General features: G+C 55.0%; 52 protein-coding genes and 1 tRNA gene (1 of these 53 only partly in view). 43 read left to right on the top strand and 10 right to left on the bottom strand.

Annotated features, from left to right (window positions below; all coding sequences use genetic code 11):
- Window positions 1-79 precede the first annotated feature (79 nt).
- On the bottom strand, window positions 80-493 hold the full coding sequence (locus tag B9Z39_RS10365) for a low affinity iron permease family protein (protein WP_108301654.1): 414 nt from the start codon (window positions 491-493) through the stop codon (window positions 80-82).
- Window positions 494-581: 88 nt separating this feature from the next.
- Between B9Z39_RS10365 and B9Z39_RS10360 the strand changes: the two genes are divergently transcribed.
- The 4 genes from B9Z39_RS10360 (at window position 582) to B9Z39_RS10345 (ending at window position 7,935) form a co-directional block, all read left to right on the top strand.
- Complete coding sequence (locus B9Z39_RS10360; protein ID WP_158269492.1) at window positions 582-2,126, top strand: HD domain-containing phosphohydrolase; 1,545 nt, start codon at window positions 582-584, stop codon at window positions 2,124-2,126.
- A 113-nt stretch (window positions 2,127-2,239) separates the two neighbouring features.
- Window positions 2,240-3,904 carry a ShlB/FhaC/HecB family hemolysin secretion/activation protein gene (locus B9Z39_RS10355; RefSeq protein WP_108301652.1) on the top strand — a complete coding sequence of 555 codons (1,665 nt, stop codon included), beginning with the start codon at window positions 2,240-2,242 and terminating at the stop codon, window positions 3,902-3,904.
- Window positions 3,905-3,929: 25 nt separating this feature from the next.
- Window positions 3,930-7,247: an MBG domain-containing protein gene (locus B9Z39_RS10350; protein ID WP_158269491.1), complete on the top strand. Its 3,318-nt coding sequence runs from the start codon at window positions 3,930-3,932 to the stop codon at window positions 7,245-7,247.
- A gap of 7 nt (window positions 7,248-7,254) precedes the next feature.
- Window positions 7,255-7,935 carry a hypothetical protein gene (locus B9Z39_RS10345; protein ID WP_233248976.1) on the top strand — a complete coding sequence of 227 codons (681 nt, stop codon included), beginning with the start codon at window positions 7,255-7,257 and terminating at the stop codon, window positions 7,933-7,935.
- Window positions 7,936-7,944: 9 nt separating this feature from the next.
- Here B9Z39_RS10345 and B9Z39_RS10340 read toward each other — a convergent pair whose 3' ends face one another.
- Entirely contained in the window at window positions 7,945-8,907 is a 963-nt protein-coding gene (locus B9Z39_RS10340; RefSeq protein WP_158269490.1) for a tripartite tricarboxylate transporter substrate binding protein, read from the bottom strand.
- Between the two features lie 101 nt (window positions 8,908-9,008).
- Between B9Z39_RS10340 and B9Z39_RS10335 the strand changes: the two genes are divergently transcribed.
- Genes B9Z39_RS10335 through B9Z39_RS10320 form a run of 4 tightly spaced genes read left to right on the top strand, consistent with a single transcriptional unit; the run spans window position 9,009 to window position 13,091 of the window.
- Entirely contained in the window at window positions 9,009-10,295 is a 1,287-nt protein-coding gene (locus B9Z39_RS10335; RefSeq protein ID WP_108301649.1) for an aromatic ring-hydroxylating dioxygenase subunit alpha, read from the top strand.
- The gene (locus tag B9Z39_RS10330) at window positions 10,292-11,395 is read left to right on the top strand and encodes a zinc-binding dehydrogenase (protein WP_108301648.1); all 1,104 of its coding nucleotides are present in this window, start codon (window positions 10,292-10,294) and stop codon (window positions 11,393-11,395) included. The genes B9Z39_RS10335 and B9Z39_RS10330 overlap by 4 nt, the downstream gene beginning before the upstream one ends.
- Window positions 11,396-11,400: 5 nt before the next feature.
- Window positions 11,401-12,183, top strand: coding sequence for an IclR family transcriptional regulator (locus tag B9Z39_RS10325; RefSeq protein WP_233248975.1), 783 nt, complete (start codon window positions 11,401-11,403; stop codon window positions 12,181-12,183).
- Window positions 12,180-13,091 carry a GTP-binding protein gene (locus B9Z39_RS10320; RefSeq protein WP_108301646.1) on the top strand — a complete coding sequence of 304 codons (912 nt, stop codon included), beginning with the start codon at window positions 12,180-12,182 and terminating at the stop codon, window positions 13,089-13,091. The genes B9Z39_RS10325 and B9Z39_RS10320 overlap by 4 nt, the downstream gene beginning before the upstream one ends.
- Window positions 13,092-13,133: 42 nt before the next feature.
- Here the strand turns inward: B9Z39_RS10320 and B9Z39_RS10315 are convergent, their stop codons facing one another.
- Complete coding sequence (locus B9Z39_RS10315) at window positions 13,134-15,182, bottom strand: sodium-translocating pyrophosphatase (protein WP_108301645.1); 2,049 nt, start codon at window positions 15,180-15,182, stop codon at window positions 13,134-13,136.
- A gap of 222 nt (window positions 15,183-15,404) precedes the next feature.
- Between B9Z39_RS10315 and ppa the strand changes: the two genes are divergently transcribed.
- A complete protein-coding gene (ppa, locus tag B9Z39_RS10310; RefSeq protein ID WP_100144196.1) occupies window positions 15,405-15,941 on the top strand; it encodes an inorganic diphosphatase in 537 nt (178 codons plus the stop codon).
- Window positions 15,942-15,970: 29 nt separating this feature from the next.
- Here the strand turns inward: ppa and B9Z39_RS10305 are convergent, their stop codons facing one another.
- Window positions 15,971-16,945 carry an NADPH:quinone oxidoreductase family protein gene (locus B9Z39_RS10305; protein WP_108301644.1) on the bottom strand — a complete coding sequence of 325 codons (975 nt, stop codon included), beginning with the start codon at window positions 16,943-16,945 and terminating at the stop codon, window positions 15,971-15,973.
- A gap of 81 nt (window positions 16,946-17,026) precedes the next feature.
- Between B9Z39_RS10305 and surE the strand changes: the two genes are divergently transcribed.
- From surE to rlmD, 4 genes are read left to right on the top strand one after another with little or no spacing between them, the layout of a single operon-like run.
- Window positions 17,027-17,785, top strand: coding sequence for a 5'/3'-nucleotidase SurE (gene surE, locus B9Z39_RS10300; protein WP_108301643.1), 759 nt, complete (start codon window positions 17,027-17,029; stop codon window positions 17,783-17,785).
- Window positions 17,782-18,588 (top strand): protein-L-isoaspartate(D-aspartate) O-methyltransferase, encoded by an 807-nt coding sequence (locus tag B9Z39_RS10295; protein WP_100144202.1) that lies wholly within the window; start codon window positions 17,782-17,784, stop codon window positions 18,586-18,588. The genes surE and B9Z39_RS10295 overlap by 4 nt, the downstream gene beginning before the upstream one ends.
- 16 nt (window positions 18,589-18,604) lie before the next feature.
- Window positions 18,605-19,429: a peptidoglycan DD-metalloendopeptidase family protein gene (locus tag B9Z39_RS10290; protein WP_199172907.1), complete on the top strand. Its 825-nt coding sequence runs from the start codon at window positions 18,605-18,607 to the stop codon at window positions 19,427-19,429.
- Between the two features lie 7 nt (window positions 19,430-19,436).
- On the top strand, window positions 19,437-20,828 hold the full coding sequence (gene rlmD / locus B9Z39_RS10285; RefSeq protein ID WP_108301642.1) for a 23S rRNA (uracil(1939)-C(5))-methyltransferase RlmD: 1,392 nt from the start codon (window positions 19,437-19,439) through the stop codon (window positions 20,826-20,828).
- A 78-nt stretch (window positions 20,829-20,906) separates the two neighbouring features.
- Here rlmD and B9Z39_RS10280 read toward each other — a convergent pair whose 3' ends face one another.
- Complete coding sequence (locus B9Z39_RS10280) at window positions 20,907-21,593, bottom strand: Bax inhibitor-1/YccA family protein (protein ID WP_100144208.1); 687 nt, start codon at window positions 21,591-21,593, stop codon at window positions 20,907-20,909.
- Window positions 21,594-21,767: 174 nt separating this feature from the next.
- On the opposite strand from B9Z39_RS10280, the gene B9Z39_RS10275 reads away from it, so the two are divergent.
- Entirely contained in the window at window positions 21,768-22,175 is a 408-nt protein-coding gene (locus B9Z39_RS10275) for a heme-binding protein (RefSeq protein ID WP_100144210.1), read from the top strand.
- Window positions 22,176-22,184: 9 nt separating this feature from the next.
- On the opposite strand, the gene B9Z39_RS10270 is transcribed toward B9Z39_RS10275, so the two are convergent.
- Window positions 22,185-23,006, bottom strand: coding sequence for a pyruvate, water dikinase regulatory protein (locus B9Z39_RS10270; RefSeq protein ID WP_100144212.1), 822 nt, complete (start codon window positions 23,004-23,006; stop codon window positions 22,185-22,187).
- A gap of 134 nt (window positions 23,007-23,140) precedes the next feature.
- On the opposite strand from B9Z39_RS10270, the gene ppsA reads away from it, so the two are divergent.
- From ppsA to dnaB, 8 genes are all read left to right on the top strand, one after another.
- Window positions 23,141-25,531, top strand: a complete 2,391-nt coding sequence (ppsA, locus tag B9Z39_RS10265) for a phosphoenolpyruvate synthase (RefSeq protein ID WP_108301641.1) — start codon at window positions 23,141-23,143, stop codon at window positions 25,529-25,531.
- A gap of 82 nt (window positions 25,532-25,613) precedes the next feature.
- Window positions 25,614-25,877, top strand: coding sequence for a hypothetical protein (locus B9Z39_RS16985; protein WP_100144216.1), 264 nt, complete (start codon window positions 25,614-25,616; stop codon window positions 25,875-25,877).
- Window positions 25,867-27,861, top strand: a complete 1,995-nt coding sequence (locus B9Z39_RS10255) for a VC_2705 family sodium/solute symporter (RefSeq protein WP_158269489.1) — start codon at window positions 25,867-25,869, stop codon at window positions 27,859-27,861. Before B9Z39_RS16985 ends, B9Z39_RS10255 begins: the two co-directional genes overlap by 11 nt.
- Window positions 27,862-27,933: 72 nt before the next feature.
- Window positions 27,934-28,299, top strand: coding sequence for a 30S ribosomal protein S6 (rpsF, locus tag B9Z39_RS10250; protein ID WP_100144219.1), 366 nt, complete (start codon window positions 27,934-27,936; stop codon window positions 28,297-28,299).
- Between the two features lie 14 nt (window positions 28,300-28,313).
- A complete protein-coding gene (gene priB, locus B9Z39_RS10245) occupies window positions 28,314-28,613 on the top strand; it encodes a primosomal replication protein N (protein WP_108301639.1) in 300 nt (99 codons plus the stop codon).
- Between the two features lie 12 nt (window positions 28,614-28,625).
- Window positions 28,626-28,907 carry a 30S ribosomal protein S18 gene (gene rpsR, locus B9Z39_RS10240; RefSeq protein WP_100144223.1) on the top strand — a complete coding sequence of 94 codons (282 nt, stop codon included), beginning with the start codon at window positions 28,626-28,628 and terminating at the stop codon, window positions 28,905-28,907.
- Window positions 28,908-28,919: 12 nt separating this feature from the next.
- Window positions 28,920-29,372 carry a 50S ribosomal protein L9 gene (gene rplI, locus B9Z39_RS10235; RefSeq protein WP_108301638.1) on the top strand — a complete coding sequence of 151 codons (453 nt, stop codon included), beginning with the start codon at window positions 28,920-28,922 and terminating at the stop codon, window positions 29,370-29,372.
- 140 nt (window positions 29,373-29,512) lie between these two features.
- A complete protein-coding gene (gene dnaB / locus B9Z39_RS10230) occupies window positions 29,513-30,922 on the top strand; it encodes a replicative DNA helicase (RefSeq protein ID WP_100144227.1) in 1,410 nt (469 codons plus the stop codon).
- 3 nt (window positions 30,923-30,925) lie between these two features.
- Here the strand turns inward: dnaB and B9Z39_RS10225 are convergent, their stop codons facing one another.
- The 3 genes from B9Z39_RS10225 to B9Z39_RS10215 all read right to left on the bottom strand — a co-directional run bounded on the left by B9Z39_RS10225 (window position 30,926) and on the right by B9Z39_RS10215 (window position 33,791).
- Window positions 30,926-32,626 carry a PhoH family protein gene (locus tag B9Z39_RS10225; protein WP_108301637.1) on the bottom strand — a complete coding sequence of 567 codons (1,701 nt, stop codon included), beginning with the start codon at window positions 32,624-32,626 and terminating at the stop codon, window positions 30,926-30,928.
- 161 nt (window positions 32,627-32,787) lie between these two features.
- Entirely contained in the window at window positions 32,788-33,267 is a 480-nt protein-coding gene (locus tag B9Z39_RS10220) for a peroxiredoxin (protein WP_100144231.1), read from the bottom strand.
- Window positions 33,268-33,407: 140 nt separating this feature from the next.
- Window positions 33,408-33,791: an Mth938-like domain-containing protein gene (locus B9Z39_RS10215; RefSeq protein ID WP_108301636.1), complete on the bottom strand. Its 384-nt coding sequence runs from the start codon at window positions 33,789-33,791 to the stop codon at window positions 33,408-33,410.
- Between the two features lie 90 nt (window positions 33,792-33,881).
- On the opposite strand from B9Z39_RS10215, the gene B9Z39_RS10210 reads away from it, so the two are divergent.
- The 10 genes from B9Z39_RS10210 to B9Z39_RS10165 all read left to right on the top strand — a co-directional run bounded on the left by B9Z39_RS10210 (window position 33,882) and on the right by B9Z39_RS10165 (window position 46,108).
- The gene (locus B9Z39_RS10210) at window positions 33,882-35,108 is read left to right on the top strand and encodes a pyridoxal phosphate-dependent aminotransferase (RefSeq protein ID WP_108301635.1); all 1,227 of its coding nucleotides are present in this window, start codon (window positions 33,882-33,884) and stop codon (window positions 35,106-35,108) included.
- Window positions 35,105-36,415, top strand: a complete 1,311-nt coding sequence (locus tag B9Z39_RS10205; protein ID WP_108301634.1) for a homoserine dehydrogenase — start codon at window positions 35,105-35,107, stop codon at window positions 36,413-36,415. The genes B9Z39_RS10210 and B9Z39_RS10205 overlap by 4 nt, the downstream gene beginning before the upstream one ends.
- Complete coding sequence (thrC, locus tag B9Z39_RS10200) at window positions 36,415-37,848, top strand: threonine synthase (protein WP_108301633.1); 1,434 nt, start codon at window positions 36,415-36,417, stop codon at window positions 37,846-37,848. Before B9Z39_RS10205 ends, thrC begins: the two co-directional genes overlap by 1 nt.
- The gene (gene mobB, locus B9Z39_RS10195; protein WP_100144241.1) at window positions 37,845-38,375 is read left to right on the top strand and encodes a molybdopterin-guanine dinucleotide biosynthesis protein B; all 531 of its coding nucleotides are present in this window, start codon (window positions 37,845-37,847) and stop codon (window positions 38,373-38,375) included. The genes thrC and mobB overlap by 4 nt, the downstream gene beginning before the upstream one ends.
- On the top strand, window positions 38,372-39,616 hold the full coding sequence (gene glp / locus B9Z39_RS10190; protein WP_108301632.1) for a gephyrin-like molybdotransferase Glp: 1,245 nt from the start codon (window positions 38,372-38,374) through the stop codon (window positions 39,614-39,616). Before mobB ends, glp begins: the two co-directional genes overlap by 4 nt.
- On the top strand, window positions 39,613-39,864 hold the full coding sequence (gene moaD, locus B9Z39_RS10185; RefSeq protein WP_100144245.1) for a molybdopterin converting factor subunit 1: 252 nt from the start codon (window positions 39,613-39,615) through the stop codon (window positions 39,862-39,864). Before glp ends, moaD begins: the two co-directional genes overlap by 4 nt.
- Before the next feature lie 2 nt (window positions 39,865-39,866).
- The gene (moaE, locus tag B9Z39_RS10180) at window positions 39,867-40,343 is read left to right on the top strand and encodes a molybdopterin synthase catalytic subunit MoaE (RefSeq protein WP_369823265.1); all 477 of its coding nucleotides are present in this window, start codon (window positions 39,867-39,869) and stop codon (window positions 40,341-40,343) included.
- Between the two features lie 134 nt (window positions 40,344-40,477).
- Complete coding sequence (gene clpB / locus B9Z39_RS10175; protein WP_108301631.1) at window positions 40,478-43,081, top strand: ATP-dependent chaperone ClpB; 2,604 nt, start codon at window positions 40,478-40,480, stop codon at window positions 43,079-43,081.
- A 94-nt stretch (window positions 43,082-43,175) separates the two neighbouring features.
- The gene (locus B9Z39_RS10170; protein WP_108301630.1) at window positions 43,176-44,387 is read left to right on the top strand and encodes an MFS transporter; all 1,212 of its coding nucleotides are present in this window, start codon (window positions 43,176-43,178) and stop codon (window positions 44,385-44,387) included.
- 17 nt (window positions 44,388-44,404) lie between these two features.
- Window positions 44,405-46,108, top strand: coding sequence for a thiamine pyrophosphate-binding protein (locus tag B9Z39_RS10165; protein WP_108301629.1), 1,704 nt, complete (start codon window positions 44,405-44,407; stop codon window positions 46,106-46,108).
- Window positions 46,109-46,174: 66 nt separating this feature from the next.
- Here the strand turns inward: B9Z39_RS10165 and B9Z39_RS10160 are convergent, their stop codons facing one another.
- Window positions 46,175-46,636, bottom strand: a complete 462-nt coding sequence (locus B9Z39_RS10160; protein ID WP_100144253.1) for an SWIB/MDM2 domain-containing protein — start codon at window positions 46,634-46,636, stop codon at window positions 46,175-46,177.
- A gap of 528 nt (window positions 46,637-47,164) precedes the next feature.
- Between B9Z39_RS10160 and aceA the strand changes: the two genes are divergently transcribed.
- The 11 genes from aceA to B9Z39_RS10105 all read left to right on the top strand — a co-directional run.
- Complete coding sequence (aceA, locus tag B9Z39_RS10155) at window positions 47,165-48,496, top strand: isocitrate lyase (protein ID WP_100144255.1); 1,332 nt, start codon at window positions 47,165-47,167, stop codon at window positions 48,494-48,496.
- Between the two features lie 176 nt (window positions 48,497-48,672).
- Window positions 48,673-49,128: a bacterioferritin gene (locus tag B9Z39_RS10150; protein ID WP_108301680.1), complete on the top strand. Its 456-nt coding sequence runs from the start codon at window positions 48,673-48,675 to the stop codon at window positions 49,126-49,128.
- Window positions 49,129-49,209: 81 nt separating this feature from the next.
- Window positions 49,210-51,117, top strand: a complete 1,908-nt coding sequence (gene thrS, locus B9Z39_RS10145) for a threonine--tRNA ligase (RefSeq protein ID WP_100144257.1) — start codon at window positions 49,210-49,212, stop codon at window positions 51,115-51,117.
- Window positions 51,118-51,184: 67 nt separating this feature from the next.
- Window positions 51,185-51,793 (top strand): translation initiation factor IF-3, encoded by a 609-nt coding sequence (gene infC, locus B9Z39_RS10140; RefSeq protein WP_100144259.1) that lies wholly within the window; start codon window positions 51,185-51,187, stop codon window positions 51,791-51,793.
- Window positions 51,794-51,880: 87 nt separating this feature from the next.
- Window positions 51,881-52,084: a 50S ribosomal protein L35 gene (rpmI, locus tag B9Z39_RS10135; RefSeq protein ID WP_100144261.1), complete on the top strand. Its 204-nt coding sequence runs from the start codon at window positions 51,881-51,883 to the stop codon at window positions 52,082-52,084.
- A 26-nt stretch (window positions 52,085-52,110) separates the two neighbouring features.
- On the top strand, window positions 52,111-52,470 hold the full coding sequence (gene rplT / locus B9Z39_RS10130; protein ID WP_100144263.1) for a 50S ribosomal protein L20: 360 nt from the start codon (window positions 52,111-52,113) through the stop codon (window positions 52,468-52,470).
- Between the two features lie 120 nt (window positions 52,471-52,590).
- The gene (gene pheS / locus B9Z39_RS10125) at window positions 52,591-53,643 is read left to right on the top strand and encodes a phenylalanine--tRNA ligase subunit alpha (protein WP_100144265.1); all 1,053 of its coding nucleotides are present in this window, start codon (window positions 52,591-52,593) and stop codon (window positions 53,641-53,643) included.
- 25 nt (window positions 53,644-53,668) lie between these two features.
- A complete protein-coding gene (pheT, locus tag B9Z39_RS10120) occupies window positions 53,669-56,095 on the top strand; it encodes a phenylalanine--tRNA ligase subunit beta (RefSeq protein WP_108301628.1) in 2,427 nt (808 codons plus the stop codon).
- Window positions 56,096-56,121: 26 nt separating this feature from the next.
- Complete coding sequence (locus B9Z39_RS10115) at window positions 56,122-56,457, top strand: integration host factor subunit alpha (RefSeq protein ID WP_100144269.1); 336 nt, start codon at window positions 56,122-56,124, stop codon at window positions 56,455-56,457.
- A 113-nt stretch (window positions 56,458-56,570) separates the two neighbouring features.
- Window positions 56,571-57,038, top strand: a complete 468-nt coding sequence (locus tag B9Z39_RS10110; RefSeq protein WP_108301627.1) for a MerR family transcriptional regulator — start codon at window positions 56,571-56,573, stop codon at window positions 57,036-57,038.
- 22 nt (window positions 57,039-57,060) lie between these two features.
- Window positions 57,061-57,072, top strand: a tRNA-Pro gene (locus tag B9Z39_RS10105); it runs 65 nt beyond the window's last position.

Raw genomic sequence — 57,072 nt, 5'->3', positions numbered from 1 at the left:
ATCTCAAGGGCGCAGTCTGCGGGACCATGCTGGCTTCGTCTGTCTGTTGACGTACCAAGGTCCAGCTTGGTCGCTGTCGTTACTTCGTTTCCGGCGTGCCGGTGTCCACCATGCCTTCACTCAGCTGCATGCGTGCAGCCTGACCCAAGGCCAAATACTTTTGCTTGAAAATTTGCAAACTCTCTTGCTCTAGTTCCTCCAAATCCAGCAAGGCGTTGTGCGCACCTTGGGTGGCGCGTATCAACTCATCGAGCTTGAGTTGAATGGCTTCGGTGTCACGGTTTTGCGTGTTCTGAATGAGAAAAACCATCAAGAAGGTGATGATGGTGGTGCCCGTATTGATCACCAATTGCCAGGTGTCGCTGAAGCCAAAGAGCGGGCCACTCAGCAGCCAAAAGCAAATGATGGCCACTGCTGTGGCAAATACAAATGGACGCCCACAAATGCGGGAGGTCTTCTTCGCAAAAACTGCATAGCCATTGATCTTGGACATCGACGCACTCACAAGCAAATGAATAGGGTCATCTTGCAGTCGACCAGATGAACATTCAGTGCGCTATCGCACGGTTGACAAGGTTGACTTGAGGTCTGATGTCAAGGTGCCCAACCTTATTGCTCCACCACTACCCCTTCACGCTGAGTCTTTCATCACGTCTCCGGAAATCTGGCGTTATGTGTTTGATGCGCTGGACAACCCAGTGTTCCTGCACGACCTGGAATTTCGGGTCATGCTGGCCAACAAGGCGTATTGCAAGATTGCTGAATTCAACGAAAAAGACGCCATTGGGCAGGTCTATTGGCAGGTATTTCCTAAGGGACCGGGGCCTATGCCAGGTTGTCAACTTGCAGCCGCAGGACACGGACATACGGGGAGTCAAGAAGAGGTCACTGTCAATGGACGTTGCTATCTCTCCAAAGGCTACACCGTGCGCAACGAACAAGACACGGCCTTGTATTCCTTGCATGTGTTCACCGATATCACCGAGCAAAAAAAGGCAGAGCGCCAACTGCTTCGCTTCAACCACATGTACCGAACCATCAGCCATGGCAACAAAGCACTGGTGTATGCGAAAAACGAAATCGACTTGGTACGCACCATGTGCCAAGTCTTGGTCAAAGACGGTGGATTCTTGGCCGCTTGGGTGGGCTTTGCTGAACCAGACACCAAGCGCATCCTGCCTGTTGCGGCAGTTGGCACCGATGAAATGGTGATTGCAGGCATGAATCTGACGTGGGAAGACAACCAGAGCATTCATGAACCCACAGGCGTGGCCGTGCGCAGCGGAAAGATCACGGTGTCGCAAGACATTTTGAATGACCCTTTGTGGCTGCCTTGGCGAGACTTGGCCCTTGAACGTGGCTATGCCGCCGCTGCATCGTTTCCACTCAAGGCCAACGACCGGGTGCTGGGTGCCTTGGATATTTATGGTGCAGAGGCCGATGTGTTCGCACCCGATATGTTGGAGTTGCTGGCTGAGTTGGCGGACGACTTGGCCTTTGGCATCAGCAACCTGAGGTCACGCTCAGACCGATTTTTTATTTTGGAGAAACTCGAACAAAGCTTGGACCACGCCATCACCGCGATTGCGGCCACAGTTGAAATGCGTGATCCTTACATCGCGGGGCATCAGCGTCGCGTGGCCAAACTGGCTTCTGCCATTGCCCTTGATTTGGACTTGCCGACCGATCAAATACAAGGTCTGCACATGGCGTGTGTGGTGCATGACATTGGCAAGATCCATGTGCCTGCTGAGATTTTGGTCAATCCAGGCAAGCTCACGGATGCTGAGTTTGAAATCATCAAAACCCACCCTAAGGCAGGGTGGGAAATTCTGAAAGGAATTGATTTCATGTGGCCTGTGGCCGAGATCGTGTACCAGCACCACGAAAAACTCAATGGTTCGGGCTACCCACGTGGACTTCAAGGAGATGCGATCTGCATCGAAGCGCGTATCTTGACTGTGGCCGACGTGGTGGAGGCCATGAGTTCCCTGCGTCCTTACCGTGCGGGTTTGGGTGTGTTCCTCGCCCTGCAAGAAATTTCGCGCAACAAAGGCGTGCTGTACGACACCGCGGTGGTGGAGTCTTGCTTGCGAGTTTTCATGGAAAAAAACTTTGAGTGGTAACCCGCCTCGGGTATGCCGTGCCCTGTTGCGTACGTTGCAGAACGGACGCGTTGCTCAGTAGAGAACATGCTGCGAGATGTGCCACTCGATGTCTGGGTGGCTTGAAAGAAAAGATGTTCAATAAATCGTCGATCGTGGTGCTGGCCTGTTTGATGAATTCGCTCGTTGCCGCACAAACAGCGCCCACTGCTGGCGGGCAAATTCAACAGATTCCACCTGCACCGGTGTCGCCTATCGTGCCGCCTCAACTCGACGTCACGCGCGAATCATCTTCCGCTGTGATGCGTCGCGACGTGACAACGTTTGTTGCCAAGCGCTTGGTGTTTGTGGGGGCCAAGGTCTATTCGTCCGATGAGCTGCTCCAGATGACCGGGTTCACGCCAGAGCAGCCCATGAATTTACAAACCTTGTATGGCATGGCCGACCAAATCACGCAGCGTTATCGGCGTGATGGCTACTTGGTAGCTCAAGCCTACATACCCACGCAAGACGTGAGTGAGGGTGAGGTCAAGATCATCATCTTGGAGGGCGCCTACGGACAAGTGGTCTTGCGCAACACCGCCCCGATGCACGACGCGGTGTTGGCGGATGTGTTGCTGGGCTTGAACAGCGGGGCTCCAATTCTTCAACAACCCCTGGAGAATCGGTTGCTCTTGCTGTCTGATTTGCCGGGGGTGCAAGTCCAGTCTCGGTTGATGCCTGGTTCCACGCTGGGCACCTCTGATTTGTGGGTGGATGTGGCCCCCACAGCACCGGTTTCCGGTAGCGTCGATTTTGACAATGCGGGCAACCGCTACACCGGTACCTACCGCTTGGGTGGCACGCTGAATGTCAACAACCCCACGGGTGCGGCAGATCAAATTTCCTTGCGCGCACTCACCTCAGGCACTGGCTTGAATTACTTTCGTGGTGCCTACCTCAGGCCCGTTGCGGGTTGGCGCGTTGGGGTTGCTTACAGCGAGTTGCGTTATGCCTTGGGGCAAGAGTTTGAGTCACTCCAGGCACATGGCTCTGCCCGCATGGTGTCGCTCTGGGGCACTTACGCCATGGTTCGCTCCAGGGCGTACAACCAATATGTCACCTTGGGCTTAGACCACAAACTGCTGTCAGATCACCAAGACAGTGTGGGGTCCAACACGGAAAAAAGTGTCGATCTATGGACCGCCACCTTGCATGGTGATCAACGTGACACTTGGGGCGGTGGTGGCCTGACACGCTACTCGGTGGGCACATCGCTGGGTACCTTGGACATTCGCACGCCTGAAGCCTTGAGCGCGGACGACAGCACAGCGCGTACACAAGGTGCCTTCAAGAAGCTCAGCTTTAGTTTGACGCGGCACCAAGCGCTGACGCCCACGCTGTCGCTGGTGGCGTCGGCCAGTGGCCAATGGGCTTCCCAAAATTTGAATGCCTCCGAAAAAATGGAGTTAGGCGGCATGTACGGTGTGCGTGCCTACCCCGAGGGCGAGGCCTATGCCGACCAAGGCTATCTGCTCAGCTTGGAGTTGAGAAAGCGCGCGCGCACAGCACCCACGCCTTCGTCGGTCTTGCATTGGGTAGGTTTCATCGACACAGGCCAGGTCAATCTCAACCATCAACCTTGGAGCGATGGCCGCAACCAACGCCAGCTCAGCGGCATTGGTGTGGGTGTGAACTGGGACAAAGCCAATGACTATTTGGTCAAGGCGTTCTATGCCGTCAAGCTCGGTTCAGACACTGCGCAGTCCGCGCCCGATCGTTCGGGCCGCTTTTGGATTCAAACCGTCAAATTCTTTTGATGCTGTACGCCACAGGACACACACCATGCCCCACTTTGACAAACCAATGCGCAACAGGACATTGCCTGCGCTCAAACCCGTCGCGCTGGCCTGCTTGTACTGGGTGGGACAGGCCGTCTATGCACAACCCAGTGCGGGCGTGGTGACGGCAGGGCAGGCCACCATCAGCCGCGCACCGGGTCTCACGACCGTGACGCAAACCACACCCAATGCAGCGCTGCAATGGCAAAGCTTCAACATTCCCAAAGGCGAGGTGGTTCAGTTTGTTCAGCCCAGCCGAAGCTCTGTGGCCTTGAACCGCGTGTTGGGTGCTGAACCCAGCTACATTGCCGGGCAGTTGACGGCCAACGGCCAGGTGTTCTTGATCAATCCGCTGGGCATTGTGTTTGCGCCCAGTTCCTCTGTGAATGTCGGGGGGTTGGTGGCGTCTACGCTCGGTATATCGGATGCGCAGTTCATGCGTCAAGACTATCGGTTCGCAGGCTCCCAAACGGGGGAGGTGCTCAACCAGGGCACCATTCAAACCCCCGATGGGGGCTCGGTGGCATTGCTTGGCGCGCGCGTCAGCAACGAGGGGAGCATCGTCGCCCCACACGGGCGGGTGAGTTTGGCGGCAGGTCAGGCCGTGATGCTGGACGTGTTCGGCAACGCCTTGCTGCACGTGGTGGTACAGCAGGGCCAAGCCAATGCCCAGGTGTCCAATTCAGGCTTGCTGCAAGCTCCTGGTGGGCGCGTACTGCTGACCACGCAAACCGCGTTAGATGGCCTGGCCAACGCGGTGAACAACACAGGTCTGATTCAAGCCCAAACCTTGTCCAACGTGAACGGCAGCATCCAACTGCTCGCCGGGATGAGCCATGGCTTGGTTCGAGTGGGTGGTACCTTGGACGCCAGTGCCCCCAACGGCGGTGACGGGGGCCATGTGGAAACCTCTGCGCAACGCGTGACCGTGGTTGACGGGGCCTACATTGACACCCGCGCCCCTCTGGGCAAAACCGGTTTGTGGTGGCTTGACCCGATCGACTACACCATTGCCGCGTCGCTGGGTGATGAAACGCCTGCACAAGTGACCACCAGTTTGGCATCGACCAACCGCACCATCACGGCCACCCACGACATCACCCTGTCAGATGCTTTGACTTGGACCACTGCCAGAACGCTCACCTTGGATGCTGGCCATGACGTGTTGATCCATGGTGCCGTGACCGCCAGCACAGCGGGTTCCGGGCTGGTGCTGATTGCAGGCAACGATGTCAGCGTGACCTCTGCAATCACGGCCAGTGGCGCAGGATCTGTTCTGACCATGAACGCGGGCCGCAACATCACCAGCACGGCAGCTTTGACAGCCAGTGAGTCCAATACGCAAATTTCGTTGACCGCATTGGGCACTATCAGCACGGGCGTGATCACGGCCAATGCGGGGGGCTCTATTTCGATGAAGGCGAATCAGGATGTGGTGATCAATGGGGCGATCAGCGCCGATGGCGGAACGGTGACGCTGCGTGCCGACCAAGACGGGTCGGGCCCTGGCGTGGCAGCTGGCACCGTGCAGTTTGTGGGGGTGGGTGCCGTGAGTGCACCCAACACCGTCATTCGATTCAACCCCGATGGGTATGCCAACACCAGCAGCGAAATTGCCAGTTATGCCAGCAAAGTCACGGGCGTTTTGGATGCGCGCGCCTGGGTGTTTGAACAGGCCGCGAATAAAAGCTACGACGGGTTGAGCGACGCAGCCTTGTCTTTCAATGGCGATCCGAATACAGACTCTGCAGGTGCCGTGGCACTGGTTGGCTCTGGCGCAAGCTTTGGCACACCGAATGCTGGTGTTGGGAAAACCGTCAGTTACACCGGCTACAGCATTCAAGGTGCCAACGTCAATCGGTTTGAGTTGTTCGATGCAGGCACAGGCAGCGTGCTGGCCAACATCACACCCGCTTTGCTGAGCGTGACCGCCAACAACCAGAGCAAAGGCTATGGCACGACCTTGAGCTTGGATGGCAGCGAGTTCACGGCGGTGGGATTGCAAAACACCGATGCCATCAGCAGCGTGTCGCTCGCCAGTGCTGGCCTGGCGGCCACTGCACCCGTGGCCAACAGCCCTTATGGCGTGACACCCTCAGCGGCCACAGGCAGTTCGTTTGCTGCATCGAACTACACCATCACGTACGTCAACGGTGCGTTGACCATCACACCCGCTTTGCTGAGCGTGACCGCCAACAACCAGAGCAAAGGCTATGGCACCACCTTGAGCTTGGATGGCAGCGAGTTCACGGCGGTGGGCCTGCAAAACACCGACGCCATCAGCAGCGTGTCGCTCGCCAGTGCTGGCCTGGCGGCCACTGCACCCGTGGCCAACAGCCCTTATGGCGTGACACCCTCAGCGGCCACAGGCAGTTCGTTTGCTGCATCGAACTACACCATCACGTACGTCAACGGCGTGTTGACGGTGACGCCCGCGCTGCTGAGCGTGACCGCCAACAACCAGAGCAAAGGCTATGGCACGACCTTGAGCTTGGATGGCAGCGAGTTCACGGCGGTGGGCCTGCAAAACACCGACGCCATCAGCAGCGTGTCGCTCGCCAGTGCTGGCCTGGCGGCCACTGCACCCGTGGCCAACAGCCCTTATGGCGTGACACCCTCTGCGGCCACAGGCAGTTCGTTTGCGGCGTCCAACTACACCATCACGTACGTCAACGGTGCGTTGACCATCACACCCGCTTTGCTGAGCGTGACAGCGAACAACCAGAGCAAAGGCTATGGCACGACCTTGAGCTTGGATGGCAGCGAGTTCACGGCGGTGGGATTGCAAAACACCGACGCCATCAGCAGCGTGTCGCTTGCCAGCACTGGCTTGGCGGCCACTGCCCCCGTGGCCAACAGCCCTTATGGCGTGACACCCTCTGCGGCCACAGGCAGTTCGTTTGCGGCGTCCAACTACACCATCACGTACGTCAACGGCGTGTTGACTGTGACGTCCATCACCCCGCCAACGATACCTGTGACACCCCCGGCAGAACCGCCCTTGCTGCCAACGCCTATGCCACCTGTTTTGGAACTGCCAGAGCTAGGCGTGCCTCTGGCTGACAGCACAGGTTCTGAACCAAAACCCACCAACGACGCACAACTTGTTGAGAACTTGTTGTTTCCGTTGGCCCCAAAGCAAAACGCTCCGTTGCTGATCACACAGGCTCACATGAATCCGCCATTCGTGTCAGACCCTGTGTTATTCACGCTTGAAGCGATCCCTGTGGTGAAGACCGTTCAACCTGCTGACATGCCTCAGACGGTGACGGCTCCGATTGTTGCGTTGCCTGTACGACCACGTCGTCAAGATCGAAATTGAGCATCACATGGTGTCTTTAGCGCTGTTCATGACAAGTCGATGGCCTTGTTGGTGGCTGTATGCCTGCATGGGCTTGACAGGTGCGGCGGCATCGCATGCGGATGCGTTGAGGACGTCTTCAGGCCTAGCCCAAGCCAGTGCACCGGTACAGCAAATTCACCAATGGGTTGTGGATACAGGGGATCATCACGCCTTGCCGTTTTTAGTGGTCGATAAAGTTCATGCCACCGTGCATGTGTTCAATGAGCATGCGAATTGGGTTGGCTCTGCGCCCGCATTGTTAGGGGCTGCGCTTGGCGATGCGTCTGCTGCGGATATCGGAGATCGCGCACTGCGAAAAATACGTCCGTTTGAAAAGACCACGCCAGCAGGACGTTTTGAGGCTGCTCTGGACTACAACTTGGCAGGTGACCTCGTGCTTTGGGTTGACTATGCGTCAGCAGTTTCTTTGCATCCCTTGCGCAGTGTGAGCGCGAAGGAACATCGTTATGAACGATTGATCAGTCTGACACCTCTAGATAACCGAATTTCATATGGCTGCATCAATGTGCTGCCTGCATTCTTTGACGAGATCGTCAAACCGCAGTTTGCTCATAGGCCGGGTGTGGTTTATGTTTTGCCGGAAACACGATCTTGGAAATCAGTATTTCTAAAGTCAACTTCTCAAAGTTCTGAAATAGTTAAATAGAGGGCGCTTTCAGCGCAACCCCTCGACACTTTTTGCCAGTGGCGACCAGCGGTCGATTTCGCTGCGCATGTAGCGGGTGAAGGTAGCCATGTCCCAGTCTTGGGTTTCGATATTTTCTTTGGCCAGTTGTTTGAGCGCCGCCTCTGTTTTGAGGCCACGGCGAACTTCCGCATTGATTTTTTCAGCCAGTGCGGGAGACATGCCCGCTGGCCCCGACAAAGAAAACCATGTGGTCGAACTAAGTTCTGGGTAGCCTAGTTCTGCAAAAGTTGGCACATTGGGTTGATCGGGCAGACGTTTGCTTGCGCTGATGGCCAGTGCGCGCGCCTTGCCTGATTTGATGAATGCGCTGGCAGATGTGTAGGTCGTGAAGGTGACTGGAATCTGATTGCCAATCAAGTCGGCAATGGCGGGCGCAGCTCCTTTGTAATTGATGTGTGTTTGGTTGATGTTGGTGCGCTTGGCAAACAGCTCACCTACCAAATGCCCGTGTGTCCCGATGCCTGGTGAGCCCCAGCTCAACCCTTCTTTGAGGGTTTGGCTGTAAGCAATCAGTTCTTTGACAGAGTTCACCGGCAAGCTCGGATGAACCACCAACACCAGCGGTGGGCCACCCATGTAAGCGATGTGTGTGAAGTCGTTGAGCGGGTCCATGCTTTTGTTGGACGCCGGAGCGATCACGTGCGAGCCAATGCCAGACACCACCAAGGTGTAGCCATCGGGGGCAGACTTGGCCACCATTTGGGAGCCGATCACACCACCGCCACCGCCTTTGTTGTCCACCACGAAGGGTTGCTTGAACACTGTTTGCAGGTGTTGTGCGATCAAGCGACCCAGCGTGTCGGATGTGCCACCCGGGGCGTAGGGGACCACGATACGCACGGGTTTGTTGGGCCAGTCGGTGACGCTTGGCTGGGCTTGTAGACCACTGCAAACGAGCCACAAAATGGAGACGCACAGTATTTTTTTCAACACAACGATCCTTTTTGGATGGCTATTAAAAATTAACTGAAATGCTATCATCGTTCCAGAAAGAGGAATGATGTTCCTCTATAAGGAACAAGGAGACTTCTATGCTGAACGCTGAACAAAACGAGCTCGTCACACGCACCAACGCAGGCACACCGATGGGGGAGCTTTTTCGGCGTTACTGGTTGCCCGCCTTGTTGTCTGAAGAGCTGCCTGAGCCAGATTGCGAACCTGTCAGATTGCAACTGCTTGGCGAGCGTCTGATCACGTTTCGAAATACCGATGGGCAACTGGGCGTGATGGACGAGTTTTGTGCCCACCGAGGTGTGTCCTTGTGGTTTGGTCGCAATGAGGAAAACGGTTTGCGTTGTCCCTACCATGGCTGGAAGTTCGATATTCATGGTCAGTGTGTGGACGTTCCGTCTGAGCCTGAAGATAGCCAGTTGTGCAAGCGCATCAAGCTCAAGTCTTATCCCTTGGTTGAGCGTGGCGGGGTGATCTGGATTTACATGGGCCCTCCCGAGTTGCAGCCCGCTCTGCCAGAGTGGGAGTTCGCAACGGTGCCACGCAGCCACAGCTTCACCACCAAGCGTTTGCAAGAATGCAATTGGTTGCAGGCCTTAGAGGGCGGGATCGACTCTAGTCATGTGTCGTTCTTGCATCGCGGCGGGCTCAAGAACGACCCGTTGTTCAAAGGATCCAAAGGCAACGACTACAACATGAACGACTTGCGTCCGCAGTTTGAAGTGGTCGACACCGACGGCGGTTTGTTGATTGGCGTGCGTCGCAAGGCTGAACCAGGCCATTCGTACTGGCGTGTCACACCTTGGATCATGCCTTGCTTCACCATGGTTCCGCCGCGCGCAGACCATCCGATTCATGGGCATTTTTGGGTGCCGATTGACGACGAAAACTGCTGGGCTTGGAGCTTTGACTACCACCCGACTCGACCACTTCACCAAGAGGAGGTGGATGCCATGCGCAACGGCGCTGGTATCCATTGCAAGTATGTGCCAGGCACGTTCATTCCCTTGGCCAACAAAACCAACGATTACCTCATGGACCGACAAAAGCAGCGCAGTGGCGAGCTGTACAGCGGCGTGGAGGGCATTGCGATTCAGGATGCCTCATTGCAAGAGAGCATGGGACCGATCCAAGACCGCACCCGCGAGCACCTGACCTTCACCGACCGAGGGATTGTGCAAACCCGCCGACGTTTGATGGCCGCAGCCAAAGCGCTGGCTGAAAACGGCACGCCACCCCCTGGTAATTTGCCCGAACAACAGAAAATCAGATCGGTTGCCACGGTTCTCCCGGAAACGGCAATTTTTCATGAGGCTGCGCGCGATTCTTTTCGTGCCGAGCCCGGTAAACCGCACACGACGGTATGAAAACACTGGCAGCCGTTGCCCACGCAGCGACGTGCACAGAGCTGCGCGAGTTCGATGTGCCGGCGCCAGACGCGAGCGCGGGTATTTTGGAAGTCGTGACCACTGGGGTCTGCGGCAGTGATTGGGGTTACTACAGCAATTTGCCAGTCTCGCGTGGGCCGTTGATTTTGGGCCATGAAACGGTGGGGCATGTGCGCGCGATCGGATCGATCGCGGCTGGCCGATGGGGCGTGAAAGAGGGCGACTTGGTGGCGCTGGAGGAGTATTTGCCTTGTGGCCATTGCGAGCATTGCCGCAGTGGTGATTTCCGCTTGTGCGATGCCACCGATTGGCGGCTGGGAGGCCTGCGTTACGGCGCGACGGCTTTGTCAGTGTCCCCCGGCTTGTGGGGTGGTTTTGCACGTCATCAGTACTTGCATCTCAACACCGTGTTCCATCGTGTGCCAAGCGGTGTGTCGGCCCGTCATGCGGCACTGGCTTTGCCGCTGTCGAACGGCATTGAGTGGACTTACTTGCAAGGCGGTGCAGGCCCTGGACAAACGGTGTTGATCCAGGGGCCGGGTCAGCAAGGGCTGGCGTGCGTGGTGGCTGCGCGTGAAGCTGGGGCCGAGCAGATCATCGTGACCGGACTGTCAAATCCGACGGACACGCAACGCTTGGCCATGGCCAAACGGTTGGGCGCACACCACACCATCGACATTGAGACCCATGATGTGTTGGAAACCGTGGCCGAGCTCACCCATGGACGCATGGTTGATTTGGTGATTGACTGTGCATCGGGTGGACCGCAATCGGTGGTGAGTGCGATTCGGCTAGCACGTAAAAAAGGCCGCGTCATCCTGGCTGGCCAGAAGCGTCAAGTGATTCCCGAGTTTGAAAGCGATCGCATCATTGCCAATTTCTTGACGGTCAAGGGCATGCGCGGCCACTCTTACCAGTCGGTGGAGTTGGCCTTGCAACTGATTGCTTCGAACAGACACAACGTGTGTGCCATGAGCACGCATGTGTTTGACCTTGGCCAAACCGATTTGGCCTTGCGTTCTTTGGTGGGGCAGGGCGTCGAGGGCGCTATTCATATGACGATTGATCCTTGGGCGTGATGCGCATGTCCAGCCCCCTTCCTGCTGCTGCGCTGTCGTCGGTGACCAATGCCTTGCGCTTGTTAAAGGTGTTCACCGCCGAAGAGCCAGAGTGGGGCATCACCGATTTGGCAAGGCATCTGGGTGTGGCCAAAAGCACAGTTCACCGCTTGGTGAGCAGTTTGGTGCTGGAGGGATTTCTGGAGCAAAACCAGGACAACGGTCGTTACCGTTTGGGCTTGCTGCTCTTTTCGATGGGGACGATGGTGCGACGGCGCATGGATGTGGCGGAGCAGGCTGCGGTGCACTTGCGCCATTTGGCGCAGCAATCCCAAGAGACCGTGCATTTGGCAGTGCTCAATGACGACGAAATTTTGTACCTGCGCAATATTGAAAGCCCGCATGCCATTCGACCAAGGTCTTATTTAGGGGTCAGGATGCCAGCTTTTTGTACCTCTGAAGGGCGTGCAATTCTGGCTCACAGCCCAGCTGCCGTGGTCACTCGTGTTCTTTCTGAAAAGTTAGTCAACAGGACGCCGTTCACGATCACCCACAAGAAAGTCTTGATGGCCAAGTTGGCAGAGGTTCTTGCGCAAGGCTATGCCGTGGATCAAGAAGAAAGCGAACACGCGATGTGTGGTGTCGCTGCCCCGATCTTTGGTGCGAATGGTGAAGTCGTGGCGGCTGTTGGCGTGGTGGGGCCAATACACCGATTAGGCAAGACTCAGTTGCGCAAGTTGGCCCCGCAGGTGACCCGCACGGCACAGACGATTTCAGCCCAACTTGGGTACGACAAGCGCGTGCCATGAAAAGCAAGCCGATCCCGGTTTGGTTGCTGACAGGTTTTTTGGGGTCTGGCAAAACAAGCTTGTTGCTGAATTGGTTGCGCGATCCGGCACTTGCCCATGCGGCCTTGGTGATCAATGAAATCGGTGAGGTCGGAATGGACAACACCTTGGTCGCCTCTGTGGTGGACAGTGCTTCTGTTCTGACTGGGGCTTGTGTGTGTTGTGCCGGTTTAGAAGGGCTTGAAGACACTTTGTCTGAGCTGTGGTGGGACCGGTTGTATCGTCGCCGACCCCGCTTTGATGCCGTGGTGATTGAGACCACAGGCGTGGCTGATCCGCGACCGATACAAGATGCCTTGCGTCGCCATCCATTCTTGCGCGAGCGTTATGCCTTGCAGTCCACGTTATCGACGGTGAGTGCCACCCATGGCTGTGCGCTGCTAGGCTCGTCTCAAGAAGCTGTGGCGCAAGTTCGTGCTGCGGATGTCTTGATCGTGACCAAAACCGATGCGGCTGATCCCAACGAGCTGATCGCGCAATTGATGTTCATGCATTCACAAGCCCATGTGCTGCGATCGGCGCATGCCGGGTTAGGTTGGCGTGATGTGTGCAAAGCCAGTCATCCGTTGCCTGCACAGTCAGATGATGCGTTGTCGTCATCGGTTGGCCCAGCCGTGCATTCGCATGCCTTGCATGCTGACTTTGTGTCCACCCAGGCGTTTGAGGACCTGGCTGCGTTGCATGCCCAGTTGACGTCGTTGCTGTCGGGCGATCTGGTGCGCTTGAAGGGCATTGTGGCGTTGAAGAATGGGCAGATGTGTGCCGTTCAATGGTCTTGGTTGGACACCGCCCTCACGGTCACTGTGCATGAGGGTGTACCACCGGATCAATGGGGTGTGACGTGTATTCGCCAAGCAAAAAGCCACTGACTTGCGTCAGTGGCTTTGCCGGGTTAGAGCGTTTGCGCTAAGTCATAGCAGGGGCACGATCAACAAGGCCACGATGTTGATGATCTTGATCAAAGGGTTGACCGCTGGGCCTGCCGTGTCTTTGTAGGGGTCGCCCACGGTGTCTCCTGTGACAGCCGCTTTGTGCGCATCGCTGCCCTTGCCGCCGTGGTGGCCGTCTTCGATGTACTTCTTGGCGTTGTCCCAAGCGCCGCCGCCTGTGCACATGGAGATGGCGACAAACAGCCCTGTCACGATGGTGCCCATCAACAAACCGCCCAAGGCTTTGGGGCCAAGCACCACCCCGACCAAGATGGGGGCGACCACGGGCAGCAAAGAGGGGATCATCATCTCTTTGATGGCGGCTGTGGTCAGCATGTCCACAGCACGACCGTATTCGGGCTTGGCGGTACCTTCCATGATGCCGGGTATCTCGCGGAACTGGCGCCGCACTTCCTCGACCACCGCGCTGGCAGAGCGACCCACAGCCTCCATGGCCATGGCACCAAAGAGGTAAGGGATCAAGCCCCCGATGAACAGGCCGACGATGACCATCGGGTCGGACAAATCAAAGGTGACGGCTTTGCCCGCGCTCTCAAGCTTGTGGGTGTAGTCGGCAAACAGCACCAACGCGGCCAAACCGGCAGAGCCAATGGCATAGCCTTTGGTCACGGCTTTGGTGGTGTTGCCCACGGCGTCCAATGGGTCGGTCACGTCACGCACGCTGCTGGGCAATTCGGCCATTTCAGCAATGCCACCTGCGTTGTCGGTGATGGGGCCATAAGCGTCCAAGGCCACCACAATGCCCGCCATGCTGAGCATGGCGGTGGCTGCGGTGGCAACGCCGTACAGGCCCGCCAAACTGTAGGCTGCCACGATGGCGGCACACACCGACAGCACGGGCCAGGCGGTGGACTTCATCGAGACGCCAATGCCGGCAATGATGTTGGTGGCGTGTCCCGTGGTGGACGCTTGCGCCACATGTTTGACCGGTGCGTAGTCGGTGCCGGTGTAGTACTCGGTGATCCACACCAACGCAGCCGTCAGCAACAAGCCCACGGCACAGGCACCGAACAAACGCATTTGGGTGCCAGCGCCCAAGGCGTCATCGGGCATCATGGATTTTGTGACAAAGTAGAAAGCGATCAAGCTGAGCAAGCCCGCCACGATCAAGCCTTTGTAGAGCGCTGGCATGACGTTTTTCATGCCGGGGCTGGCCTTGACGAAGAAGCAGCCAATGATCGAAGCAATGATGGACACCCCACCCAGTACCAAGGGATAGAGCACGGCTTGGACTGGGGCGCTGGCGACCACCAAAGCGCCCAGCACCATGGTGGCAATCAGTGTGACGGCATAGGTCTCAAACAAGTCGGCCGCCATGCCCGCACAGTCGCCTACGTTGTCGCCCACGTTGTCGGCAATCACCGCTGGGTTGCGTGGGTCATCTTCTGGAATACCCGCTTCAACCTTGCCCACCAGGTCTGCACCCACGTCGGCGCCTTTGGTGAAGATGCCTCCTCCTAAACGGGCAAAGATGGAGATGAGTGACGAGCCAAAGGCCAATCCGATCAACGGGTTGAGCATTTCAGCCAAATTTTTGTCTGGGGTGAGGTTGCCATTGCCGACCAAGAACCAATAGAAGCCGCCGACCCCCAGCAGTCCGAGTCCTACCACCAGCATGCCAGTGATGGCCCCGCCTTTGAACGCGACATCCAGGGCTGGACCAATGCCATGGGTGGCCGCTTGCGCCGTGCGCACGTTGGCTTTGACGGACACATTCATGCCAATAAAGCCACACGCACCAGAGAGGACGGCACCGACCACAAAGCCGACGGCGGTTTGCATACCCAGAAAGAAAGCAATCAAGATGGCCAAGACCACGCCGACAAAAGCGATGGTTCGGTACTGGCGGGCCAGATAAGCTGCGGCGCCTTGTTGAATGGCCGCAGCAATTTCTTGCATGCGGGCATTGCCGGCGTCCATGGCGAGAATGGAAGATCGGGCCCAGAAACCGTAAACCACGGCAAGCAGACCACAACCAAGCGCAAAAAGAAGCGCAGTGTTGGCAGACATAAGAGAAGTTCTCCTCAGTGTTGTTTCCCAGGAAGGAGGTGCCAACGCTTGGGTTGCATAGGCGCCACCGCTGCGTTGCTTCCTCCAGCCACCGAGTCAAACCCTGCCGCTGTGATTGGCCAACTCGGCCACTTTAAAGCAAAGCTGGAGGGGCGAAAGGCCTGTGAAAGTAAAATCGGGGTTAATCCTTAGCGTTTCTTTCAACCTTCACAACGAGACACCATGTCCTTAGATAACGTCACTCCCGGTAAAAATGTCCCCGAAGCTTTCAACGTGATCATCGAAATCCCGATGAACGCGGATCCTGTGAAGTACGAAGTGGACAAAGAAACCGGTGCCATTTTTGTGGACCGTTTCATGGGTACCGCCATGCACTACCCCACCAACTACGGTTATGTACCCAAGACCATTGCTGGCGATGGTGACCCGGTGGATGTGCTGGTGATTACCCCATTCCCGTTGATCCCTGGTGTCGTGGTGTCATGCCGCCCGATCGGGATCTTGTTGATGGAAGATGAAGGCGGCCAAGACGGCAAAGTGCTGGCTGTGCCAGTGGACAAAATTTTGCCAATCTATAGCCATTGGAAAAAGCCCGAAGATATGAACGAGCTGCGCTTGCGCACCATCGCGCATTTCTTTGAGCATTACAAAGACCTTGAAAAGGGCAAGTGGGTCAAGGTCAAGGGCTGGGAAGGTCCTGAGTCGGCCAAGCAAGAAATTTTGGATGGCATTGCCAACTACAACAAGGCCCACGGCTGAGCCTTGCGCTGACTGACCGCTTTCTGCGGTCAGTTCACCATCACCAGCTTGCCCATCACCCCACGCGATCCCATCTCGGCGTAAGCCTGTTTGAGTTCTGACATAGGCAATGTGTGGTCGATCACGGGCTTGATCTTGCCTTGCTCATACCACTGCAGCAAGGTTTGCATCATGGCTGCATTGGCTTGCGGTTCGCGTCTTGAAAAGTCACCCCAAAACACGCCAACGATGGAGGCGCCTTTGAGCAGCGCCAAATTCCAGGGCAGGGCCGGTATGGGCCCTGCGGCAAAGCCCACCACCAAGTAACGGCCACGCCACGCGATAGACCTGAAGGCGGGTTCCGCCATTTCTCCACCAACCGGGTCATACACCACATCAGGGCCTTTGCCATCGGTCAGCGACTTCAAGGCTTCACGCAGGTTTTGTGTGCTGTAGTTGATGGTGGCATCGGCCCCTTGCGACAGGCACAGCGCGCATTTGGTGTCGGTGGATGCGGCTGCAATGACACGTGCACCTGCGGCCTTGGCAATTTGAATGGCGGCGGTTCCTACGCCTCCCGCAGCACCGAGCACCAAGACGGTTTCTCCTGCTTTGAGTTGACCGCGATCTATCAACGCATGGTGCGATGTGGCGTAGGTCATGATGAAGGCGGCTGCGTCGACCGCAGGAAACCCCTCGGGCAGCGGCATGCACAGCTTGGCTGGGGCCAAGGTATGGGTGCCAAAACCCCCCGTGCCACTCAAACAGGCCACCGATTGACCGATGCGCAAGTGGGTGACGCCTTCGCCCAGGGCTAGTACAACGCCTGCATATTCAGACCCAGGGACAAAGGGCAGGGGCGGTTTCATTTGGTATTTGTTTTGCACGATCAGCAAGTCGGGAAAGTTCAAGCTCGCTGCCTCGATGTGAATCAGCGCTTGTCCAGGTCCAGGCGTGGGCGTGGGGAGTTCTTGCCAATTCAAGGCATCGACACCAATGGGGTTGCTACAAAGCCAGGCGTGCACACAGTTCTCCTATGAATGGGTGTGCGCATGATAGGTGTATGGCGTGCAACCCTACAATTCGTGTCAATCCTCAAGGTTTCCATGAATATTCTGATTTGCAACGACGACGGTTACCAAGCGCCAGGGCTCGTGGCCCTGTATGAGGCGCTCAAAGATTTGGGTCATGTTGAGGTGGTGGCCCCCGAACAAAACAACAGCGCCAAGTCAAATGCGTTGACGCTGCATTCGCCGTTGTATGTGTACCAGGGGCTCAACGGTTTTCGCTACGTCAACGGCACGCCGGCTGATTGCGTGCACATCGCGCTCACGGGCTTGTTGGGCTACAAGCCTGATTTGGTGGTTTCTGGCATCAACGATGGCGCGAACATGGGAGATGACACCATTTATTCGGGCACCGTAGGGGCGGCCATGGAGGGCTACTTATTTGGTATTCCTGCCATTGCGTTTTCGCAAGTTGAGAAGGGCTGGGCCCATTTGGATGCAGCGGCTGTCACAGCACGCACCTTGATTCAACAATTGAGTCATGATGGTTTGACTGGTGCCTCCCCTTGGTTGTTGAACGTGAACATTCCCAGTCGCCCTCTGGATCAAATCAAAGATGTGCGCGTGACCCGTCTGGGGCGCCGTCATGCGGCTGAGCGTGTGATCACGCAGGTCAATCCACGCGGGCAAACCATGTATTGGATCGGTAGCGCAGGGCGAGCCAAAGACGACAGCGATGGCACAGACTTTCATGCCACATTTCAAGGGCATCTCTCGGTAACGCCTTTGCATGTGGATCTGACTGAGCATGCCGAATTGTCGGCGTGGGACCAGCGCTTGACCAAGGCTGTCGAATGAAGCAACGCCCCAGTTTTCCTGCGCGTTTGGATGACGTGGGCAAGTCATCGGCCACGCCCAAAACCTTGCTGGGCGCGACACGTGTGCTGACCCCCCAATCGCCTTTACGTGCTAAGCCAAGTCCTATCGCCAGCCCGACGGGGGTTGGTTTGGATTCGTCAGCGGTGCGCGCTCGCATGGTGCAAAAACTGGCTGAACAAGGCGTGACAGACACGGTCGTGTTGGATGCCATGGGGCGAACCGAGCGGCACCGTTTTGTGGACAGTGCCTTGGTGAATCAAGCCTACGAAGACACCAGCTTGCCGATTGGTCTGGGGCAAACCATCTCCAAACCCAATGTGGTGGCTCGCATGATTGCGCTGTTGCGCGAGGCGCCAGGCTTGCAAGGTCAACCAAGCATGGGCCGTGTGCTGGAGATCGGAACAGGTTGTGGTTACCAGGCGGCAGTGTTGTCGCACGTGGCACGTGAGGTGTACAGCATTGAGCGTCTGCGCGGCTTGCATGACAAGGCACGTGAAAATCTCAGGCCTTTGCGTTTGCCCAATGTTCATGTGATCTTTGGCGATGGCATGTTGGGTTATGCCAAGGGCGCTCCCTACAGTGCCATCATTGCGGCGGCGGGGGGTGAGGCGGTGCCACAAGCTTGGATTGACCAGTTGGCGGTGGGCGGACGCATCGTTGCTCCCATGCAAACCACCAAAGGCCAGCAAGCGCTGGTGGTGATTGATAAAACGCCCCAGGGTTTGCAACAGAGTTTGCTCGAAGCAGTGCACTTCGTGCCTCTAAAATCTGGCATTGCTTGACATGGGAGAACCACGGATGTTGCGTGCTGGAATATGGGTGTTGCTAGCTTCCATGGCTGTTGTTGCCATGTCTGGTTGCGCCACCAAAGGGCGCCCCGCGCCCGTGGAAGACCGTACTTCTGGTGCCTCCGCTGCCGTGGTTCAAGCTTTGCCCGGTGCTGAGAATATGGGCAAACCTGGGTATTACACGGTCAAGCCAGGGGACACGTTGATTCGCATTGGCATGGACCACGGTCAGTCTTGGCGTGATCTGGTGCGCTGGAACAGCCTGGGCAACCCCAATTTGATTGAAACCGGACAAGTGTTGCGCGTCATACCGCCAAACCAGGACACGGGCGTGGTGGTGCGCCCAGTCTTGTCGTCCGCGCCTGTGCAAGCAACGCCTGCCAGTGCGGTGGCTTCTGCTCCGACGGTGCCAACAGCGTCTAAAGCTACAAACGCTGCCGCACCTGCTGCGCCAGACAGCGCCGAAGAGGCCTTACTTTTCAAGTGGCCCACACGTGGCAATTTGCTGGCTGGCTTCGACGAGGTCAAAAACAAAGGCTTAGACATTGCTGGCAAGGCAGGCGACCCAGTGCTGGCAGCTGCGGATGGACGCGTGGTCTATGCAGGCTCGGGTTTGCGCGGGTATGGCAACTTGATCATCCTCAAACACAACAATACCTATTTGACGGCGTATGCCCACAACCAAACCTTGCTGGTCAAGGAAGACCAAGCCATCAAACAAGGTCAAAAAATTGCCGAAATGGGCAACAGCGACGCCGATCAGGTGAAGCTGCACTTTGAAATCCGCCGCCAAGGCAAGCCGGTAGATCCTGCCAAGTACTTGCCTGCCAACTGAGTCTGATATGTTGAACACGGCCGATACGGTGTGGCCTGAACACGCCTTGCACATTGAATCTATGGATCTGGACGCCCAAGGCGTGGCCCACCGCGCCGATGGCAAAGTGGTGTTTGTCGATGGGGCGCTGCCTTTTGAAGTGGTCAGTGCCAATATCCATCGCAAAAAAAACAATTGGGAGCAGGGCTCGCTGATCGAGGTGTTCCGTGAGTCTTCTCAACGCGTGACACCCGGTTGTCCGCACTTTGGCTTGCATGCGGGCGCTTGCGGTGGCTGCAAGATGCAGCATCTGGACGCAACGGCCCAAGTCGCCATCAAGCAACGTGCCGTGGAAGACAACCTTTGGCATTTGGGCAAAGTCAAAGCAGAAACTTTGTTGCGGCCCATCCAAGGTCCGACCTGGGGATACCGTTACCGCGCGCGTTTTTCGGTGCGTTATGTGGTGAAAAAAGGGGTGGTTTTGATCGGGTTCCATGAGCGAAAAAGTCGCTATGTGGCCGATACCCAGCATTGCCCTATCTTGCCCGCACATGTCGAGGCTTTGTTGATGCCTTTGCGCGACATGATCGGTCGCATGCAAGCGCGCGATACCTGCCCGCAAATTGAATTGGCCTGCGGTGACAACGTGACGGCGCTGGTGCTGCGGCATCTGGAGCCGTTGAGTGATGCTGACTTGACATGTTTGCGTGATTTTGCGGCGCAGCACGGTGTGCAGTGGTGGTTGCAACCCAAAGGGCCAGACACAGTGCGCTTGCTAGACGACCGTCAGGTCGAGCAACTCTCGTATGCCTTGCCTGAGTTTGACGTCACCATGCCGTTCAAACCGACCGACTTCACGCAGGTCAACCCTCATATCAACCGCGTGTTGGTGACCCGTGCATTGCGCTTGTTGGATGTTCAACCTCATGAGCGTGTGATTGACTGGTTTTGCGGTTTGGGTAACTTCACCTTGCCTTTGGCCACGCAAGCGCGTGAGGTCTTGGGCATCGAAGGTAGCGAGGCGTTGGTGGCGCGCTCACGCGAGAACTTGGCCTATAACCAAAGCTTGCGCAGCACACCGTTGGCACCCACACAATTTGTCGCGCGTAACTTGTTTGAGATGACGCCTGAGTTACTCACGCAAGACGGTGTGGCAGACAAGTGGCTGGTGGACCCGCCGCGTGAAGGTGCCTTCGCGTTGGCACAAACCTTGGCCACGTTGAAAGAACAACCGGAGTTACGTCAAGGGTGGGTTCCCCCGAAGCGGATTGTGTATGTGAGCTGCAACCCAGCCACTTTGGCGCGCGACGCTGGCTTGTTGGTGAATGTGGCGGGCTACCGTTGTACGCATGCAGGTGCGGTCAATATGTTTCCGCACACAGCCCATGTGGAGAGCATGGCGGTCTTTGAGCTGTCTTGAGGACTTAGCCGCCATGTCTCAATGACGCATAAAAAAAGAGACCCGAGGGTCTCTTTTTTTATGGTCAATCAAGTGCACTTATTCGCGTTCGCCACCAAAAATGCCCAGCAGGGCCAGCAGGCTTTGGAACACATTGATGACATCCAGATACAAGGTCAACGTGGCGCTGATGTAGTTGGTTTCGCCACCATCAACGATTTGTTTGAGGTCATACAGCATGAAAGCGCTGAAGATCAGCATGGACAACATGGAGATCGCCATCATGCCGGCCGAGGAGCCCACAAAGATGTTGATGATGCTGCCAACCATGAGTACCACCACACCGACCGTGAGCCATTTGGCCATGCCAGACAGGTCGCGTTTGATCACGGTGGCCAAGCTGGCCATCAAAAAGAACACACCCGCAGTGCCGCCAAATGCGGTCATCACCAACTCAGCACCGTTTTTGAAGCCCAACACCATGGCGATCATGCGCGAGAGCATCAAGCCCATGAAAAAGGTGAAGCCCAGCAGCACATAGACGCCTGTGGCGCTTTCTTTGGTGCGTTCAATGGCGTAGATGAAGCCAAAAGCACCTGCCAACATCAAAATCATGCCCATCACACCCGACAGCGCGTAACTGATGCCTGTGGCAACGCCAACCCAAGCCCCCAGGACGGTGGGCAGCATGCTCAGTGCGAGCAGCCAGTAGGTATTGCGCATCACCCGGTTGCGTTCTTGGGTGGGTAGCACGCTGTAGTCAAACGCGTGGATTTGATCGTTCATGTCACGGTCTCCTGAAACACCTGCACATGCAGATGGGCTGCATTTTAGGGCTGTGTGGCAGAAATCAAGGACTCCCTACTTTTTTGCAGGGTTCTTTTGTGTTGTGTGCAGGTAAGCAATAAGCAACGAGCAAGTATGCTCTGCGCCTGTCATTCAACCTTGATACTTAGACCCATGAAAATCAAACACGTTCTCGAATCTGTCGATATCAAAGCCATTGCCGCTGCTGCAGAAGCAGAAGCGCTTAAAAATAACTGGGCCGTGACCATTGCCATCGTGGACGATGGCGGTCATTTGCTGGCTTTGCAGCGCTTGGATGGCGCCCCTCCTTTTTCTGCCCACATGGCCCCAGCCAAAGCCAATACGGCGGCGTTGGGCCGTCGTGAAAGCAAGATTTACGAAGATGTGATCAATGGTGGGCGCGTGGCATTTTTGAGCGCACCAGATTTGAATGGCATGCTCGAAGGCGGTGTGCCGATCATGAAAGACGGCCAATGCATCGGTGCGGTGGGTGTGAGTGGCGTCAAATCTAACGAAGACGCACAAATCGCCAAGGCGGGTATTGCCGCCATTGGCTTGTAACACGGCGTTTCAATAAATCAGCCGTTCAGGACTGATTTCTTGCAGGATGGTGGTGGCGATCTCTTCGATGCTTTTATGGGTCGTGGAGAGCCACCGAATGCCTGCTCTGCGCATCATGGCTTCGGCCTCGGACACTTCGGCGCGGCAATTGACCAAACTGGCGTACTTGGAGTGAGGACGTCGTTCATTACGAATTTCGCTCAGGCGCTCGGGTTGAATCGTCAAGCCGAAGATTTTTTTCTTGTGTGGCATCAACGCCGGTGGCAGCTGACGGCGTTCAAAGTCTTCGGGGATCAACGGGTAATTGGCAGCCTTGAGTCCGTATTGCATGGCCAAGTACAGGCTGGTAGGCGTTTTCCCGCTGCGGCTCACGCCTACCAAGATCACATCGGATGACTCCAAATCCCGATTGAGCTGCCCATCGTCATGTGACAGACTGAAGTTGATCGCCTCAATGCGGTCGTGGTATTCCTTACTTTTGCTGACATCTGAAAACCGACCAATGCGGTGGTTGGAGGTGATGCCAAGTTCTTGTTCCAAAGGATTCACGAAGGTGCCAAACATATCGAGCAACATGCCTTTGCAGCCTTCGGTGATGACGTTGAGGACTTCCATATTCACCAGCGTGGTAAAGACTATTGGCTTGCGCCCCTCCACCTCGGCTGTGTGGTTGATTTGACGCACTGCTTGGTGGGCTTTATCGACCGAGTCCACAAAAGGCAGACGGACATGGCGAAATTTCAGTTCAAACTGCGCCAAGATGGCATTTCCAAATGTTTCGGCGGTGATGCCGGTGCCATCTGAGACGAAAAAAACGGTGGGGTTTGGCATGAAAACTTTCTGTGTTGGCGACCTACAATGAGCCATTATCCAAATTTAGCCATGTGCCAAGCCAACCCCTTCCAAGAATTACAAGGTTGCAGCCGCTGCATGGCCTCGTCGGTTTTAACTTCTGGAGCTTTCCCATGTCTGCACTTTTCAGCCCGACCGCCCTGGTCGTACCGTTTGAAAACCTGAGAATGACCGACGTCGAGTCGGTAGGCGGTAAAAACGCCAGTCTCGGCGAGATGATCTCGCAACTCCCCTCAGGGGTTCGTGTGCCTACAGGCTTTGCCACCACGGCGCACGCCTTCCGTGAGTTTTTGCAATACGACGGGTTGACTGAGCGGATCAATGCCCGGTTGGATGCCTTAGATACCGATGATGTGCGCGCTTTGGCCGAAGCCGGGGCAGAAATTCGCGCGATGGTGGAAGCACAACCTTTTCCCGCAGATTTGGAAAAAGCCATTCGCGACGCTTTTGCCACCCTGTCTGCAGGTAACGCAGACGCAACTTTTGCGGTGCGCTCATCAGCCACAGCCGAAGATTTGCCTGATGCCTCTTTTGCAGGGCAGCAAGAAACCTTCTTGAACGTGCATGGCATTGAGGATGTGCTGCACAAGATGAAAGAGGTGTTTGCCTCGCTCTACAACGACCGCGCCATCAGCTATCGCGTGCACAAAGGTTTTGCCCATGCGGATGTGGCTTTGTCGGCAGGGGTGCAACGCATGGTGCGCTCAGACCTGGGTGCAGCAGGCGTGATGTTCACCATTGACACCGAGTCTGGTTTTGAAGATGTGGTGTTCATCACGTCAAGCTATGGCTTGGGTGAAACCGTGGTCCAGGGAGCCGTCAATCCTGATGAGTTTTATGTTCACAAGCCTATGCTCAAGGCGGGCAAGCGTGCGGTGATTCGTCGCAATTTGGGCTCTAAGTTGATCCAGATGGAATTCACCACGCCGGAAGAGAAAAAAGCTTCTGGCAAACTTGTCAAAACCACCGATGTGCCCACGGAATTACGCAACCGTTATTCCTTAACAGATGCGGACGTCGAGCAGCTCGCGCACTATGCTTTGGTGATTGAACAGCACTATGGCTGTCCGATGGACATCGAATGGGGCAAAGATGGCACCGATGGCCAGCTCTATATCTTGCAGGCCCGCCCAGAAACGGTGAAGAGCCAGCAAAAGGGCCAGTCCGAATTTCGCTACAAACTCAAAGGTCATGGCACGGTGCTGGCCGAAGGGCGTGCGATTGGTCAAAAAATTGGCACGGGCCCCGTGCGCTTGGTATACAACATCAGCGAGATGGACAAAGTTCAAGCAGGCGATATCTTGGTGACGGATATGACAGACCCCAACTGGGAGCCCGTGATGAAGCGTGCCAGCGCTATCGTGACCAACCGTGGTGGTCGTACGTGCCATGCAGCCATCATTGCGCGTGAGTTGGGTATTCCTGCGGTGGTGGGCTGTGGCGATGCCACCGAGCGCCTCAAGGATGGCACGTTGGTCACGGTCAGTTGTGCGGAGGGGGATACTGGCTTTATCTATGACGGTTTGCTAGAAACCGAAGTGACCGAAGTTCAGCGCGGCACCATGCCTGACATCAAGACCAAGATCATGATGAACGTCGGTAATCCGCAGTTGGCCTTTGATTTCTGTCAGTTGCCTAACGAAGGTGTGGGCCTGGCACGTCTGGAGTTCATCATCAACAACAATATCGGTGTGCACCCCAAAGCGATTTTGGATTACCCCAATGTGGATGCAGATTTGAAAAAAGCTGTTGAATCTGTGGCACGCGGACACGCCTCTCCCCGCGCTTTTTATGTCGACAAGGTGGCCGAAGGTGTGGCGACCATCGCTGCGGCTTTTTGGCCCAAGCCCGTGATCGTGCGTTTGTCTGATTTCAAATCCAACGAGTACCGCAAGCTGATTGGCGGTAGCCGCTACGAGCCCGAAGAGGAGAACCCCATGTTGGGTTTCCGTGGCGCAGCACGTTACATCAGCGAAGATTTTGGTGAGGCGTTTGCAATGGAGTGCGAGGCCATGAAACGTGTGCGCCAAGATATGGGCTTGAGCAACGTGCAGGTGATGGTGCCTTTTGTGCGCACGCTCAAGCAAGCCGAGCGAGTCACCCAGTTGTTGGCAGATCACGGCTTGAAGCGCGGAGAGAACGAGCTCAAAGTCATCATGATGTGCGAGGTGCCGAGCAATGCCATCTTGGCTGATGAGTTCTTGCAGTATTTCGATGGCTTTTCCATTGGTTCTAACGATTTGACCCAGCTCACGTTAGGCCTGGATCGCGATTCAGGCTTGGAGTTGTTGGCGGCAGACTTTGATGAGCGCGATCCAGCAGTGAAGGCTTTGCTCACTCGCGCCATCAGTGCCTGTCTGGCACATGGCAAGTACGTGGGGATTTGCGGCCAGGGCCCCAGCGATCACCCCGATTTCGCACATTGGTTGGCAGATCAGGGCATCAGCTCGATTTCACTCAACCCTGACAGCGTGATTGAGACTTGGAAGTCGTTGGCTAAGTAGGCCTGCCTGTGACCTAGACGAGACGCACCTCAGGGCAATCCTGAGGTGCGTCTTGCTTTTTAACTGTTACAAATCAACTGTGATGCATCAGCAAATCCAAGCCTCTGCCGACGACCTCGATGTGCCAACCCATGAAGTGGCTGCACCTGAGGGCTTACGTCATCGCACGCGAGTTGGCCTGTGCTTGTTGGTTTTGATCACCGTCGTTGCGCTCGCTGTGGCGTGGTGTTGGCCTGAGCGCACAGCGCTGCACTTCTGGCTGGTCGCGCAAGCATTGCCGGTTTTTTATGCAGTCTTGGCATGGTGGTGGGCGCGTGAACCTGTGGAGGCTGAGCATGGGCTTTAGACCTTGGCGGTGGCGTCTGGTCTTGGCGGGATTGATGGGGGTGACCGTCTTGTCGCTAGGTCTTTGGCTGGCGGACTTGCTGGGGGTCTCTAAATCCCTGATCAATGGATTCTTTTTGGTGGTGTCGATCATTGGTTATGCCGTGATTGGCATGTTTTGTCGTACCGGTAACCCAGAAGAGTATTACGTGGCTGGACGTCGCGTCAGTGCGCCGTTCAATGGTATGGCCACCGCAGCAGATTGGATGTCTGCTGCCTCGTTTATCGGGTTGACTGGGCTGTTGCTTTCTGATGGTTTTGTAGGGGATGGACACCATGCGGGGGGCTTGGCCTATGTCTTGGGGTGGACCGGGGGTTTTTGTCTTTTGGGGTTTTTGTTTGCTGCGAAACTGAATGCCTCATCTGCCATCACTATTCCTGACTTTTTAGGCCAACGGTTCCAGAGTCCGTCCGTTCGGTGGTTGGCTGCATGGGGTGCCATTTTGTGCTCCAGTATTTATCTGATTGCACAGATTTATGGCATCGGTTTGGTGGCTTCCATGCTGTCTGGGCTGACGTTTGAATTAGGCGTTTTCTTGGCATTGGGTGGGATTTTGCTGTGTTCTTTTCTGGGGGGCATGCGCGCGGTCACCTGGACCCAGGTGGTGCAGTGCGTGGTCATCGTGGCATCGATGCTGGCTTTGGGCGTTGCTGTGTCGTGGAAAACGCAGGGGCACCCTGTGTTGGCTGTGGCGGCGGCGCAGTCATTGCAAACCATTGAGCGTCGAGCCAAAGAGATTGAGGCTGATCCAGCAGAGCAGCGCACACGGCAGGCGATTGCTTTGCGAATTCGTGATCTAGATTCAAAAATCGCCGATCCCGTGGCTACACGCACCATTGAGCGTCAAGTCATTGCTCGACAAATTGCGCGGGCTAAAGCGGATAACGCGCCTTTACGCGAGATTCAAGCTTTGGAAGCCAATCCAGCTTGGCGAGAGGTCGGGGTCGAGCGTTTGACGCAAGCGTGGTGGACCGAGCGTGAGCAATTGATACAAACACTCAATCGTCCAGTGGGTTTTCAAGCGCCCGATCTGTCTGGCTTGAATCAAGGATGGGTGAACACGGTTGCGCTGGTGTTTTGTTTGATGGTGGGGACTGCGGCACTGCCTCATGTGCTGGTTCGTTCCTATACGGCATCAAGTCCTACGCAAGCCCAGCGTTCGGTAGTTTGGGCGCTGTTTTTTATCGTAGTGGTGTATCTGTGTGCTTCGGCGTTGGCGGTTCTGATCAAGTCGTTTGTCTTGACGGAATTGGTGGGGGTGAATTTAGACCAATTGCCGGATTGGGCTGATCGACTCAAATTGCGCAAACTGGCCTTGCTCACTGTTCAAGACTACAACCACGATGGCATTGTGCAGTTTTCAGACGTTCGTTTGTTCAACGACTACGTGGTGTTGGCAGTGCCGGAGATTGCACGTTTATCCCCGGTTTTTACAGGCCTGATTGCCGCCGGTGCATTGGCTGCTGCGTTGTCTACCGCAGACGGTCTTTTGTTAACCATCTCTAATGCTTTGGCGCAAGACTTGTACTTCCAAACAGCCGCGCCACAAGCCCCAGCATTGCGACGTGTGATGTTGTCAAAAATTTTGCTAATGGTGGTGGCATTGCTGGCGGCGTGGTTTGCTACCAATCGACCTGTCAACATTTTGTTTTGGATTACCTGTGCTTTTTCGTTGGCGGCATCCACCTTTTTCCCCGTCTTGCTGCTAGGGCTATATTGGCCCGCAATGAACCGTGTGGGGGCCATCGCAGCGATGGCGTCGGGCTTGGGGGTTTCTTTTTACTACATCGTCTCTAATCACCCCTGGGTCCAGATGAGGCTGCAGCTGAGCCCTCAGGACACAATTTGGTGGGGCTTGGATCCAACTTGTGCGGCCGTTTTTGGTGTTCCGATGGGGTTGTTTTTGGGGTACGTCTTCAGTCAATCCTCTGCTTCGAAAAATTGACTATAATGATGGGCTTTCCCTTGCTACACCACGTCTGACGCCGTGGGTGGCTTTAACCCTCAAGGAGTGTCCATGCGTCATTACGAAATCATTTTGTTGATCCATCCGGATCAAAGCGAGCAAGTCCCAGCCATGCTGGAGCGTTACAAAGGCATGATCACCGCAGGTGGTGGTGCTATTCACCGCATGGAAGACTGGGGCCGTCGCCAGCTGTCTTACATGATCAACAAGTTGGCCAAAGCCCACTATATTTGTTTGAACATTGAAGCTGACCAAGCTGTGATGTCTGAACTTGAGCATGCGTTCAAGTTCAACGACGCAGTGTTGCGCCACCTGACCGTTTTGAAGAAGAAAGCTGATACAGCGCCTTCTTCAATGATGAAAACGGTAGAGCGCGAAGAGGCTCGCAAAGCGCAACAAGCCGAATTCTCGGCCTAAGTTTTTGCGTTTTATTGCAAGGTGTGAATCACATTGTTTTGAACGCTTGCATCGCAGAGGTTTCGGCCTTGCGGTACACCCCAGCAGGGTTGCCAGCGCTTGATTTGAGACTCGAACATGAGTCTGATATCGAAGAAGCGGGGCAGCAGCGCCAAGTCAAAGCAAGTGTCAAAACCGTCGCCGTGGGAAATCTTGCTGCGCAGTTGGCTCAGCAACCTCTTGGCAGTGTTTGGCAGTTCACGGGCTTCTTAGCCTCACCACGCAATAGCAAAAACGTCATCCTTCACATTCAGAATTTTCAGCAAATTTCATAGAAAGCCCAGATCATGGCTACGTTCAAGAAATTCAACAAAGACAAGCGCCCCAAGCGCAACACGCAATCTCTGCTGTTCAAGCGCAAGCGCTTTTGCCGCTTCACCGTCACTGGCGTGGAAGAGATTGACTACAAAGATGTCGACACTTTGCGTGACTTCATCGCCGAAAACGGCAAAATCATCCCCGCTCGTCTGACCGGCACCCGTGCCATTTACCAGCGTCAGCTCAACACGGCCATCAAGCGTGCACGCTTTCTTGCCATGTTGCCCTACAGCGACCAGCACAAAATTTAAGGAGAAACGACCATGCAAATTATTCTGCTCGACAAGGTCGTGAACCTCGGCAACCTGGGCGAAATCGTCAAGGTGAAAGATGGCTACGCACGTAACTTTTTGATTCCTTCTGGCCGCGCCCGTCGCGCCACAGAAACCGCTATCAAAGAATTCGAAGTACGCCGTGCCGAACTCGAAAAAGTGGCTGCTGAAAAGCTGGCTGCTGCACAAGCTCAAGGCGAAAAGTTGGGTGGTACAACCATCAAGCTGAGCCAAAAAGCTGGTGTGGATGGTCGCTTGTTTGGTTCTGTCACCAATTTCGACATTGCTGAAGAACTCAATAAGAGCGGTTATGCCGTGGTTAAAGCCCAAGTGCGTATGCCCAATGGCCCGATCAAAGTGGTCGGTGACAGCACGGTCAGCGTGGCCTTGCACACCGATGTGGTGGTTGATATCACCGTGTCTGTGTACGGCGAAACAGCCTAAGTTTCTGCTACCCAGTCAAAAGCCGCTCCTTGGAGCGGCTTTTTCTTTTGATTTCCCCAAATAACCCACGCCTTATCCACAGGGTTATCCGATGACTTGGGTGGTCTCTGGGCTTAGGATGTCGTATTCACAGGAACCTTATGTCTGCTGTTTTATCTGGTCTTGAAGAAGGCTTCTCTGGCGATAAACAAATCGCTCAACTGCGCATTCCTCCGCACTCCATTGAGGCTGAATCCAGTGTGTTGGGCGGCTTGTTACTCGACAATGGTGCCTGGGACCGGGTGGGGGACTTGTTGGTCGATGGTGACTTCTACCGTTACGAGCACCGACAGGTGTATGCAGCTATTGGTGCATTGGTCAACGCCAGCCGGCCCGCTGACGTGATCACGGTGTACGAACATTTACAGGCGCTGGGCAAGGCTGAGGAAATAGGAGGCTTGGGCTACTTGAATGCCTTGGCTCAGTATGTGCCTAGTGCCAGCAATATCCGTCGTTATGCCGAGATCGTGCGAGAGCGTTCGATATTGCGCAAATTGGTGAGTGCAAGCGATGAAATCGCCACCAACGCGTTCAATACCCAAGGTCGTGCGGTGGCTCAAATCCTAGATGAGGCCGAGCAAAAAATCTTCAATATTGGCGAAGAAGGCTCGCGCATGAAGCAAGGCTTTCAAGCCATGCCGCAGTTGGTGGTTGATTTGTTGGACCGTGTGCAGGAAATGGCCGACAACCAGAATGACATCACTGGCGTTCCCACTGGATTCTTCGACTTTGATCGTATGACTTCTGGTTTACAACCTGGTGATCTGATTGTGTTGGCTGCACGTCCGTCCATGGGTAAAACGGCTTTGGCGATCAACATTGCCGAGCATGTGGCCTTGAACGAAGGTTTGCCTGTGGCTGTGTTCTCGATGGAGATGGGTGCCTCACAGCTGGCAGTGCGTATTGTTGGCTCCATCGGTCGTATCGACCAAGGCCATTTACGCACGGGCAAGTTGAGTGATGACGAATGGCCGCGCCTGACAGAAGCCATTGAGAAACTGCGTAATGTTTCATTGCACATTGACGAAACGCCTGGTTTGACTCCTAGCGAGTTGCGCGCCAATGCACGTCGCCTGGCACGTCAATGTGGCAAGTTAGGCTTGATCGTGGTGGACTATTTGCAATTGATGAGTGGTTCCAACAGTAGCGGTGGCGACAACCGTGCAACTGAAATCGGTGAAATTTCACGCGGCTTAAAAATGCTCGCCAAAGAATTGCAATGCCCCGTGATTGCTTTGTCTCAGTTGAACCGAAGCGTGGAGCAACGTACAGATAAGCGTCCCATGATGAGTGACTTGCGTGAGTCAGGCGCCATTGAGCAAGATGCAGACGTGATCATGTTCATTTACCGTGACGACTACTACAACAAAGAGTCCAAAGAGCCGGGTGTAGCAGAAGTCATCATTGGCAAACAACGTAACGGCCCAACAGGAACCGTGAAGCTGGCTTTCTTGAAGCCGCTGACCAAGTTCGAGAGCTTGGCCAGTGGGTACAACAACGGCGATTTCTAATTTTTAGAGTACATCGCTGGCGTAATCTGCCAGTCGTGAGCGTTCGCCACGTGCCAGGGTGATATGGCCTCCGTGTGGCCAACCTTTGAATCGATCCACAGCATAGGTCAAGCCTGAAGAGCCTTCGCTCAAGTAAGGCGTATCGATTTGGGCCAGGTTGCCCATGCACACAATTTTGGTACCTGGTCCCGCACGTGTGATGAGAGTTTTCATTTGCTTGGGTGTCAAGTTTTGCGCTTCGTCAATGATCAGATACTTGTTCAGAAAAGTACGACCGCGCATGAAGTTGAGACTTTTGATCTTGATGCGGCTACGAATCAATTCGCTGGTGGCCGCACGGCCCCATTCGCCAGCACTCGTCTCGGTCTTGGCCAAAACTTCTAAGTTGTCATCGAGTGCGCCCATCCAAGGGCCCATCTTCTCTTCTTCTGTGCCTGGTAAAAAGCCGATGTCCTCTCCCACACTCACTGTGGCGCGGGTCATGATGATTTCGGTGTAGCGACGCTCATCCAATACCTGCGTTAAGCCTGCGGCCAAAGCCATCAAGGTTTTTCCTGTGCCTGCTGTACCGGTAAGGGTCACGAAGTCAATTTCGTGATCGGTGAGCAAGTTCATGGCGAAGTTTTGTTCGCGGTTGCGTGTGGTGACACCCCACACTGCATTTTTGAGGTGATTGAAATCTTTGAGAGTTTTCAGTACCACCGTTTTTCCGCGAATTTCAGTCACGCGGGCATACAAACTGGGTTCGCCCGGGGCTTCGAAATACACGAACTGGTTGATGTGCAACTCAGGCACGATAGGGCCGCTCAGACGGTAGAAGGTTTGACTGCCGCTCTGCCAGCTCTCTACCGATTTGGCGTGTTTGATCCAAAAGTCAGGCGGTAAGGCCAAAGCACCAGAGTACAACAAGTCGCCGTCTTCTAGCGTCTTGTCGTTTTGATAGTCTTCTGCGGCCAAACCCAACGCACGTGCTTTGACACGCATGTTGATGTCTTTGGAGACCAGAACTACTTCGCGCGGTGCGTATTGCACACGCAAGGCGTCGACGACTCCCAGAATTTGGTTGTCGGCCTTTCCTTGTGGCAGGCTGGCAGGCAGGTTGAAATCCAGTGCCTGGGTTTGGAAGAATAGTCGTCCACCGACTTGGCGATGGCCTGTGCTGTCGAGTTTTAAACCTGTTGCAATGTCGGCACCATGGGTTGCAACCAGAGCATCCAAGGTTCGGCTTGTTTGGCGTGCGTTACGCGCCACCTCGGTCATTCCCTTCTTGTTGCTGTCGAGCTCTTCCAACACGATCATCGGCAAAAAGATGTCGTGCTCTTCGAAGTTGAACAGGCACATCGGGTCGTGCATCAACACATTGGTGTCAAGTACGAATAATTTGCTCGGGCCAGTGCGTTTGGCTTTCTTCGGGGCCGCAATGACCTCAGAGGCTGCACGCTCAGCATAGCGGCGACGATCTTGTTGGCGAGGTTTGCTGCTGTGGCGAATAGTTTCTGCAGGTTCTACGCTTGAAACATCTTCTGCCGTGACGCCACCGGTCGTGCGATCGAATGCTTCGATGGAAGATGTTGTGGTTGATGCACTTTCTGTCTCGTCGTAGTGCGCCACAGAACGTCGCAATGCGCGAGGCTTTGCGGAGGCGTCCAGTGCTTCGGTGTTCAGTAAGGCAGCGCGTTTGGTGGGGGCGGGAGGCAGTGGCATGTGGAGATCGGAGAGAGGGTTAAAACACAAGCATGAGGCTTAAAAAGCGCAAAAGCCGCCTGGAGGCCAAGGCGGCTTTTGTGGGTGAAACGTGTTCGCTTCTTTCAACATCATGGGGCCACTATACCTGAGCCCTATGACATTTGGTGAATCGGCTCGGTTCAGCCACCTGCCTTTTTCAGTGCCTTGACCGCTTTGAGCACATCGTCCACATGGCCAGGGACTTTCAATCCGCGCCATTCTTCTTTCAGCAAGCCATCGGCGCCAATCAGGAATGTGCTGCGTTCAATGCCTTTGACTTTTTTACCATACATGATTTTATTTTTGACCACGCCAAACATGTGGCACATCTTTTCTTCTGTATCGGCGATCAACTCGAAGGGCAGTTCAAGCTTTGTTTTGAAATCGTCATGTGACTTCATGTTGTCTCGTGACACGCCAAACACAACAGCTCCGGCCTTGACGAAGTCTTTGTATTTGTCACGAAATTGCATCGCTTCGGTCGTGCAGCCAGGCGTGTTGTCTTTTGGGTAAAAGTACAGCACCAGCATGTTGCCCGTGTGCGAGTTGTTAGACACCTTGATGCCACCTGTGGCATTGGCTTCAAATTCGGGAAGGGGTTTGTTGACAACAATTGCCATAGCGCTTCAATCAGGTGTGACAGTAAAGACGGCCGATGGAGTGGGGCAACTGTCTAGACGCCCCCAGCGGCAACCCATTATTTTAACTTGAAATCAAAGGGGCAGACAGATCGGGCCTCGATGTGTAGGTAATGCCTCACTCAGTCGCTGTTTTGACCTTCAATCAACAGTGCGGCGGCCACCTTGCGGCCTTCGCCCGCCAAGATGTTGTAGGTGCGGCAGGCTGCTTGGGTGTCCATTGTTTCGACGCCAATGCGCTTTTGCATCAAGCCTTGCATCCAGGCGGGTGACGCAAACCGCAGCAGCTTGCCGCTGCCGAATATCACGAACTCGACATCAAGCTCTGCCAGTTGTGCGAAATGTGAAGGGCCGAGGTCTTGAAAGTGTTCACAACCCCAATCAAACTGGGTGCCGTTGGATGCGATGACTACGCTGTGGTGAGTTTTTTCCCCTTGAATGGCGACCCATCCAGGGCCGTAGCCGGTGACAGATGGCACATCAAAGCGATCGGGTTGCAGTTTCATGGGCGGTTTGTCAATGTGTCGGTCTGAGAGGCGGGGTGTTCTGTGGTCAAATTATAGGTTTTCACCCGTAAAAGCGCCCTCGGAGGGACTTTGAAGAAGATCCAAAAATCCAACAAGCTGTCCAACGTCTGTTATGACATTCGCGGTCCCATCATGGACCGAGCCCGTCAAATGGAGGAGGAAGGCCACAAGATCATCAAGCTCAACATCGGCAACTTGGCCGTGTTTGGCTTCGATGCGCCTGAAGAAATTCAGCAAGACATGATCCGCAACTTGCCCAACTCGGCAGGCTACTCGGACAGCAAGGGCATTTTTGGTGCCCGAAAAGCAGTGATGCATGAGACCCAGAAGCAGGGCATCAAAGGCGTCACGCTAGACGATATTTATTTGGGCAACGGTGCCAGCGAACTGATTGTGATGGCTACCAACGCTTTGCTGAACAACGGCGACGAATTGCTGTTGCCAGCGCCCGACTACCCGCTGTGGACGGCTGCGGTTAGCCTGTCGGGCGGCACGCCTGTGCATTACTTGTGTGATGAAGCTAACGGTTGGATGCCAAACATCGACGATATTCGCGCCAAGATCACGCCCAACACCAAAGGCATTGTGGTGATCAACCCCAATAACCCGACAGGTGCTTTGTATTCTGATGATTTGCTCAAGCAAATCGTGGCCTTGGCCCGTGAACATGGCTTGGTCATCTTTGCTGATGAGGTGTATGACAAGGTTTTGTATGACGGCGTCAAGCACACGCCCATTGCCAGCTTGAGCCAAGATGTGCTGACCCTGACCTTCAACTCTTTGTCCAAGAGCTATCGTTCATGTGGTTATCGCGCTGGCTGGTTGGTGGTGTCGGGCGACAAAAAGCCGGCGGTCGATTACATCGAGGGCTTGAACATGCTCTCCAACATGCGCTTGTGTGCCAACGTGCCTGGTCAGTGGGCCATCCAAACAGCTTTGGGGGGGTACCAAAGCATCAATGATTTGGTGGGCGAGGGCGGTCGACTGCGTAAGCAACGCGACTTGGCGTATGAGCTCATCAGCGCGATCCCTGGCGTGAGCTGTGTCAAGCCTCAGGCAGCCTTGTACATGTTCCCCCGCCTTGATCCCAAGGTTTATCCGATCAAAGATGATCAGAACTTTTTCTTAGAGTTGCTCCAAGAAACCAAAGTCATGCTGGTGCAAGGCACAGGTTTTAACTGGCCCAACACGGACCACTTTCGCATTGTGTTCTTACCGCACGAAGACGACTTGCGCGAAGCCATCGGGCGCATCGCCAAATTCCTAGAAAACTACCGTAATAAAAATTCCGCATGAAACCGATCCAAGTAGGCCTCTTTGGCATAGGCACCGTAGGCAGTGGCACTTTTGAAGTGCTCAAACGCAACCAAGAGGAAATCCAGCGCCGCGCAGGGCGCCCCATCCAAATCACCATGGTGGCTGACCTAGATGTGGCGCGTGCCAAATCCATCGTGGGGAGCACCGTTCAGGTGGTCAGTGATGCACGTCAGATCATTGCCAACCCCGAGATTGACATCGTGGTTGAGTTGATCGGTGGCTATGGTATTGCCAAGCAACTGGTGCTTGAAGCCATTGATGCAGGCAAGCACGTGGTCACGGCCAACAAAGCTTTGCTTGCTGTGCATGGCACTGAAATTTTTGCCGCTGCTCACAAAAAAGGTGTGATGGTGGCGTTTGAAGCGGCTGTGGCGGGTGGCATCCCGATCATCAAGGCCTTGCGTGAAGGCTTGACGGCCAACCGCATCCAATGGCTGGCCGGCATCATCAACGGCACCACCAACTTCATCTTGTCTGAGATGCGCGACAAAGGCTTGGCTTTTGACGACGTGCTCAAGCAAGCTCAAGCCCTGGGCTATGCCGAGGCTGACCCCACCTTTGACATTGAAGGTGTGGACGCTGCGCACAAAGCCACCATCATGTCTGCCATTGCCTTTGGCGTGCCGGTGCAGTTTGACAAGGCCTACGTGGAGGGCATCACCAAACTCGAATCACAAGACATTCGCTATGCCGAACAACTGGGCTACCGCATCAAGCTGTTGGGTATTTCCAAGCGCACAGAACTTGGCATTGAGCTGCGTGTGCACCCTTGCCTGGTGCCCGCCAAACGCTTGATTGCCAATGTGGAGGGGGCGATGAACGCCGTCATGGTGCAAGCCGATGCCGTGGGTACCACCTTGTATTACGGCAAAGGCGCGGGCAGTGAACCCACCGCCAGTGCCGTAATTGCCGATTTGGTGGACATCACGCGTTTGCATACCGTGGACCCACTCAACCGTGTGCCGCACCTGGCTTTCCAACCTGATGCGATGAGCGATTTGCCCGTGCTGTCGATGGAGCAGGTGGTGACCAGCTACTACTTGCGCCTGCGTGTGGCCGATCAAGCAGGGGTTTTGGCCAAGGTCACGGGAATTTTGGCGACGGCCAACATCAGCATTGATGCCGTGCTTCAGCGCGAAGCCGGTGAAGGTGAGAGCCACACTGATTTGATCATCCTGACCCACGATTGCCCTGAGGCGAAGATGAACCAAGCCATGGCTGAGATGCAACAACTCAGCACGGTGTTGGCACCGATCACCCGCATCCGCAAAGAAGAGCTGAACTGATGCAATACCTGTCGACACGCGGTCATCCCGAGCGCAAGCGTTTTTGTGAAATCTTGTTGGAAGGCTTGGCCCCAGACGGGGGCTTGTATTTGCCCGACCATTACCCTCAAGTGACGCCAGATGCGCTGGCACGCCTGCGCAACGTCTACGCACACCAAGGCTATGCCAGCCTTGCCTTTGAAGTGCTGTCGCTCTACATCGACGACATTCCCGCCGATGACCTGAAAGCCTTGTGCGTTAAGACATACACCCAAGAGGTGTTTGGCACGGCGGCGATTGTGCCGGTGCGCGCGCTCGAGCCTGGTTTGTTTGTTGAGGCCTTGTCCAACGGACCCACGTTAGCCTTCAAAGACATGGCTATGCAGCTGCTGGGTAATTTGTTTGAGTACGAATTGGCACGACGTGGCGAGGAGCTCAATATTTTTGGTGCGACCAGTGGTGACACTGGCAGCGCAGCCGAATACGCCATGCGCGGCAAACGCGGTGTGCGGGTGTTCATGACCAGCCCTCATGGGCGCATGAGTCCATTCCAGCAGGCGCAAATGTTCAGCCTGCTCGACGACAACATCCACAACATCGCGATTGAGGGTGTGTTCGACGATTGCCAAGACTTGGTCAAGGCTGTGTCCAACGATCTTGAATTCAAGAGCAAATACAAAATCGGCACCGTCAACTCCATCAACTGGGCCCGCTTGCTGGCGCAGGTGGTGTACTACTTTGCGGGGTACTTTCAAGTCACCACAGACAACGCCCAACGCGTGAGCTTCACCGTACCGAGCGGTAATTTTGGCAATGTGTGTGCCGGTCATGTTGCACGCATGATGGGCCTGCCCATCGCCCAACTGGTGGTGGCGACCAACGAAAACGACGTGCTCGATGAGTTTTTCCGAACTGGTGTCTACCGAGTACGCGGCAGCGCCGACACACATGAGACGTCGAGTCCTTCGATGGACATTTCCAAAGCCAGCAATTTCGAGCGCTTTGTGTTCGATTTGCTGGCGCGTGATGGCACCCGGGTCAACAGCTTGTTCGGTGCCGAACTTTCCGCGCAGGGCCGATTTGACCTAAGTGCAGATCCGCAATTTGCACAAGCCGCAACGCGCTACGGTTTTGTCAGTGGCAAGAGCACCCATGAAGATCGTTTGCAGACCATTCGTTCGGTCTACCAGTCCTTTGGACAAATGGTGGATACCCACACGGCAGACGGCATCAAAGTAGCACGTGAGCACATGCAAGCGGGTGTCCCGATGGTGGTGCTTGAAACTGCATTGCCGATCAAGTTTGCAGCCACCATCGTAGAGGCTTTGAACCGCGAGCCTGATTGCCCAGCCAAGTTTGAAGGCATAGAAAGCCTTCCACGTCGCGTGCAGGTGATGCCTGCCGATGTGACCCAAGTCAAGGCCTACATCACCCAACATTGCGATCACGCATGAAAGTGGTGGCCTTTGCCGGTTTTTCCGGGTCTGGAAAAACCACCTTGGTGGAACAAATGATTGGCGTCATGCGTCTGCGTGGCTTGCGAGTTTCTGTGGTCAAGCATGCGCACCATGACTTTGACATCGACCATCCAGGAAAAGACAGCTGGCGGCATCGCGAAGCCGGTGCTTTTGAGGTGGTAGTGGCTTCGCACCGTCGATTGGTTTTACAGCGCGAGTTTGAGCAACCGGCGCAGCTTTCTGTTCACCATTTGTTGGCCGAGGTCTATGACGGCGTGGACTGGGTGCTGGTTGAAGGCTTCAAGCGCAGCGATGTGCAAAAAGTCGAGGTATGGCGTCAAGCGTCGGGCCAACCCGTGCGCTATCCAGAAGATGATTTTGTGGTCGCCATTGCCACCGATTCGCCCGAGGCTTTGCCCGAGGCCACGCAGCGCCCTGTGCTAGATTTGAACGACCCCGAGGCGGTCTGTGATTGGTTGATGGCTAACCAAGACCGCTTCGACTACAACCCACCTCTGTTATGACCCGACCTGCCTTGTTGTCTCTGGATGAAGCCCTGCCTCAATTGCTGGCGCACGCCCAGCCTTTGCCAGGTGTGCAGTCGGTCTCGACCTTCGAGGCCGATGGTCGGGTGCTGGCGCAAGATGTGACGTCTGCCTTGCAAGTGCCACCGCAAGACAACAGCTCCATGGATGGCTATGCCGTGCGAGTGGCCGACTGCGTTCAGGCTGGTGCGTTGCTGCGTGTGACACAGCGCATCCCTGCGGGCTCTCACGGTACGCCTTTGGGGGCAGGTGAAGCTGCCCGCATCTTCACCGGTGCCCCCATTCCAGAAGGTGCAGACGCGGTGGTGATGCAGGAAGACTGTGAAGCGGTGGAGCCATCACAGGTGAAGGTGCTCAAGAGGGTGCCGATCGGACAATGGATTCGCCGCTCGGGTGAGGATGTCACGCGCGGCGCCAAGGTGTTGGCTGCGGGGGACCGACTCACACCCGCTTCGTTGGGCCTGGCCGCCAGCATTGGTTTGGCCCAATTGCAGGTGGCGCCCCGTCCGCGCGTGGCTTTATTTTCTACGGGTGACGAGTTGGTCATGCCGGGTGATGTGGCGCCTGATGCCATGCCACCAGGCGCAATTTACAACTCCAACCGTTTCTTTTTACGTGCCATGCTGCAACGCTTGGGCTGTGACGTGACGGACCTTGGCATCGTGCCCGACCAACGTGAAGCCACCCTTCAGGCGCTGCGTGATGCAGCCAGCCACCACGACCTGATTTTGACCAGTGGTGGTGTGTCAGTCGGAGAGGAAGACCACATCAAACCCGCCGTGCAAGCACTGGGCACCTTGAACCTGTGGCAACTCGCCATCAAACCTGGTAAGCCGTTCGCTTATGGCCAGGTCAACCGCACAGATCGCGCATCAGGGGCGTGTCATTTCATGGGTTTGCCGGGTAACCCGGTGTCGAGTTTTGTCACATTCTTGCTATTGGTTCGTCCGTTTGTGTTGGCCTTGCAAGGTGTCAGACAGACCGAGATTGCTCGCACTGAGTTGACGGCACATTTCGACTGGCCCCGTGCCGACAAGCGACGCGAATTCTTGCGTGTGCGACGCAACGCACGAGGTGGTTTGGATTTGTTTGCGAATCAAAGCTCAGGCGTGCTCACGTCGGCTGTTTGGGGGGATGGCGTGGTAGATAACCCCGCCGGGCAAACCATTGCGCCAGGAGACACGGTGAGTTTCATTTCGTTTACGGAGTGGTTGGCATGAACTTGACTGTGCGCTATTTCGCATCCATCCGTGAAGCTGTGGGGCATGGCAGCGAAGCCGTTCAAACTCAGGCCGCTACGCTGGCGGATTTGCGTGCAGAGTTGATCGCCCGAGGCGGTGCGTATGCCGATGTGCTGGCCCCGGGCCGTGCGGTGCGCATGGCGCTCAACCAAGACTTGTGTGAGGCTTCGGTTGCTTTGACCGATGGCTGCGAGGTGGCATTTTTTCCTCCGGTGACGGGTGGTTGAAGATGTCGATGACGGTCTCCATCCAAACCCAAGACTTTGACGTCAGTCAAGAGTTGGCTGCTTTGCGACAAGGTGATGCCCGCGTTGGTGCTGTGTGCAGTTTTGTTGGCACGGTTCGCGAACGCAACGAGGGCAGTCAAGTCTCCAGCATGGAGTTGGAGCATTACCCCGGCATGACCGAAAAAGCCATCGAGGCTATGTTGGCTCAAGCCCAACAGCGGTTTGACATATACGCCGCACGCGTGATCCATCGCGTGGGCTTGTTGCAACCTCAAGATCAAATTGTTCTGGTTGCCGTGACTTCAGCACACCGAGGTATGAGCTTCCAGGCGTGTGAGTTTTTAATGGACTATCTCAAGACGCAGGCGCCGTTTTGGAAGAAAGAAGTCACACCTGAAGGCGCACGTTGGGTGGACGCCCGCGTTAGCGACGACCAAGCTTTGGCACGCTGGGGTATTCAAGTCAACAACGCTGTTTGAGCGTGGCCGGGTCATTTTCGACCCTCAACGCAGCTGCTTTGACCCAGGTCAACACTTGTTAGGTCGCGCTCACTTGAAATGTAAGGGATCAGCCTCAGCTATGAGGCAATTCAATATTCGATTCCGGAGTTTTCATGCGTCTTGACAAACTGACAACCAAATTCCAAGAAGCTCTCTCAGAAGCCCAAACTTTGGCGCTGGGCAACGACCACGCCTATATCGAGCCTTCGCATGTGGTGGTGGCCATGCTGCGCCAAGACGATGGCCCCAAGTCGTTGCTACAGCGTGCGGGTGCCAACGTCACAGGTTTGGCTGCTGCGGCTGAAACGGCGATGAATCGCTTGCCCAAAGTGCAGGGTCAAGAACAGGTGCAGGTGGGACGAGATTTGGTCTCGCTTATCCAAGCTGCTGAAAAAGAATCCATCAAACGTGGTGACCAATACATTGCCAGTGAATTGTTTTTGCTGGCCCTGTGTGACAACAAAGGTGACTGGGGCAAGCTGGCACGGGACAACGGATTGACACGTCAAAGCTTGGAAGCCGCAGTCACTGCAGTGCGAGGAGGGCAAAAAGTCGATAACGCCGAGAGCGAGGGGCAACGAGAGTCGCTCAAGAAATACTGTGTTGATTTGACCGAGCGCGCTCGCAGCGGCAAGCTCGATCCGGTGATTGGCCGTGATGATGAAATTCGCCGCGCGATCCAAGTGCTGCAGCGCCGTACCAAAAACAACCCGGTGCTGATTGGTGAGCCTGGTGTCGGCAAAACGGCCATCGTTGAAGGGCTGGCCCAGCGCATTGTGTCGGGTGAAGTTCCTGACTCGCTCAAAGGAAAGCGCGTGTTGTCTCTCGACATGGCGGCTTTGCTGGCGGGGGCCAAATACCGAGGTGAGTTTGAAGAACGCTTGAAAAGCGTGCTCACAGAATTGGCGAAGGACGAGGGCCAAACCATCGTCTTCATCGACGAACTCCACACCATGGTGGGGGCGGGGAAAGCCGAAGGTGCTATGGACGCTGGCAACATGCTCAAGCCTGCTTTGGCACGTGGCGAGCTGCATTGTGTGGGGGCCACCACGCTGGATGAATACCGCAAGTACATCGAAAAAGATGCAGCCCTGGAGCGTCGTTTCCAGAAGATCATTGTGGGCGAACCCACCGTGGAGGCCACCATCGCCATTTTGCGCGGCTTGCAAGAAAAATACGAAGTACACCACGGTGTGGAGATCACCGACCCGGCCATTGTTGCTGCGGCCGAGTTGTCGCACCGCTATATCACAGACCGTTTTTTGCCTGACAAGGCGATTGATTTGATTGATGAGGCTGCCGCCAAGATCAAGATCGAAATCGACTCCAAGCCCGAAGTGATGGATAAGCTCGATCGGCGGTTGATTCAACTCAAGATTGAACGTGAAGCCGTGCGCAAAGAAAAAGACGAGGCTTCTCAAAAGCGCTTGGGTTTACTGGAGGAGGAAATCACCAAGCTTGGCAAAGATTACGCCGACTTTGAAGAAATCTGGAAATCTGAAAAGGCCTCTGCCCACGGTGGTGCTCAGGTCAAGGAAGAGATTGACCGCATCCGCTTTCAGATCGAAGAATTCACCCGCAAGGGCGATTTCAACAAGGTGGCTGAGCTGCAATACGGCAAGTTGCCTGAGCTGGAAAAGCGCCTGAAAGAAGCCAATGCCAAAGAAAGCAGCAAGACTGCCAAGCCAGGGACGCATCGTTTGCTGCGCACGCAAGTAGGGGCCGAAGAAATTGCTGAAGTGGTAGCACGCGCGACGGGTATCCCGGTGTCTAAATTGATGCAAGGTGAGCGTGACAAGCTGTTGCAGATGGAGGACAAGCTGCACCAGCGTGTCGTGGGCCAAGAAGAGGCCATCACGGCAGTGGCCAACGCCATTCGCCGGTCACGTGCTGGTTTGGGCGACCCCAATCGCCCAACCGGTTCGTTCTTGTTCCTGGGCCCTACGGGTGTGGGCAAGACCGAGTTGTGCAAAGCTTTGGCGGGCTTTTTGTTTGACAGCGAAGACCACATGATTCGCATCGACATGAGCGAATTCATGGAGAAGCATTCAGTCAGTCGTTTGATTGGCGCGCCCCCCGGTTATGTGGGCTACGACGAGGGCGGGTATTTGACCGAGGCTGTACGACGCAAGCCCTACAGCGTGTTGTTGCTCGACGAAGTGGAAAAAGCCCATCCAGACGTGTTCAACATCTTGTTGCAAGTACTCGACGATGGCCGCTTGACCGACGGTCAAGGCCGTACCGTGGACTTCAAAAACACCGTGATTGTGATGACCTCCAACATTGGCTCACCGATCATCCAAAGCATGGTGGGGCAAGATCCACAAGACATCAAAGATGCGGTGTGGGATGAGCTCAAGAGCCATTTCCGTCCTGAGTTTTTGAACCGGATCGACGAAACCGTGGTGTTTCACTCGCTGGATGCGCAGCACATTGCGCGCATTGCTGACATCCAGCTCAAGGTGCTGTCCGAGCGTCTGGCCAAGATGGACTTGGGCCTGCAAGTCTCTCCTGCGGCCTTGGCCGAATTGGCCAAGGTTGGGTTTGATCCAGTGTTTGGAGCGCGTCCTCTCAAGCGTGCGATTCAGCAACGCATTGAGAACCCGCTGTCCAAGCTTTTGCTGGAAGGCAAGTTCGGTCCTAAAGATGAAATTGCCGTCAGTGTCGATCCGGTGCGCGCACCGGGTGAATTTGCTTTCACCAAAGTGGCGACTTAAAACTTGGGGGCTTGTCCCCCAGTCGACGTCTCAGCGCAAGCGCAAAGGTTAGGATGCTGCCCATCCTGCCTTTGCGCTATTTTTTTGAGACATCATGAGCACCACCCTTGCCCCTAACGACGTGCCTTGGCGTGATGACGCTGCTGTGATTGGCCTGGTTGGTTTGGCGCATGCTAGCTCGCACTTTTCGCATTTATTGCTGCCTTTGATGTTCCCCGTCTTCATCCAAACCTTTGGCTTGAGTTACGCTGAATTGGGTTTGTTGATGTCGGTCTTTTTTGTGGTCTCAGGCATGGGCCAGGCCACAGCTGGGTTTGTGGTTGACCGCTTTGGCGCGCGTCCTGTGCTATTTGCTGCCATGACAGCTTTTGTCTTGGCCTGCTTGCTGGCCGCTATGGCGAACAGTTATGCGGCCTTGTTGGTCGTGGCGGTACTGCTCGGTTTAGGCAACAGCACTTTTCACCCAGCAGACTTCACCATCTTGAATCAGAAAGTGTCTAGCCTGCGACTCGGGTATGCCTTCAGCGCACACGCCTTGACTGGCAATTTGGGTTGGGCTGTTGCACCCGTGTTTATGGTCGGTTTGAGCAGCTTGTTTGATTGGCGTGTGGCCTATTGGGGAGCTGCTTGCCTGTTTGCCGGGATTTTGCTTTTGTTGGTGTGGTACCGAGAGACCTTGCTCACGCATGCCGTGGTGCATGCGAGCGATGTGCCTAAGGCGCACAGCTTGGCTTTTTTGAAAAATACCGTGGTCTGGTGGTGTTTTGGTTTTTTCATGTTGACGGCGATGACCTTGGTGATTGTCCAAAGTTTTTCTGTATCAATCTTGCAGGCCATGCACGGCGTGAGCTTTGAGGCGGCAACCATGACGCTCACTGCGTATATGTTGTGCGCTGCGGCGGGTGTTGTGGTTGGCGGATTTTTGGCCGCGCGCATACCGCGTCACAGCGAACGTGTGGTGGCTGTTTGTATGTCAGTGGCAGCATTGTTCATGGCCTTGTGTGGCAGCGGCTGGTTAAACGCAACAGCCACCATGGTGGTGTTGGCATTGACGGGCTTGGCCATTGGGATCGGTGGGCCATCGCGAGACATGATGATCAAAAATGCCACGCCCAAAGGAGCAACCGGGCGGGTCTATGGCATGGTGTATTCGGGCATCGATGTCGGATCGGCCATCTCCCCGCTGATTTTTGGTGTCTTCATGGACCGAGGTTGGTATGGCGCCACGTTGATCGGCGCCGCTTCGGTTCTTTTGCTGAGTGTGTGGGTTGCTTTAAGTGTGGGGCGCCGCACAGTGCATGCTTGAATAAATAGGAGAAGTTGATGAGGCAACAAATCGCAGGCCACTTGTTGGTGGAGTGTTTGATTGAGCAAGGTGTGACGCACGCGTTTGGCGTGCCAGGTGAGAGCTATCTGGCCGTATTGGATGGCTTCCATGCTTACAAAGACCAGATCCAATTTGTGATCAACAGGCAAGAGGGCGGAGCGGCATACATGGCCGATGCTCAAGGCCGTTTGACGGGCCGACCGGGTGTATGTTTTGTCACCCGCGGACCTGGTGCCACCAACGCGTCGATTGGCGTGCACACAGCTTTCCAAGACAGCGCACCCATGGTTTTATTTGTGGGTGATGTCGGGAGCGACTTTCGTGACCGTGAAGCCTTTCAAGAGGTGGACTACAACAGCTTTTTTGGCCCCAGCACCCGCGGTATGGCCAAACGTGTGGAGCGCATTGACGACCCAGAGCGCATTCCTGAGTACATCGCCCGTGCCTTTGCCACAGCCATGAATGGTCGTCCGGGGCCTGTGGTGGTGGTGTTGCCAGAAGATATGTTGGTGCGCCAAGTGCATGCGCGTCCTTTGTCTCGGGTGGAACCTGTAGAGGCTTGGAGCGATCCTGGCGCACTCAGGCAATTGCGTGAAATGTTGTTGGCCTCGCAGCGCCCGTTTGTGATTGCCGGTGGTGCAGGGTGGACGCCACAGTCGGCCCAAGCTTTGCAGCGCTTTGCAGAAAACTGGAAGCTGCCTGTGGGCAACGCTTTCCGTTTTCAAGACATCTTTGATAACCACCATCCGCTGTATGCAGGTGATGTGGGCATTGGCATCAACCCCAAACTCGCGCAAAGAATTCGTGACAGCGATTTGATCTTGGCCATTGGTCCGCGTTTGGGTGAGATGACGACCAGTGGGTACACCTTGCTGAAAGCACCCAAACCTCAACAAAAGCTGGTGCACATTCACGCCAGTGCTGAAGAGCTTAACCGGGTCTACCAAGCAGATTTGGCCATGTTGTCAACCATGAATGCTGCTGCGCGCTCTTTGGAAGTGTTGACTGCGCCAGTTAGCCTGCCTTGGGAAGCATGGACTGCTGCAGCGCATGCCGACTATGAAGACAATTTCATTTCGCAAGATTTACCTGGCGACATCGATATGCCAGCAATCGTGCGCACCATCAGCCAGCTTTTGCCTGAAGATGCTGTGTTAACCAATGGCGCGGGTAACTTTGCCAGCTGGGTACATCGCTTTCACAAACACCACGGCCTAGCCAAAGGGGTACGCACCCAACTGGCGCCTACTGTTGGGTCTATGGGCTACGGGGTACCTGCTGGCATTGCAGCCAATCTGCTCACTGGACGTACTGTGTTCACGATTGCTGGCGACGGAGACTTTCTGATGAATGGTCAGGAGTTGGCAACTGCCAGTCAACACGGAGCCAAGACCATTGTGGTGTTACTCAACAACGGCATGTACGGGACTATTCGAATGCACCAAGAGCGCGAATTCCCACAGCACACCAGTGGTTCACATCTGCAAAATCCAGACTTTGCGGCCTTGGCAAGGGCATACGGCTATGCGGGCGTACGCATCACACGTACGCAAGAATTCGAGGCTGAGTTCAAAGCTGCGCTTGCTCGTTCAGAAGGCACCTTGATTGAGGTCATGCTTGATCCAGAGGTCATCACCACCCGTGGCACGTTGAGCGCGATTCGTGATGCAGCGCTTGAGCGACAACACAAATCAGCCTGATAGGTTCTAGCTGGACATATGAAAAAGGGCCGCGATAGCGGCCCTTTTTGTAGCACACGAGATGAATTACTTCAGGTGCTTGCCGATCAGGCCAGCCAATTCAAACATCGTGACTTGGGCTTTGCCAAACACCGCTTTGAGCTTGTCGTCGGCGTTGATGTTGCGCTTGTTTACTTTGTCTTGCAGGCCATGCTTCTTGATGTATGTCCACAGCTTGCTGACCACCTCAGTGCGTGGCACTGCGGTCTGACCAATCACAGCAGCCAAAGCGGCGCTGGGAGTCATGGCTTTCATGAACGCTGCGTTGGGCGTGCGCTTTTTAGCGGGTGCTTTTTTAGCAGCAACTTTTTTAGCAGGCGCTTTTTTAGCCACTACTTTTTTGGCGGGTGCAGCTTTTTTAGCAGGTGCTTTCTTGGCTGGTGCAGCCTTCTTCGCTGCTACCTTTTTAGCGGGAGCAGCTTTCTTAGCAGCGGGAGCTACTTTCTTTGCGGGAGCTTTTTTAGCCGGAGCTTTTTTTGCAGTTGCCATGGTCGATTTCCTTCTAGAAGTGTTTGTATTGCCCATCAAAAAATAAACTCTGCTGAGCAACTTAGATGCTAATAGAGAAAAATCTGCTTTCCAAGTGAAAAATCACTTTTTTCACTCTCAGTTGTTGTTTTTTGCGACAGCATTTTCCTTTCGACAAAGGTGGGCGAGAGCACAGAGAAATCCCATGCCACACCGATATCTATAGCCTCATGTATCAAGAGCTTCCGATCTTGGGATTTCTGGTGATGGGGCAAGTTAGTTCAATACATTTCAATTTGATGGAATATGTTTTCTTAATACGAAATTTGAAATTGCTGCAATGCAATATTTTTTCTTGATATGAGAAATCACTTTTTGCATTGAGGAATATTAAATGCAAGTTGTTGTTTTTAATAGATAAAAATAAATTCTTCTATAAGACACAAGAGGTGTTTCAAGTCTTATACAAGACTTATAGTCAATGCACGGGTGGTCGAGCAAAACATGCCGATTCACCGTGAATTTGTTAACAACCCTCTGGAGTGAACCATGCCTCAATCTCTGAATGAACAGCTCAGCCGTGAACAACAAATTGCCGCTCTTGAAAAAGACTGGGCGACCAACCCACGCTGGAAAGGCGTCAAGCGTGGTTACAGCGCAACTGATGTGGTGCGCTTGCGTGGCAGCGTTCAAATCGAAAATACGCTGGCCAAGCGCGGTGCTGAAAAATTGTGGCGTTTGGTCAACGGCGAAGCGAAGAAGGGTTATGTGAATTCTTTTGGCGCGATCTCTGCTGGCCAGGCCATGCAACAGGCCAAAGCCGGTTTGGAAGCTGTGTATTTGTCGGGTTGGCAGGTGGCTGCTGATGGCAACACCTCGGAAACCATGTATCCCGACCAGTCGCTGTATGCCTACGACTCCGTGCCCACCATGGTGCGTCGCATCAACAACACATTCAAGCGCGCTGATGAAATCCAATGGGGCCGGGGCATTGAACCCGGTAGCAAAGAGTTCGTGGACTTTTTCTTGCCCATCGTGGCCGACGCTGAAGCTGGTTTCGGTGGCGTTTTAAACGCATTTGAACTGATGAAAAACATGATCACTGCGGGGGCGGCGGGTGTGCACTTTGAAGACCAGTTGGCAGCGGTCAAGAAATGCGGGCACATGGGCGGCAAAGTGTTGGTGCCAACGCAAGAAGCTTGTGAAAAGTTGATTTCGGCACGTTTCGCCGCTGATGTCATGGGCGTACCTACCATCGTGCTGGCCCGTACCGATGCTGAAGCTGCTAACTTGATCACTTCTGACCACGACGCCAACGACAAACCTTTCTTGACAGGCGAGCGTACGCAAGAAGGCTTCTATCGCGTCAAAAATGGTCTGGAACAAGCCATTAGCCGTGGCGTGGCTTATGCGCCGTATGCCGACTTGGTGTGGTGCGAGACAGGTGTGCCAGACATTGGCTTTGCCCGTGAATTTGCGCAAGCGGTACATGCAGCATGCCCTGGCAAGTTGTTGTCATACAACTGCTCGCCATCGTTCAATTGGAAGAAGAATTTGAACGACAAGCAAATCGCTTCTTTCCAAGAGGACTTGTCTGCATTGGGCTATAAATACCAGTTCATCACTTTGGCGGGTATCCACATCAACTGGTTCAATACCTTCAAGTTTGCCAACGCATATGCCCAAGGTGAGGGCATGAAACACTATGTGGAAATGGTGCAAGAGCCTGAATTTGCAGCCCGTGACAAGGGTTACACCTTCGTGTCACATCAGCAAGAGGTGGGCGCAGGCTACTTCGACGACGTGACCACGGTGATCCAGGGGGGCTCATCTTCTGTGAAGGCTTTGACCGGCTCTACAGAGGAAGAGCAGTTCCATTGAGCTCATCAACGGGATGGCGTTTGTCTGCCATCTTGGTCCGATAAGAAAAAGCCACCTTTCGGGGTGGCTTTTTGATGTGCGCACTTGATGTGATGACATTTGGTCTTAGCGGGTTGAAAATGCCATGTACTTTTTGCAAACGGTCTATTTAGATGCTTGTTTTTAAGGAGGTCGCCATGGATAACGCTCAAAGCAAAGCCGGAATTGATGCGCTGAATCGGATCATGGAGTTGGAGTTAGCCGGTGTGGTCAAGTACACCCATTATTCGCTCATGGTTTACGGCTACAACCGTATTCCTATTGTCTCTTGGCTCAAAGCCAATGCCGATGAAAGCTTGGCTCATGCCCACAAAGCAGGGGAGTTGGTGGCCTTGCTAGGGGGGCATCCCTCTCTAAAAATCGGGACACTTTTGGAAACGGAAAAGCATGACATTGGAGATATCCTGCGGGAAAGCCTTGAACACGAAAAGGCAGCCCTGGCTGCCTACTACGACCTGTTGAAAATGGCAGAGGGTCATTCGGTGTTGCTCGAGGAATACGCCCGTGAAATGATCGTTCAAGAAGAGTTGCACTTGGATGAGGTAAATAAGATGTTGCGCCGCCCAGGCGATACCCGTGCGTTCACGCCCTGATGGGCGGCGTAAAATCCAACTCCAGCGTTTAGACCCAATTCCAAGCGCGGCCTGTGCCGCGCTTTTTTACTTTTCAGACACATGGTTCAGATTACTCTTCCCGATGGTTCGCAACGTGAGTTCCCAGGTCCAGTGACCGTGGCCGAAGTGGCTGCTTCGATCGGTTCTGGTTTGGCCAAGGCAGCATTGGCGGGCAAGGTCGATGGCAAAGTGGTGGATACCAGCTACACCATGAACGGCAATGCCAGCTTGGCCATCATCACCGCCAAAGACGCCGAAGGCTTAGAGGTGATCCGTCACTCGACAGCGCATTTGCTGGCTTATGCGGTCAAGGAGTTGTTTCCTGAGGCCCAAGTCACCATCGGCCCAGTGATCGAGAACGGATTTTTCTACGACTTTTCGTACAGCCGCAGTTTCACGCCGGAAGATTTGGTGGCCATTGAAAAGCGCATGACCGAGTTGTCCAACAAAGATGAGCCCGTCGTGCGTCGTGTGTTGCCACGCGATGAGGCGGTTGCCTATTTCAAAGGGATCGGCGAGCACTACAAGGCAGAGATCATTGCGAGCATTCCGTCCAACGAGGATGTGAGCTTGTACCGCGAAGGCAATTTTGAAGACCTCTGCCGTGGACCTCATGTGCCCAGCACCGGCAAGCTCAAACACTTCAAGCTCATGAAGGTGGCCGGTGCTTATTGGCGCGGTGACCACCGCAATGAAATGCTGCAACGCATTTATGGCACGGCTTGGAGCAGCAAAGACGACTTGCAGCTCTACCTCAAGCAGTTGGAAGAGGCTGAAAAACGTGACCACCGCAAACTGGGCCGCGAGTTGGATTTGTTCCATATCGATGAACACGCGCCGGGCTTGGTGTTTTGGCACCCCAAAGGCTGGACCGTGTGGCAGACCATTGAGCAGTACATGCGTCGGGTCTACCGTGACAACGGGTACTTAGAGGTCAAAGGCCCTCAAATCATTGATAAGTCGTTGTGGGAAAAAACAGGTCACTGGGATAAATACCGTGACAACATGTTCACCACCGAGAGCGAAAAGCGCGACTATGCGTTAAAGCCCATGAACTGCCCTGGGCACATCTTGATTTTCAAGCAAGGCATCAAAAGTTATCGCGACTTGCCTCTGCGTTACGGTGAGTTCGGTCAATGTCATCGCAACGAGCCATCGGGTGGTTTGCACGGCATCATGCGCGTGCGTGGTTTCACACAAGACGATGGCCACATCTTCTGCACTGAAGATCAAATCTTGCCCGAATGCGACACCTTCACCAAAGTGCTCAAAAAAGTTTATGAAGACTTTGGGTTCACCGACATTTTGTACAAAGTCTCTACCCGTCCTGAAGCGCGTATCGGGTCGGACGACTTGTGGGACAAGGCTGAAAAGGCGTTGATGGACAGCCTACGTCACTCAGGTTGTGAGTTTGTGATCTCTGAAGGCGATGGCGCTTTTTACGGTCCCAAAATTGAATACACCCTCAAAGATGCGATTGGCCGTGAGTGGCAATGCGGCACGATTCAGGTGGACTTCAACCTGTCTGAGCGTCTGGATGCTGAGTACGTCGCTGAAGATGGCTCGCGCCAACGCCCCGTGATCTTGCACCGCGCCATTGTGGGCAGCATGGAGCGATTCATTGGTATCTTGATCGAGCAACATGCCGGCGCACTGCCTGCCTGGCTGGCGCCAGTTCAAGTTTCCGTGCTCAATATCACCGATTCGCAGGCTGAATATGCCCAAGAAGTTGCGAAAACGCTGCGAAATCAAGGGCTTAGGGTCGATTTAGACCTGCGCAATGAGAAAATCACGTATAAAATACGAGAGCATTCAATGCAAAAGCTTCCTTACATCTTGGTCGTAGGCGATAAAGAGAAGGAAGCTGGTGCCGTCGCAGTGCGCGCCCGAGGCAATCAAGACCTCGGTGTGATGTCTCTCCAAGCGTTCTCTCAAAAGATCGCCTCAGACATCGCTCTCAAAAGCTGATTTCACCTAGAAATTGCCAAGAGTTGTGCGTCGCACACGTGTGTCGGTTTGTTTTTGATTTTTAAGGATAGTCACCATCGCTACAGAATTTCGCGATCGCCGCCAGCGCGAGGAACGCAAACACCGCCTCAACCGGGAAATCATGGCCCCGGAAGTCCGTCTCTCCGGTCCTGACAACGAGCCCCTGGGCATTGTGAGCTTGGCTGAAGCCTTGCGCATGGCCGGTGAGATCGATGTTGACTTGGTTGAAATTGCTGCCACAGCAGTTCCGCCTGTCTGTCGATTGATGGACTACGGTAAGTTCAAGTACCAAGAGCAAAAGAAGGCGGCGGAAGCCAAGTCCAAGCAAAAAGTTATCGAGGTGAAGGAAATCAAATTCCGACCTGGTACCGATGATGGTGACTACAACATCAAGATGCGCAACATCAAGCGCTTCTTGGATGACGGTGACAAATGCAAGATCACATTGCGCTTTCGGGGCCGTGAGATCACGCACCAAGAAATCGGTATGGCGCTGTTACAGCGTATCCGTGATGAGTTGGCGGACCTGATCGTGGTTGAACAGTTCCCCAAACTTGAAGGGCGTCAAATGATCATGATGATCGCGCCTGGCAAGAAGAAATCGGGTGGCGCCGCCAAACCCGCCGCAGAAGCTGCTTCGGCAGATGCTGCGTAAATTGGTGGTGAATTAGTGTCTCGGGGCTAACAAGACTGCGCATCGGTGCGCAGGCGCCTCACGAGCACAAATAATAGGAGCATTCACATGCCCAAAATGAAGACCAAAAGCAGCGCTAAAAAGCGCTTCCGCGTTCGTCCAGGTGGCACCGTCAAGCGCGGTCAAGCCTTCAAACGTCACATCTTGACCAAGAAGACCACCAAGAACAAGCGTCACCTCCGCGGCTCAGTGGCTGTGCATGAGACCAACATGGGTCACATGGCACAAATGCTGCCAAAGACTGGCCTGTAATTAACTGACGAACAAGGAGAAAAAATATGCCTCGCGTTAAACGTGGTGTTACGGCCCGTGCCCGTCACAAAAAAGTTCTGGCTTTAGCCAAAGGTTTCCGCGGTCGCCGCGGTAATGTCTTCCGCATCGCTAAACAAGCGGTGATGAAGGCTGGTCAATACGCCTACCGTGACCGCCGCACTAAAAAGCGTGTGTTCCGTCAGTTGTGGATTGCCCGTATCAACGCCGCTGCACGTCAGTGTGGTTTGACTTACAGCCAGTTTGCCAACGGCCTGAAAAAGGCTGCGATCGAAATCGACCGCAAGATGTTGGCCGATTTGGCCGTGCACGACATGGCTGCTTTCAGCCACATCGTGGACCAAGTCAAAGCCAAGCTGGCTGCTTGATGCCCGCTGAGGTCACGTTGCGGCTGAGCGCTTTCGCAACACCGTAACGTACCCACCAGCCAAGGGATTGAAGCTGCAACCAGCTTCAATCCCTTTTTTGTTTTTTACCTCCGAATTCCTATGAACGAGTTGGACTCTTTGGTCACCAGCGCACAGGCCTTGTTTGCACAAAGCGCCACCCCGGCCGATCTTGAAAACGCCAAGGCCCAGTTTTTGGGTAAATCAGGCCGCATCACCGAGTTGATGAAGGGCATGGCTGCCTTGAGCGTGGAAGAAAAAAAGTCGCGCGGTGCGGTCATCAACGTTGCCAAGCAAGCCATTGAGGCAGCGTTGAACGCACGCCGTCAAGCCTTGGCCGATGCCGAACTCCAGACCCAACTCAAAGCCGAAGCCCTTGACGTCACCTTGCCTGGACGCACGCGCACAGCAGGTGGTTTGCACCCTGTGTCATTGACGCTTGAGCGCATCGAAGCCATTTTTGGTTCGATGGGTTTTGATGTGGCTCAGGGCCCAGAGATCGAAACCGACTGGTTCAACTTCACCGCACTCAACACACCGCAAGATCATCCGGCACGCTCCATGCACGACACCTTCTATGTCGAAGGTGGCAGCCCTGAGGCCCCGAACTTGTTGCGCACCCATACCAGTCCGATGCAAATCCGCCATGCGGTGCAACATGTCAAGCGTTACCAAGCCTTGATGGATGCGGGGCAGGTCATGCCTGAAATCCGAGTCATTGCACCCGGTCGCACTTACCGTGTCGACAGTGACGCCACCCATTCACCCATGTTCCATCAATGCGAAGGTCTGTGGGTGGGCGAGAACGTGAGCTTCAAAGATCTCAAAGTTGTCTTCACCGACTTCTACCGCACCTTCTTCGAAACCGATGACTTGGTGCTGCGTTTCCGCCCCAGCTTTTTCCCATTCACCGAACCCAGCGCTGAGGTCGACATTCAGTTCGCCAGCGGGCCATTGGCCGGGCGTTGGCTGGAGGTCGCTGGCTCTGGCGAAGTCCATCCCAATGTCATTCGCAATATGGGTCTCGATCCCGAGCGCTACATTGGCTTTGCCTTTGGCATGGGCACCGATCGCTTGACCATGCTGCGTTACGGCGTCAGCGACTTGCGCCTGTTCTTTGATGGCGACATTCGCTTCTTGAGCCAGTTCCAGTAATTCGCCCACCGACACGAGATTCACCATGCAATTCCCCGAATCCTGGTTGCGCGAATTCTGCAACCCTTATCTCACAACCCAACAGCTGGCCGACACCTTGACCATGGCAGGTCTCGAGGTGGAAGACCTTCAACCCGTGGCGCCGCCTTTCAACGGCATCGTGGTGGGTGAAATCAAAGAAGCCGTCCAACACCCCGATGCCGACCGCTTGCGCGTGTGCCAAGTTGACGTGGGGCAAGGCAGCTTGCTCAACATCGTGTGCGGTGCACCCAACGCGCGCGTGGGTATCAAAATTCCATGTGCCATGGTCGGCGCCGAGCTGCCCCCAGGCGAGGATGGCAAACCCTTCAAAATCAAAGTGGGCAAACTGCGCGGCGTGGAAAGCCAAGGCATGTTGTGCTCCGCCAAAGAACTCAAAATTGCCGACGACCATGGTGGTTTGTTGGAGTTGCCTGCTGACGCGCCCTTGGGGCAAAACATCCGCGAATACCTCCAGCTCGATGACACACTGCTCACTCTCAAGCTCACGCCCAATTTGGCGCATTGCTTGAGTGTCTACGGCATTGCACGCGAACTCTCTGCGTTGACTGGTGCGCCTTTGAAAGCACCGAGTTTTCCAGCCGTCTCCGTGAGCAACCACGATCAATTGCCTGTCAAGATCAGTGCGCCCGATTTGTGTGGTCGCTTCTCCGGTCGTGTGGTGCGTGGCGTCAACACGCAAGCCCAAACGCCTGCATGGATGGTCGATCGTCTGGCCCGTTGTGGCCAACGCAGCGTCAGCCCCTTGGTCGACATCTCGAACTACGTGATGTTTGAGTTGGGCCGTCCCTCGCATATTTTTGACCTCGACAAAATCCACGGAGGTCTCGACGTGCGGTGGGGCAAAGTGGGCGAATCGCTCAAACTCTTGAACGGCAACACCGTCACGCTCGACGACAAGGTAGGCGTCATTGCCGACGACACCCAAGTCGAATCGCTCGCAGGCATCATGGGTGGCGACGCCACTGCCGTGAGCGACAGCACGCAAAACATTTACATCGAAGCGGCCTTCTGGTGGCCCTCGGCCATCACCGGCCGTTCACGTCGCTTCAACTTCAGCACTGACGCTGGGCATCGCTTCGAACGCGGTGTGGATCCGCAGCTGACCGTCGAGCACATCGAGCGCATCACCCAACTGGTGATCGACATTTGCGGTACACCTCAGACCACCGTAGGTCCAGTGATCGACCAACAAATCAATATGCCTGCTGCTCAAGAGGTCACCCTGCGTGTGGCACGTGCGGCCAAAGTCATTGGCATGCCTTTGACGCAACAACGCGTGGTCGACGCCTTGCGCGGTTTAGGATTGCCCGTGACCGAGGGCGATGGGGTGGTGACTGTGCAAGCGCCGTCTTACCGCTTTGACTTGCAGATCGAAGAAGACTTGATCGAAGAAGTTGCACGCATGGTCGGTTACAACAACTTGCCCACCACACCGCCACTCGCCCCCATCACCGCCAAAGTGCGCCTAGAGTCGCAACGCAGTCCGCATGCCGTGCGCCGTCAATTGGCCGCTTTGGGTTACCAAGAGACCATCAACTTCAGCTTTGTCGAAGAGCGCTGGGAGCATGAACTCGCAGGCAACCCCAACCCCATCAAACTGCTCAACCCGATCGCCAGTCAGATGAGCGTCATGCGCTCATCTTTGTTGGGATCTTTGCTCAACGTTGTCAAGTTCAACGTCGACCGCAAGGCCAACCGCGTGCGCGTGTTTGAGCTGGGCCGCGTGTTCAAAAAAGATCCGTCCGTCAAAGACACAGACACCACAGTGCAAGGTTTTGACCAGCCCATGCACGTTGCAGGCGTGGTGTTCGGCAGCGTTAATCCCGCGCAATGGGGCAGCAAAGAGCAGGGCGTTGATTTTTTCGATGTCAAAGCCGATGTGCAAGCGTTGTTGGCGCCTGCGCAGCCTGAGTTTGAAGCGGCTGAACATCCGGCCATGCATCCTGGGCGTTGTGCCAAGGTGTTGCTCCATGGCGTGGTCGTGGGCCATGTTGGCGAACTCCACCCACGCTGGCGACAAAGTTGGGACTTGGCCCAGGCGCCAGTGATGTTCGAGCTCCAGCTTGATGCTGTTCTCAACCGTCAAGTGCCTGTGGCCAGTCCTGTGGCACGCTTTCCTGCGGTGGAGCGTGACATTGCCGTGATCGTCAAAGAAAGCGTCACACACGCCGCTCTCATGGCCGCAGTGCATGCTGCCCCCACACAAGGCTTGTTGCGTCATGCGGTTCTGTTTGATGTGTACCGGCCCAAGACCGACAACGCAGGTATGGCGTTAGACGAGAAAAGTCTGGCCGTTCGTTTGACGCTCAACAGCGACGAAGCCACCCTGAATGAAGCCCAAATTGAAGGTGTTGTTCAGGCCATCGTCACCCAGTTGACCACCCAGCTGGCTGCACGCCTGCGCGCTTGATGCGTCACGATTTACAGTAAGACCCCATGGAACTTTCCTTCGAGAGCCTCGAATCCCCCGCGCTGACCAAAGCCCAGCTGGCTGATTTGCTGTTTGAGCAAATCGGGCTCAACAAGCGCGAGTCCAAAGACATGATCGATGCATTCTTTGACCTTATTGCGCAAAGCCTGGTCGAGGGGACCGACGTGAAAATTTCCAGCTTTGGCAATTTTCAAATTCGTACCAAGGCACCGCGACCTGGTCGCAACCCTCGTACAGGGGAAGCCATCCCGATTGAAGCGCGACGAGCTGTGACCTTTCACGCCAGCCACAAACTCAAAGAGCAAATTCAGGGCGACGGCCAGGGAAAATTAGAAGCCTAAATTCCACAGTGTGGCGTTGAGTCAACTTTTTTATTTGGCAAACGACAAAAATAGGCAACGCGGAGGCAATCTTCGTGTAACCTCTGCGCTCCCGTTTACAAGCCCCTGATTTCATGGAGAAATCCCTCCTTCCTTCTATCCCAGCCAAACGCTACTTCACCATTGGTGAAGTGAGCGATTTGTGTGGCGTCAAGCCGCACGTGCTGCGCTATTGGGAGCAGGAATTCACCCAACTGCGCCCCATGAAACGGCGTGGCAACCGCCGCTACTACCAGCACCATGAGGTGCTGATGATTCGCCGCATTCGAGATCTTTTGTACGACCAGGGTTTCACCATCAGTGGCGCACGCAACAAGTTACAAGAACTGGTGCAGTCTGAGCGTGAGCGTCGTCGCCTCGCAAGCGACTCAGTGGATGACACGAGCTTGCCAGACGAAGACGGCTTGGATTTAGAAACGGTGGATGGTGAGGTGTCTGATGAACAAGAGTTGGCATCACCTTTTCATGTGGACGATCAGGCCATGCATATTCTTCGCAAAGAGTTACTGCAAATTCGCGAACTGCTCTCTGAGACGGTCTGAGTCGCGTTATAATTTATGTCTTCGGCGTGTAGCG

Origin of the sequence: Limnohabitans sp. JirII-29, from assembly GCF_003063395.1 — a bacterium.
Lineage (GTDB): Bacteria > Pseudomonadota > Gammaproteobacteria > Burkholderiales > Burkholderiaceae_C > Limnohabitans.
The sequence above is the reverse complement of the archived record's forward strand: the minus strand, read 5'-3'. Positions and strand labels throughout refer to the sequence as shown.

Excerpts from the sequence above, each read along its gene's own strand:
- B9Z39_RS10295 (WP_100144202.1), top strand. The coding sequence starts at position 17,782 with ATGAAGCAACGCCCCAGTTTTCCTGCGCGTTTGGATGACGTGGGCAAG.
- surE (WP_108301643.1), top strand. The coding sequence starts at position 17,027 with ATGAATATTCTGATTTGCAACGACGACGGTTACCAAGCGCCAGGGCTC.
- B9Z39_RS10325 (WP_233248975.1), top strand. The coding sequence starts at position 11,401 with ATGTCCAGCCCCCTTCCTGCTGCTGCGCTGTCGTCGGTGACCAATGCC.
- ppsA (WP_108301641.1), top strand. The coding sequence starts at position 23,141 with ATGTCTGCACTTTTCAGCCCGACCGCCCTGGTCGTACCGTTTGAAAAC.
- B9Z39_RS10315 (WP_108301645.1), bottom strand. The coding sequence starts at position 15,182 with ATGTCTGCCAACACTGCGCTTCTTTTTGCGCTTGGTTGTGGTCTGCTT.
- moaD (WP_100144245.1), top strand. The coding sequence starts at position 39,613 with ATGAACTTGACTGTGCGCTATTTCGCATCCATCCGTGAAGCTGTGGGG.
- rpsR (WP_100144223.1), top strand. The coding sequence starts at position 28,626 with ATGGCTACGTTCAAGAAATTCAACAAAGACAAGCGCCCCAAGCGCAAC.
- B9Z39_RS10350 (WP_158269491.1), top strand. The coding sequence starts at position 3,930 with ATGCCCCACTTTGACAAACCAATGCGCAACAGGACATTGCCTGCGCTC.
- B9Z39_RS10160 (WP_100144253.1), bottom strand. The coding sequence starts at position 46,636 with ATGGCAACTGCAAAAAAAGCTCCGGCTAAAAAAGCTCCCGCAAAGAAA.
- B9Z39_RS10110 (WP_108301627.1), top strand. The coding sequence starts at position 56,571 with ATGGAGAAATCCCTCCTTCCTTCTATCCCAGCCAAACGCTACTTCACC.
- B9Z39_RS10115 (WP_100144269.1), top strand. The coding sequence starts at position 56,122 with ATGGAACTTTCCTTCGAGAGCCTCGAATCCCCCGCGCTGACCAAAGCC.
- rpmI (WP_100144261.1), top strand. The coding sequence starts at position 51,881 with ATGCCCAAAATGAAGACCAAAAGCAGCGCTAAAAAGCGCTTCCGCGTT.
- rplT (WP_100144263.1), top strand. The coding sequence starts at position 52,111 with ATGCCTCGCGTTAAACGTGGTGTTACGGCCCGTGCCCGTCACAAAAAA.
- B9Z39_RS10170 (WP_108301630.1), top strand. The coding sequence starts at position 43,176 with ATGAGCACCACCCTTGCCCCTAACGACGTGCCTTGGCGTGATGACGCT.
- moaE (WP_369823265.1), top strand. The coding sequence starts at position 39,867 with ATGTCGATGACGGTCTCCATCCAAACCCAAGACTTTGACGTCAGTCAA.
- glp (WP_108301632.1), top strand. The coding sequence starts at position 38,372 with ATGACCCGACCTGCCTTGTTGTCTCTGGATGAAGCCCTGCCTCAATTG.
- ppa (WP_100144196.1), top strand. The coding sequence starts at position 15,405 with ATGTCCTTAGATAACGTCACTCCCGGTAAAAATGTCCCCGAAGCTTTC.
- B9Z39_RS10335 (WP_108301649.1), top strand. The coding sequence starts at position 9,009 with ATGCTGAACGCTGAACAAAACGAGCTCGTCACACGCACCAACGCAGGC.
- B9Z39_RS10165 (WP_108301629.1), top strand. The coding sequence starts at position 44,405 with ATGAGGCAACAAATCGCAGGCCACTTGTTGGTGGAGTGTTTGATTGAG.
- thrS (WP_100144257.1), top strand. The coding sequence starts at position 49,210 with ATGGTTCAGATTACTCTTCCCGATGGTTCGCAACGTGAGTTCCCAGGT.
- B9Z39_RS10150 (WP_108301680.1), top strand. The coding sequence starts at position 48,673 with ATGGATAACGCTCAAAGCAAAGCCGGAATTGATGCGCTGAATCGGATC.
- B9Z39_RS10365 (WP_108301654.1), bottom strand. The coding sequence starts at position 493 with ATGTCCAAGATCAATGGCTATGCAGTTTTTGCGAAGAAGACCTCCCGC.
- B9Z39_RS16985 (WP_100144216.1), top strand. The coding sequence starts at position 25,614 with ATGCATCAGCAAATCCAAGCCTCTGCCGACGACCTCGATGTGCCAACC.
- mobB (WP_100144241.1), top strand. The coding sequence starts at position 37,845 with ATGAAAGTGGTGGCCTTTGCCGGTTTTTCCGGGTCTGGAAAAACCACC.
- B9Z39_RS10290 (WP_199172907.1), top strand. The coding sequence starts at position 18,605 with ATGTTGCGTGCTGGAATATGGGTGTTGCTAGCTTCCATGGCTGTTGTT.
- clpB (WP_108301631.1), top strand. The coding sequence starts at position 40,478 with ATGCGTCTTGACAAACTGACAACCAAATTCCAAGAAGCTCTCTCAGAA.
- rplI (WP_108301638.1), top strand. The coding sequence starts at position 28,920 with ATGCAAATTATTCTGCTCGACAAGGTCGTGAACCTCGGCAACCTGGGC.
- rlmD (WP_108301642.1), top strand. The coding sequence starts at position 19,437 with ATGTTGAACACGGCCGATACGGTGTGGCCTGAACACGCCTTGCACATT.
- B9Z39_RS10355 (WP_108301652.1), top strand. The coding sequence starts at position 2,240 with ATGTTCAATAAATCGTCGATCGTGGTGCTGGCCTGTTTGATGAATTCG.
- rpsF (WP_100144219.1), top strand. The coding sequence starts at position 27,934 with ATGCGTCATTACGAAATCATTTTGTTGATCCATCCGGATCAAAGCGAG.
- B9Z39_RS10280 (WP_100144208.1), bottom strand. The coding sequence starts at position 21,593 with ATGAACGATCAAATCCACGCGTTTGACTACAGCGTGCTACCCACCCAA.
- B9Z39_RS10225 (WP_108301637.1), bottom strand. The coding sequence starts at position 32,626 with ATGCCACTGCCTCCCGCCCCCACCAAACGCGCTGCCTTACTGAACACC.
- B9Z39_RS10320 (WP_108301646.1), top strand. The coding sequence starts at position 12,180 with ATGAAAAGCAAGCCGATCCCGGTTTGGTTGCTGACAGGTTTTTTGGGG.
- B9Z39_RS10215 (WP_108301636.1), bottom strand. The coding sequence starts at position 33,791 with ATGAAACTGCAACCCGATCGCTTTGATGTGCCATCTGTCACCGGCTAC.
- B9Z39_RS10275 (WP_100144210.1), top strand. The coding sequence starts at position 21,768 with ATGAAAATCAAACACGTTCTCGAATCTGTCGATATCAAAGCCATTGCC.
- B9Z39_RS10330 (WP_108301648.1), top strand. The coding sequence starts at position 10,292 with ATGAAAACACTGGCAGCCGTTGCCCACGCAGCGACGTGCACAGAGCTG.
- B9Z39_RS10220 (WP_100144231.1), bottom strand. The coding sequence starts at position 33,267 with ATGGCAATTGTTGTCAACAAACCCCTTCCCGAATTTGAAGCCAATGCC.
- pheT (WP_108301628.1), top strand. The coding sequence starts at position 53,669 with ATGCAATTCCCCGAATCCTGGTTGCGCGAATTCTGCAACCCTTATCTC.
- B9Z39_RS10205 (WP_108301634.1), top strand. The coding sequence starts at position 35,105 with ATGAAACCGATCCAAGTAGGCCTCTTTGGCATAGGCACCGTAGGCAGT.
- pheS (WP_100144265.1), top strand. The coding sequence starts at position 52,591 with ATGAACGAGTTGGACTCTTTGGTCACCAGCGCACAGGCCTTGTTTGCA.
- B9Z39_RS10345 (WP_233248976.1), top strand. The coding sequence starts at position 7,255 with ATGGTGTCTTTAGCGCTGTTCATGACAAGTCGATGGCCTTGTTGGTGG.
- thrC (WP_108301633.1), top strand. The coding sequence starts at position 36,415 with ATGCAATACCTGTCGACACGCGGTCATCCCGAGCGCAAGCGTTTTTGT.
- dnaB (WP_100144227.1), top strand. The coding sequence starts at position 29,513 with ATGTCTGCTGTTTTATCTGGTCTTGAAGAAGGCTTCTCTGGCGATAAA.
- aceA (WP_100144255.1), top strand. The coding sequence starts at position 47,165 with ATGCCTCAATCTCTGAATGAACAGCTCAGCCGTGAACAACAAATTGCC.
- B9Z39_RS10270 (WP_100144212.1), bottom strand. The coding sequence starts at position 23,006 with ATGCCAAACCCCACCGTTTTTTTCGTCTCAGATGGCACCGGCATCACC.
- B9Z39_RS10255 (WP_158269489.1), top strand. The coding sequence starts at position 25,867 with ATGGGCTTTAGACCTTGGCGGTGGCGTCTGGTCTTGGCGGGATTGATG.